At 42.2% G+C, this 57,671-nt stretch carries 36 protein-coding genes, 1 tRNA gene and 2 pseudogenes; 25 read left to right on the top strand and 14 right to left on the bottom strand.

The genetic code is table 11. The features are described from left to right. Window positions 1-1,074 precede the first annotated feature (1,074 nt). The 18 genes and pseudogenes from V7K85_RS34555 (at window position 1,075) to V7K85_RS34640 (ending at window position 31,009) form a co-directional block, all read left to right on the top strand. Window positions 1,075-3,282: a hypothetical protein gene (locus tag V7K85_RS34555; RefSeq protein ID WP_334820931.1), complete on the top strand. Its 2,208-nt coding sequence runs from the start codon at window positions 1,075-1,077 to the stop codon at window positions 3,280-3,282. Window positions 3,283-3,615: 333 nt separating this feature from the next. Continuing rightward, window positions 3,616-5,409 carry a ShlB/FhaC/HecB family hemolysin secretion/activation protein gene (locus V7K85_RS34560; protein ID WP_334820933.1) on the top strand — a complete coding sequence of 598 codons (1,794 nt, stop codon included), beginning with the start codon at window positions 3,616-3,618 and terminating at the stop codon, window positions 5,407-5,409. 3 nt (window positions 5,410-5,412) lie between these two features. After that, a pseudogene (locus tag V7K85_RS34565) lies at window positions 5,413-5,619 on the top strand (winged helix-turn-helix domain-containing protein); the annotation flags it as partial. 131 nt (window positions 5,620-5,750) lie between these two features. Further along, entirely contained in the window at window positions 5,751-8,036 is a 2,286-nt protein-coding gene (locus tag V7K85_RS34570; protein ID WP_334820935.1) for a COG1470 family protein, read from the top strand. Between the two features lie 888 nt (window positions 8,037-8,924). Then, a complete protein-coding gene (locus tag V7K85_RS34575; RefSeq protein ID WP_334820937.1) occupies window positions 8,925-9,770 on the top strand; it encodes a Pvc16 family protein in 846 nt (281 codons plus the stop codon). A 45-nt stretch (window positions 9,771-9,815) separates the two neighbouring features. Further along, window positions 9,816-11,534, top strand: coding sequence for a phage tail sheath family protein (locus V7K85_RS34580; protein ID WP_334820939.1), 1,719 nt, complete (start codon window positions 9,816-9,818; stop codon window positions 11,532-11,534). A gap of 54 nt (window positions 11,535-11,588) precedes the next feature. After that, window positions 11,589-12,047, top strand: coding sequence for a phage tail protein (locus tag V7K85_RS34585; protein ID WP_334820941.1), 459 nt, complete (start codon window positions 11,589-11,591; stop codon window positions 12,045-12,047). Between the two features lie 120 nt (window positions 12,048-12,167). Continuing rightward, window positions 12,168-12,653 carry a phage tail protein gene (locus V7K85_RS34590; protein WP_334820943.1) on the top strand — a complete coding sequence of 162 codons (486 nt, stop codon included), beginning with the start codon at window positions 12,168-12,170 and terminating at the stop codon, window positions 12,651-12,653. A 53-nt stretch (window positions 12,654-12,706) separates the two neighbouring features. After that, complete coding sequence (locus tag V7K85_RS34595) at window positions 12,707-13,720, top strand: DUF4255 domain-containing protein (RefSeq protein ID WP_334820945.1); 1,014 nt, start codon at window positions 12,707-12,709, stop codon at window positions 13,718-13,720. Between the two features lie 196 nt (window positions 13,721-13,916). Continuing rightward, window positions 13,917-14,360 (top strand): hypothetical protein, encoded by a 444-nt coding sequence (locus V7K85_RS34600; protein ID WP_334820947.1) that lies wholly within the window; start codon window positions 13,917-13,919, stop codon window positions 14,358-14,360. A gap of 211 nt (window positions 14,361-14,571) precedes the next feature. Continuing rightward, complete coding sequence (locus tag V7K85_RS34605; RefSeq protein ID WP_334820950.1) at window positions 14,572-16,608, top strand: ATP-binding protein; 2,037 nt, start codon at window positions 14,572-14,574, stop codon at window positions 16,606-16,608. Window positions 16,609-17,418: 810 nt separating this feature from the next. Continuing rightward, a complete protein-coding gene (locus V7K85_RS34610; RefSeq protein WP_334820952.1) occupies window positions 17,419-19,059 on the top strand; it encodes a sigma-70 family RNA polymerase sigma factor in 1,641 nt (546 codons plus the stop codon). A gap of 22 nt (window positions 19,060-19,081) precedes the next feature. Beyond that, window positions 19,082-20,362 (top strand): DUF1822 family protein, encoded by a 1,281-nt coding sequence (locus tag V7K85_RS34615; RefSeq protein ID WP_334820954.1) that lies wholly within the window; start codon window positions 19,082-19,084, stop codon window positions 20,360-20,362. Window positions 20,363-20,702: 340 nt separating this feature from the next. After that, window positions 20,703-23,015, top strand: a complete 2,313-nt coding sequence (locus V7K85_RS34620) for a CHASE2 domain-containing protein (protein ID WP_334820956.1) — start codon at window positions 20,703-20,705, stop codon at window positions 23,013-23,015. Between the two features lie 32 nt (window positions 23,016-23,047). Beyond that, complete coding sequence (locus tag V7K85_RS34625) at window positions 23,048-23,821, top strand: DUF928 domain-containing protein (RefSeq protein ID WP_334820957.1); 774 nt, start codon at window positions 23,048-23,050, stop codon at window positions 23,819-23,821. A 74-nt stretch (window positions 23,822-23,895) separates the two neighbouring features. Next, the gene (locus V7K85_RS34630) at window positions 23,896-27,549 is read left to right on the top strand and encodes a two-partner secretion domain-containing protein (RefSeq protein WP_334820959.1); all 3,654 of its coding nucleotides are present in this window, start codon (window positions 23,896-23,898) and stop codon (window positions 27,547-27,549) included. A 48-nt stretch (window positions 27,550-27,597) separates the two neighbouring features. Continuing rightward, window positions 27,598-30,474, top strand: coding sequence for a CHAT domain-containing protein (locus V7K85_RS34635; protein WP_334820961.1), 2,877 nt, complete (start codon window positions 27,598-27,600; stop codon window positions 30,472-30,474). A 169-nt stretch (window positions 30,475-30,643) separates the two neighbouring features. Beyond that, a complete protein-coding gene (locus V7K85_RS34640; protein ID WP_334820963.1) occupies window positions 30,644-31,009 on the top strand; it encodes a DOPA 4,5-dioxygenase family protein in 366 nt (121 codons plus the stop codon). Between the two features lie 72 nt (window positions 31,010-31,081). On the opposite strand, the gene V7K85_RS34645 is transcribed toward V7K85_RS34640, so the two are convergent. The 7 genes from V7K85_RS34645 to V7K85_RS34675 form a co-directional block, all read right to left on the bottom strand. Next, window positions 31,082-31,408, bottom strand: a complete 327-nt coding sequence (locus V7K85_RS34645; RefSeq protein ID WP_334820965.1) for a hypothetical protein — start codon at window positions 31,406-31,408, stop codon at window positions 31,082-31,084. Between the two features lie 614 nt (window positions 31,409-32,022). Then, window positions 32,023-32,619 carry a dephospho-CoA kinase gene (gene coaE, locus V7K85_RS34650; protein ID WP_334820967.1) on the bottom strand — a complete coding sequence of 199 codons (597 nt, stop codon included), beginning with the start codon at window positions 32,617-32,619 and terminating at the stop codon, window positions 32,023-32,025. Between the two features lie 122 nt (window positions 32,620-32,741). Next, a complete protein-coding gene (cobA, locus tag V7K85_RS34655; RefSeq protein WP_334821134.1) occupies window positions 32,742-34,391 on the bottom strand; it encodes a uroporphyrinogen-III C-methyltransferase in 1,650 nt (549 codons plus the stop codon). Window positions 34,392-34,870: 479 nt separating this feature from the next. After that, window positions 34,871-36,100, bottom strand: a complete 1,230-nt coding sequence (locus V7K85_RS34660) for a tetratricopeptide repeat protein (protein WP_334820969.1) — start codon at window positions 36,098-36,100, stop codon at window positions 34,871-34,873. 229 nt (window positions 36,101-36,329) lie between these two features. Then, window positions 36,330-38,483: a hybrid sensor histidine kinase/response regulator gene (locus V7K85_RS34665; RefSeq protein ID WP_334820971.1), complete on the bottom strand. Its 2,154-nt coding sequence runs from the start codon at window positions 38,481-38,483 to the stop codon at window positions 36,330-36,332. Window positions 38,484-39,181: 698 nt separating this feature from the next. Next, window positions 39,182-39,655, bottom strand: coding sequence for a tetratricopeptide repeat protein (locus V7K85_RS34670; RefSeq protein WP_334820973.1), 474 nt, complete (start codon window positions 39,653-39,655; stop codon window positions 39,182-39,184). Window positions 39,656-39,658: 3 nt separating this feature from the next. Next, window positions 39,659-40,615, bottom strand: a complete 957-nt coding sequence (locus V7K85_RS34675) for a homogentisate phytyltransferase (protein ID WP_334820975.1) — start codon at window positions 40,613-40,615, stop codon at window positions 39,659-39,661. A 275-nt stretch (window positions 40,616-40,890) separates the two neighbouring features. On the opposite strand from V7K85_RS34675, the gene V7K85_RS34680 reads away from it, so the two are divergent. Then, a complete protein-coding gene (locus V7K85_RS34680) occupies window positions 40,891-41,511 on the top strand; it encodes a hypothetical protein (protein ID WP_334820977.1) in 621 nt (206 codons plus the stop codon). Window positions 41,512-41,587: 76 nt separating this feature from the next. On the opposite strand, the gene cobA (V7K85_RS34685) is transcribed toward V7K85_RS34680, so the two are convergent. Next, entirely contained in the window at window positions 41,588-42,367 is a 780-nt protein-coding gene (cobA, locus tag V7K85_RS34685; RefSeq protein WP_334820979.1) for a uroporphyrinogen-III C-methyltransferase, read from the bottom strand. After that, entirely contained in the window at window positions 42,364-43,203 is an 840-nt protein-coding gene (locus tag V7K85_RS34690; protein WP_334821136.1) for a sirohydrochlorin chelatase, read from the bottom strand. The genes cobA (V7K85_RS34685) and V7K85_RS34690 overlap by 4 nt, the downstream gene beginning before the upstream one ends. A 252-nt stretch (window positions 43,204-43,455) precedes the next feature. On the opposite strand from V7K85_RS34690, the gene V7K85_RS34695 reads away from it, so the two are divergent. Beyond that, the gene (locus tag V7K85_RS34695; RefSeq protein ID WP_334820981.1) at window positions 43,456-44,190 is read left to right on the top strand and encodes a hypothetical protein; all 735 of its coding nucleotides are present in this window, start codon (window positions 43,456-43,458) and stop codon (window positions 44,188-44,190) included. A gap of 321 nt (window positions 44,191-44,511) precedes the next feature. Here V7K85_RS34695 and V7K85_RS34700 read toward each other — a convergent pair whose 3' ends face one another. Beyond that, window positions 44,512-44,895: a DUF4359 domain-containing protein gene (locus tag V7K85_RS34700; protein WP_334820983.1), complete on the bottom strand. Its 384-nt coding sequence runs from the start codon at window positions 44,893-44,895 to the stop codon at window positions 44,512-44,514. A 124-nt stretch (window positions 44,896-45,019) separates the two neighbouring features. Between V7K85_RS34700 and V7K85_RS34705 the strand changes: the two genes are divergently transcribed. Then, a tRNA-His gene (locus V7K85_RS34705) sits at window positions 45,020-45,092 on the top strand. 231 nt (window positions 45,093-45,323) lie between these two features. Here the strand turns inward: V7K85_RS34705 and V7K85_RS34710 are convergent. Both V7K85_RS34710 and V7K85_RS34715 read right to left on the bottom strand, forming a co-directional pair. Next, window positions 45,324-45,452, bottom strand: coding sequence for a hypothetical protein (locus tag V7K85_RS34710; protein WP_334820985.1), 129 nt, complete (start codon window positions 45,450-45,452; stop codon window positions 45,324-45,326). A gap of 511 nt (window positions 45,453-45,963) precedes the next feature. Further along, complete coding sequence (locus V7K85_RS34715) at window positions 45,964-46,314, bottom strand: hypothetical protein (RefSeq protein ID WP_334820987.1); 351 nt, start codon at window positions 46,312-46,314, stop codon at window positions 45,964-45,966. Window positions 46,315-46,575: 261 nt separating this feature from the next. On the opposite strand from V7K85_RS34715, the gene V7K85_RS34720 reads away from it, so the two are divergent. The 4 genes and pseudogenes from V7K85_RS34720 to V7K85_RS34735 all read left to right on the top strand — a co-directional run bounded on the left by V7K85_RS34720 (window position 46,576) and on the right by V7K85_RS34735 (window position 55,893). Continuing rightward, window positions 46,576-46,854, top strand: coding sequence for a helix-turn-helix domain-containing protein (locus V7K85_RS34720; RefSeq protein ID WP_334820989.1), 279 nt, complete (start codon window positions 46,576-46,578; stop codon window positions 46,852-46,854). A gap of 12 nt (window positions 46,855-46,866) precedes the next feature. Beyond that, complete coding sequence (locus V7K85_RS34725) at window positions 46,867-51,537, top strand: ATP-binding protein (RefSeq protein WP_334820991.1); 4,671 nt, start codon at window positions 46,867-46,869, stop codon at window positions 51,535-51,537. 387 nt (window positions 51,538-51,924) lie between these two features. Then, entirely contained in the window at window positions 51,925-53,196 is a 1,272-nt protein-coding gene (locus V7K85_RS34730; protein ID WP_334820993.1) for a glutamine synthetase family protein, read from the top strand. Window positions 53,197-53,472: 276 nt separating this feature from the next. After that, window positions 53,473-55,893: pseudogene (locus V7K85_RS34735) on the top strand (sucrose synthase). 134 nt (window positions 55,894-56,027) lie between these two features. Here V7K85_RS34735 and V7K85_RS34740 read toward each other — a convergent pair. Then, window positions 56,028-56,495, bottom strand: coding sequence for a peptidoglycan-binding domain-containing protein (locus V7K85_RS34740; RefSeq protein ID WP_334820995.1), 468 nt, complete (start codon window positions 56,493-56,495; stop codon window positions 56,028-56,030). A gap of 269 nt (window positions 56,496-56,764) precedes the next feature. Beyond that, the gene (locus V7K85_RS34745; protein ID WP_334820997.1) at window positions 56,765-57,481 is read right to left on the bottom strand and encodes an ROK family protein; all 717 of its coding nucleotides are present in this window, start codon (window positions 57,479-57,481) and stop codon (window positions 56,765-56,767) included. Window positions 57,482-57,671 lie beyond the last annotated feature (190 nt).

A 57,671-nucleotide genomic window follows, 5' to 3' on the forward strand; every position in this document is an offset into this window, starting at 1 on the left:
GATCCCTTGTAGGGAATATTTCAAAGCTTGGCTTTTCATAGCAGTAGCCAAAGCAGAGAATTGTAATCACCACGGGTGCGGGTACATTCTTGTGGGTGATGAAATGCTGAGGGCGCAAGCCTGTCAACCAGGCAAGGCGATAACCCAACTCACATAAGCAGTAAAACATAACCTCTAATCATTTCATATTAAATTGACGCACTTATGAAAAACTTATAACAAAAGTATGACCAGAGATTTTTACTAAACAGCCTGTTTAAAACAATTCGCAATTACGTTTTGTAACGGGGATTTAATCGCGACACAAAACGTGCTACCTGTAGAGGCAGGGGAATTAAACTCCAAAATTTTGTTAAAATCAGGAAATAAAAGAAACTTAATCCAGATGAATATTGGTCATAAAATCTTGACAATAGATAGTTATTAGCGCTCGCTGGTTTTTGATCTGACCTCACAAAATCGCGTTCGCCTGGTGATTAATGAACGCAAGCATGAAATTCAAATCCTTCAACACAGCACGCCGCAAGAGGGTATGAGGCGATGAATATGGTCTGCAAAGGACAAATTTCAGGTATCAAAAAAGGTGACATTTTAGGTCAAGTAGAATTCGTGTCTGAAATTTTTGAAGTTGCTGCATAACCAGCTACAATTAATGAGGCTCTTTTGTCTTCAGTAAGTTTTGCGACAGAACCAGGTCTTTCAACAGTTCAGTGTAAAACTGTTCGAGAGCGGTTGTTGTCTTGGTTGTTGTCGTCATCTGTTTTCTCCTTTAAATAATTGGGTCTTGTGGAGCAGCATGTGAGTACAGTTCTTTGTTTGTGAGCAAGCATAACTAACGACTTAAAGCCAAAGCCGAACTTATACTTCTATAATTACTCATTGGGATAACTGAAATCAGAATATGCAGCCTTTGAGATGATTATTAGTGTTTATACTAAGAAACAACCGCTGCATAAGGTGGCGATGTAGGTGTAATCGCTTATCAAAGTGCCTCAGTGAATTAGACAGAAGTCGGATCTATTTCAATCAAAGTTGTTATTAAATACTAAAACAACCCAAATATTTCTCTTTACTATGCTTGCCAGCTCAATAATCGATGCTAGCTTGACCGCACAAAATATAGCCTTTCGCCCCGGAGGCCCATCGGTTTCTTTTGGTGTTTCGGTCATCAACCGCAGCAATCAGTTTGCGTCGTTTCAACTTGAAATTAAAGCGGCGGGAGCAGGCGAGCAGAGTAACTGGTATCACCTTTCTCCAGATGTATCTACAGCTAAATCACCCGGCGATCGCACTGATTTTCAAGTTAAGATTTTAGATTCTCCCATCCCTGATTTCGTCGGGATCGTCAATCTAACGGTGCGGGTTTTTTCGCCCCAGCTCTCTGAAGAACGACGATTAGTTCTGCGGTTAACTTTAGAACCTAGCGGTGAATTAAACCTACTGCGGATCGGACTACCTACCCAGCGGTTTCAAGTCTATCCTCGTAACGTCGTGGATATTCCCGTGACTGTCAAGAATGTGGGGTCGCAGCCTTACCAAGTGCGCTTGCAGTGTGCAGAACTTGAGCCGTCCTGGCTAGTTGGTAGCTCTGAACGGTATATAGAAATTCCAGCTAATGGAGAGATAACAGCAACCTTCCAATGTCAGCCCCCTAGAGCAGATCGAGTTCCGAGTCGCGATTATCTCTTTATCATAATTGCTAAAAGTCATGTAGGTTCTCCCGTTGAAGTACAAGGGATTTTAGAAGTTCTGCCCGTTGGGTTCATGCAGTTTGAAGTCCAGCCTCAGCAGCAGCGTATCCCGGCTAAAAGACCCTGGCTCCCGAATTGGCGATCGCGTAGCAGTACTTTCCAATTGATGTTTAAAAACAATAGTAATCTGTTGCAAACGCTCGATCTTGAAGTACGAGGCCAAGACGCCAAAGGATGCCAAATTCAGGTTAGTCCAGAAAAACCTATTCTGCCATTGGGGGAAATAACTTCTACAAACCTAACCCTCTCTCCCCGTCGTCCCTGGATCGGCTGGTCGCGAAAACTAAAGTTTGAACTCAAGCCTTGGCTATCAGACCCAAGATTAGGGAGTACCGATCCAGCAACCCAGATTTTATTCTTAAAGGTTTTCCCAATTGTACCCTTATGGTTATTGCTGACATTGCTCTCAATGATCGCAGCCGCTATATTTATACCAAAGCCGATTACTCATCTAGCTGGCGTTAATGCCGTGCGACTCAGTGGTACGAGTGGCAGATCGCCACTGGTAATGAGTGCCTCAGACGATTGTTCAGTTCGGACTTGGGGCGTAACAGATTGGGGAACGCTAACCCCCCAGGGTACCTTGAGTAAGGGAACGTTAGCCAAAACCTGCACGGATACTCAACCTAACTCATCCATTGGACTTCTGGCGATTACTCAGCAAGCAATCCGGTCGCTAGCATTAATTCCGGTGAAAAATAATCAGGTCTTTGCAGGTCTAGAGAATGGAACCGTTCAGGTCTGGGATATCAACACTGGGAAGGGACTCTATACGCTCAAAGACCCCAACGACCAGACAAGCGATCGCATTCTGGACTTGATGTTCACTCGCAACTCTCTGACGTTATACGCCAGCTATGGGAGCGGAACCATTCGGAGTTGGCAAAGGCCGAGGGATGTCCATTTTGATTCAAAGCCTGCCAAGGTTTTGAAGGTGCCCGCTCGCTTTGCATATCAAGCCTGGTCTTTAGCACTCAGTCCAGATGAAAAGATCCTTGTGAGTGCCGGACAGTTTAAACGGCTTGTCTTGTGGGATGTGGCAAACTCGCAACCTCGGCAGCTAAGGCTCTCAGAGAATGCTCAAAATCGCGGAGAAAACGACTTTTTCTGGGATGTCAACTTTGCGCCCAATACTCCCATCCTAGCAGCCTCTGATTCTGATGGTTACGTTACTCTTTGGGATTTAAGTCAATGTCAGAAAGCAGCGCCAAAGGGGTCGCCTAAAGAACAGCTCCCTCAGCAAAGCTGCGAACAACGGGCGAGGTGGCAGGTCTCAAAAACATCGGTTCGCAGCATTCTATTTACTCCAGATCAACGATGGCTCGTGAGTGCAGGCGATGATGGTCAGATCCTGGCCTGGCGTCTGACCGCAAAGGTCACTCCCGATCTGACTCAAAAACCGAAGCGGATCGCAACCCTGCCCAGCAGGATTACTTCCTTAGACTTGATTGCTAATGAGCAGGGGGTTTGGATTGCCAGTGGCTCCGATGATGCACAAGTTCGCCTCTATCGCTTTAACCCAGATGAATAAAGCAGAAGAACTGAGCTCTGTTTGATTGCAATTAAAGGAAGTTTCGGTTCGACTGAGTTGACCGCCGCCATGAATACGCTGGCGTTGCTCAAACATAATGATGAAACTTCAAATAAGAGGTTGTTGGAAAAGTAGTTGGTTGTGATTTTAGGGACTTATCGATACCCCTAACCCCCCTTAAAAAGACTACGGTGTACACACAAGTCCAAAAAACCTAGCTTGATAAGACTTTTCTGGTTCCCAGTCTGAGACTGAAAATGCAGAACTTTTCAAACATCCTCTGAAGCATTCCCCGTATAATCCCATAGTTACTCACAAAAATAGTCCGGTGCGATGATTGATAAATATCCCCAAAATTTTATAGTGTCTTGCTTGCCGCTGAGTATGCTTATATTACTCAACAGCATATCTTTTAGTCCACTGAAAGCTCAGGCTGCTAATACTACACAATTTCCAACTAGTAATTTCATCCTGTCGCAAAAATTCCCACCACCACGGGATGTTAAACCACCCACACCTTCGCCACTTCCCTCACCTGAACAGCCACAGCCACTCCCCCCACCAGCAGAACTATTTCCACCCTCTGCTCCAACTCCCACACTTGAGGAACCACTCCCTAGCAACTTTTCTCAAACTATTGTTGTTGAACGGTTTGAAGTTGTTGGTAGCACAGTTTTCAGTCCCGAAGAGTTAGCCCTCGCCACTGCTGAATTTACCAAACGACCGATCTCACTGAGTGAAGTGTATCAAGCACGTTCTAAAGTTACTGATTTATATGTCAAAAATGGTTACATTACTTCTGGTGCATATATTCCACCTCAAACAATCCAATCTGGTGTTGTCAAAATTCAGGTGGTCGAAGGTAAATTAGAAGATATCCAGGTAACTGGGACTCGGCGGTTGAATCGGAATTATGTCCGCAGCCGACTAGCAATAGCGACATCAGGGCCTCTGAATCGCCAGCGTCTATTAGAAGCACTGCAACTTTTGCAACTTAATCCTTTGATTCAAAACGTGACTGCTGAACTCTCGGCAGGATCGCGGACTGGTGCGAGTCTCTTAGAAGTTAAAATTAGTGAAGCCAAAACCTTTAGTGGCCAAATAGTTCTTGATAATGGGCGATCGCCTAGCGTTGGCAGTTTTCGCCGCAGATTACGATTGAATGAAGCCAACTTACTCGGATTGGGAGATGGTCTGAGTTTAGGCTACACTAATACCGATGGTAGCAACTCCTTTGATGCCAGCTACACATTGCCTCTCAATCCCCGCAATGGAACTCTTAGCTTCAACTATGGCATCACATCGAGTAATGTCATTGAACCTCCTTTTGACTTCCTAGATATCAAATCGGACTCTCGCTACTATGAACTGACATTCCGCCAGCCAATAGTCCAAACTCCTACACAAGAATTCGCTCTGGGGTTAACAGCTTCCAGACGAGAAAGTGATATCTCATCCTTTTTACAGAGACAAGGGGTTCCCGCCTCTGAACTTTCGCCTGGTGCTGATCAAGAGGGACGCACTAGGGTATCTGCGTTACGGTTTTTTCAAGAATGGACGAGTCGTAACAGTCGTGAAGTCATCGCCCTACGCTCTCAATTCAGTTTGGGCATAGATGTGTTGAATGCCACGGTTAATCAAGATCCTCCTGATAGCCGTTTTTTTGCTTGGCAAGGGCAAGCGCAGTGGGCACGCCTTTTAGCTCCTGAAACCTTACTATTACTTCGTTTAAATACGCAACTCGCATCTAGAACACTCGTGCCTATAGAGCAATTTGGCTTAGGTGGGCAGGATAGCATTCGGGGCTACCGTCAAGATTACCTGCTGACGGATAATGGCACTTTTGTTTCTGCGGAAGTTCAAGTACCAATTCTGCGCTTACCCCAGATAGATAGTGCATTACAGGTTATCCCGTTTGTAGATTTTGGTGTTGGCTGGAATAGTTCTGGTAGAGAGAATCCCGACCCTAATACTCTAGCTTCTGTTGGTCTGGGGTTGCGTTGGTCACAGGGCGATCGCTTCACCGTTCGTCTTGACTGGGGTATTCCTTTAATATCTGTTAACTCAAATGAGAGAACATTACAAGAAAACGGTCTGTATTTTAGTTTGCTCTATAATCCTTTTTAAAATAAAGCAAGAAAGAGCTATCTAAATGTTGAACAATAAGAAGAAATATTAAGTTGGCTGCAAACTCTCATATTGTTGGGAGCTTGGCGAACTTGAGTATAAATTAGCATTTGAATATGATGTAACTTACGAGTCAAACGGAGCTATTATGACTTGTTTAATCCGGCAGGAATTAGTTGGAAGAAAACCACGCTTGTTAAATCCAAAAGCCGAGTTTACCACGACGACAACTATTTTTTCTAATTTCGGTAAAGCTGCATTTTGGACATTTTCTTCTTTTATTGTGCAACTACCATTACATTTTAGCAACGACATAGTTTTTTACTGAAGACGCTGTAGAGATGCTGAATTTGATAACACCACTTAAAGTTATACTGAATCCTCCCACCCGCCTAGAGGGTTTCCCAGGGGAGAGCGTTACCCTCCACATCAGTCTGATTAATCAAGGCGAGCAGGGAGCCACGATTGATGTGTTTGTCGATCCCACGGCTCAGACCCTGCTGTCATGGTGTCCATCTGCAAGAAAGCGGGTCGCCCTCAACTCCCAAGAGGCTTGTGAAGTCAGCCTGCTCTTTGTGATTCCCTCAGACGCTCTACCAGGAAGTTATCCCTACACGATAGTAGTAGATGCCCCAGAGCATTATCCAGAAGAGACTCCGATTCATTACCCAGCCAGTCTTGAAGTTATAGTCAAAGAGCACGCTGTTATACGGTCACAAAAGCTTAACTTTTCAATTAGCCCAGCAACTAGTCCCGTTCAGCCCTTATTAGTTCAGCCCAGCCAGCACCAGACGCTATCAGTAATCGTGAACAATCACTCTAGTCGAGTGGATCGGTTTCGGCTTTATTGTCTTGACTTGGATAAAACGTGGTTCACGATTCAATATCCTTACAACGAACTGAATGAGTTAGGCGTCGTTTCCAGTACCGATGGTTTGGAGCTTAATCCTGGAGGCCAAGGTGAAATCATCATTGAGTTCCATTATCCAATAGACATGCCCGCTGGTCACTATTCACCGACTCTACAGCTGATTTCTGATAATGCCCCAGAGCAGGTCTTTTTGGATCTAGTGTATTTAGAGGTAAGCCCAAAACTTCACCTGAGTGCTGAACTAGAGACTATTCTTGGAAAAGTCAGTCACAGTCCGGGTCAGTATCGACTCACATTGACAAATCACGGAAATTCAATTCGAGAATTGGCTGTAAGTGCTAGCAGCCGAGATGAAACGGAGTCGTGCTACTATGTTTGCACTCCGTCTTCTGTCAATTTGTTGATTGGCCAAACAGCAACGATTAGTCTAACCGTTTATCCCAAGCAGAAATGGCGACGTCCTCTTTTTGGGTATGGCTTAGAGCTACCGTTTCAAGTCAATCTTCAAGATCTTCAAGCATTACCAACGCCAGAAAATTTACCGATGGGGTTGTTAGTCTGGAAAGCACGCCCTTGGTGGCAGTTTCTGCTGTGGCTGCTGGCAGGGGTTGGTGCATTGTCGGGACTGGGCTTTTTGATTTGGTTTGTGTTCTTTAAACCCGCTCCCCCGCCAATCCTGGCAGAATTCAAACCGGATAGTGCTAGCTATACGGAGGGAGGCAGGGTACGCCTAAACTGGACGATCTCGAATTCAGATCGGCTCGAGCAGTTGGTGATTTCTTCAACTAAAGATCGAACTACGAACAGTCCCCAAGTTTACGACTTTCGTCAAGGCTTACCGACAGAACTGAACCGTTATTGCCAAATTCGCGATCGCAATTTAACCTGCACCAATGTCGATACAGGTGCCCGATTGGCGGCAGAATACACCTTCCAACTTCAGATTAAGGCAAAATCAGCAGAAAAGCTTATTCAGCAGAAACTGGATGTCGTAATTCAACCTAAGCCACTGCCGCAGGTGGTGAGCATTGCAGCACGCCAGTCTCAACTCGAAAAAGGGAAACCCTTAACCCTTAGTTGGAACATCAAGAACTTTAGCCAACTTAGTCAGCTTCAGGTTATGGGTCAATTCAATGAGGGTAAACCAACGCTCTTCAAGACTTATGATTTTCAAAAACAAATTCCTTTGGAACTAACGAAGCAATGTCAACCTCCAGTCAACGAGACATTGAGTTGTGCCAACGTGGATATAGGGCTTCCGGCTAAACCAGGCAACTATGCGATTAGCCTTCAACCTGTGTCTAGTGGAAGTCAAAAACAATCACCACTCTCCAAAGCAGTTCAAGTCCAGTTAAAGGCAACACCCCTTCAAATTATGAACTTTACGCTCAATAATCAAAGTTCAGAGGCGAATCCCTCAATATTCTTGAAAGTTGGACAAGTTGTGACTCTCAACTGGCAGGTACAGGGGGATGGTGTCAAGGTTAAACTCGAACCTTTAGGTGATGTCCCAGCTAGCGGTTCTAGGACATTCAAAGCAACCACAAATCTCTCTCAAATTATCCTCACGGCTGAAACCGAACAAGGTCAATCAGTCAAACGTGCGTTTTTGCTCCAAGTTGATACGCCAAAACCACTTCCGAAGCCGATTAATACCAATTCTCCAACGCCAAAACCACTTCCGAAGCCGACTAATACCAATTCTCCAATGCCAAAAACACTTCTGAAGCCGATAATACCAATTCTCCAAAAATAAGCTACAGATCACAGAGTAAAATTAACGAGTTTAAGCCGAAACAATGGCAGGGATTTACAAACTAGAGATCAAAGAAAGCGAGACAGAACTCAAGCAGTTGTTAAGAGCGCAAAGAACGGCAAAAGGAAAGCAAAGGGTGCAATTACGGTTGTGTCGCAAAAACTTACTGAAGACAAAAGATCCTCATTAAGTCGATCTGGTTATGCCGCAACTTCAAAAATTTGAGACACGAATTCTACTCGACTTAAAATGTCACCTTTTTTGATGCTTGAAATTTGTCCTTTGCGGAGCATGTTCATCGCCTCATACCCGAATGGCACGCTTGTAAAGCCAAAACACTTGTGGTTTAAGCAGTTTGTAATTGCTTAGGCTTTATCATTAAGGGATAAGCTTTCGAGCGGCGTTTACGGACTCGTGCTTCACTCCGACCTGGGCGATGTCTAATGACAAGCCGCTTCTCTATCAGAGGCTGCGCCAACGCGTCTACGCTCACAGCCTTGTGAGCAATGACTTTAAGTAAAGTACGATCAATTCGGTGAAGTTGTGTTGAAAAAGCTGCTAACAATTGGGAAATAAAATTATTCAAATGATAGCGAGTGCCTTATAGCGATAAGCACAACGGGGGAGTGCCATAAGTAGTCCCAGCCGACCACATCAAGCTACAAAGTAGATTGAAGGGGTTGTATAGAGTTGACCTATTTGTAATCAAATAGCTTGTATAATTAATTACATTTTAAGATAAATGTCTATGCAAAAATGACCTTTTGTCGTGATTTTTGAAAAACAATTAAGCTATAACTTCTGAATTTAAATTAGTACATAAGTCTGATTGCATTGGCTAGGAGATGGCTTAATCTGAGTATATAGAAACGAATTAGATATCTGCTTATGCTAAATTCGATTCTTCAAACACTTGCTGAAATGTTGGCTAGCGGATCTGTTCTCACTAGCACTGAGCAAATAGACTTTAGTCACCCTGCAAGCTTAGAGAATAGTAATAGGAAGCTATCACTTAATCTCTATCTCTATGATGTTCGAATCAGTAAAAAAATACCAAATAATGGCAGGCAGGTTGAACGCAATTTTGATGATTCACGACAGGTTGCAGAAGTATGTAGAGCACCCAGTTGGTTCGATATCTCCATTGTGATCACAGCCCGCGATCGCACTGTATTAGGAGAGCTTCATCTTCTGTCTGAAACTCTACTGCTGTTAATGCGTAGTCGAGTATTGCGCGAGGAGTTTCTAACTCCTGACCTTCGTGGTCACGGCAACTTATCATTATCAGTCACTAGCGACCCACCCATTGATGTAGGAAGTTTATGGAGTTCTCTTTCTATTCCCATACGGCCTGCTATTTATTTGACAGTAACTGTTCCCTTTAATGTATGGAGAAAAACAACTGTACCTTTGGTTACTGAACGGCATTTTGGGGTCAATAATTCAATTCCAGGTATCAGCAGGAGCGGCTCTAAAACTCAGCGAGTTGCCATTGCTGGCATTGTAAAAAATACTCTTAACTCAAAGCCATTAAAACGAGTTCAAATCATACTTGAAGGAACCGAAAAATCAGTAACTAGCAACGAGGAAGGATATTTTTTCTTTGAGAATTTGGCCTCTGGAAACTACATTTTACACCTTAAACGATTTGGCTATCAGTTTAAGACTTGCAATGTTTTTGTAGACGGAGAATCATGTATCCCCAAAGAGATATTACTTATGCCCGCCTACTAGATTTCTATATCAATCGATTATCCAACAAATCAAGGAGCACTTAACATGGCTAGACTAGACTATTTTGCACCAGGCGTTTATGTTGAAGAAGTCGATCGCGGAAGTCGTCCGATTGAGGGCGTCAGTACTTCGGTCGCAGGATTTATCGGTTTTACTGAAGATATACGAGGCGGGGCGGAACTCTTTAAACCCATGCTTGTCACAAGTTGGACTCAGTATCTTGAATACTTTGCCCGACGCAACTCTAACGGTTTCACAGACTTCGATGCATATTTACCTTTCTCAGTTCGAGGATATTTCCTGAATGGAGGCGGACGTTGTTGGGTTACAAGTATTGGAACGCAACTCCCCGGTATTGGGCTAGAAAATTCAAAACGGCAAGCACCTATCTTAGAGATCCCAAGACGCGGTAATCGCCCAAGCTTAAATTTATCCATCCGGCCTGAACACTTCGATAACGGACCCATTAAAATCGAAATTCGGGATGGAATGCCTCGTGCGTTACCTCCTGTGAAGAATGACGATAAAGCGAGCGACCAGATTAAAGGTCAATCGCAGGGAACGCATAAAGTAGAAATACCTCATAATCCACGTGAGTTCTTCTCTGTAAAAGTGTGCCGAGATGATCAAGTGCTTGAGCAATACAATCACTTGAGTATGGATCCAAAACCCCAAACGCAGGCTGCAACCTACGTTGTTGAGGCTCTGAAAAACTCTAAGTATATTTCGATTGGAGATATTGCCCAGCCCGGACAGCCCTTATCTCGACGACCCTTGAATGGCGAATACGAACTACTGCCTCCAGCGCCGAATTCTACACCTGAGAAATTTGCTAGTGAAGTAGAAGGGGATCGGAGCGAACGAACTGGCGTTCTCGGCATCTTTGAAATTGACGAGATTACAATGATATGTTTTCCGGATTTAATGCGAGCCTATGAAGCTGAAGTTTTAAACCTTGAACAAGTTCATGGTGTGATGGAGACTATGATCAGCATGTCTGAAGGTTCTACTAGCGGCGATATGCCAGGGCCGACGAATCGAATGGTTGTGTTAGATCCTCCTCCCGATCGCACTAGACCTCAAGATGTCGTTGATTGGTTAGATGAGTTTGGTCGTCGTTCCATGTTTGGAGCTCTTTATTATCCCTGGGTTAAAGTACCCAATCCTCGAAATGCAGGGCGTTCAATTCTTGTTCCTCCTTCTGGCCATATGATGGGCGTATGGGGACGAACGGATGAATCGCGGGGTGTTTATAAGGCTCCTGCTAATGAAGTCCCCAGAGGAATTACTGGCTTGGCATATGATGTCAACTTTAGAGAGCAAGAACTCCTTAACCCGCTAGGTATCAACTGTATTCGTAAATTTCCTAACCGAGGAATTCGGATTTGGGGTGCCAGAACCCTGGTTGAACCGGACAAAACCGAATGGCGATATATCAGCGTCAGAAGGCTCATCAGCTATATTGAGCGCTCAATTGAAGCTGGAACTCAGTGGGCTGTCTTTGAACCTAATGACGAAGATCTGTGGACGCAGGTTAGATATACCGTTAGTAATTTTTTAGAGCGGATATGGCGCGAAGGTGCATTGTTCGGAGCTAGTCCTAGCCAAGCGTTTTACGTCAAATGCGACGCTGAAAATAATACACCTGAAACAATGACTTTGGGGCGTTTATATATCGATGTTGGTGTATGCCCGGTACGTCCGGCTGAATTTGTGGTTTTCCGCATCAGCCAGTGGAATGCTCTTGAAACAGAACAAAACTAACAATTCTCTCAAATCAACCAACTATTCATTGAACGAAATAACTAGGAAAAAATCATGCCAGGTCAAGATTACATTGAATGTTCTAGCTTTACCTTTACTGCCGGGTCTAAGATCAAGGACTTACCAGTCAAGGAGTTCAGTAATATGGGTATGGATGCTCCTCCCACCGATCATGTTGCCGGATCTGGGAAAAGTGGAGAAAAAACAATGCAACCAAGGCCAACACCTGTCAAACCGCAGAACCCAACAATTGTTTTGGCTGGATGTAAAGATAAGAGTGCCTATACTTGGTTTAACAAAGTTAATCCTCCTACAGGTAAAAATCCTGACTGGAAAGGACAACTTGAAGATGCAAAAATCACTGCGTATGCAGATGGTAAGCCAGTTATGGAATGGCAGATTAAGCAATGCTATCCCTGCAAATATTCGGTTTCTTCAATGTCTTCCGGTGGTGGAGAATTAATTTGCGAAACAATAGAGTTAGTTGCTCAAGAAGTCACACGTGAACAATAGTTAATATCTGTCTTGCTCTCGCGCAAAAATAAATAAACAGCCCTCTTTTAATAGAGGGCCAACCTTTTTTAACCCTGTTGATTTCGGTAATTAAGATTCTTTAGTTCGACGAAATAAATTATGGCAAATTCATCTAAAACTCCCGTTTTTCTGACTGCATCTAATTTCCATTTAGATTTAAAGCTTGATGGCTCAAGCGACGTGGTAGACGCAGTTTTCTTAGAATGTCAGGGATTTAACTACTCGCAAGATGTAATTGAGTTTAGTGAGGTTACTTCGGGTCGATGGGGCAAGGCAAACAAAGGAAAGTTTGTGCGAACGAAACTTCCAGGTAATGCCAGGAGCGGAAATTTAACATTACTTCGAGGAATGACAAGTTCGATGGCTCTATGGAACTGGTTTGAGTTGACTAAGGATGGTAACTGGGCTAAACAGAGAAAAAATGCTCTTATAACGATCCATGAAGATGGAAAACCCCAGGCAAGATTTGAACTTAGAGCAGCCTGGCCATCGCGGTACAAAATTGCAGATGTTAGAGCTAATAGCCAAGAGATAGAAATAGAGGAAGTAGAAGTTGCCTACGAAGGGTTTAAACGGGTGAAGTAAAGGATTTATACAGACAAAGCTCTGAATGAAGATAGTGCATTAAGTGGAAACTTATGAGTAATGGATTAGCGATCGCAGCGATAACAGCTGTATTCAAAAACTTATTAGAAGACGGCTTGGTTCAGAATGCAGCTCTGTCGAGTATGGGAAATGTGCTAATAACCACACTTCCCCCAGATCAGATTTCTATTGGAGTCGATGGTCAACCTCAGCTAAATCTATTTCTCTATCAGGTTTCAGAAAACCGTAATGCAGATCTGGGTGGGCGCGATGCCAAAGGCGGCAAGCTACGCAACCAGCTAGCCCATCATCAAGCCAGTACAGAAGAAGGTACAATTCTCCCCTTAGCCATCAATCTCCATTATGTATTGACCGCCTACGGAAACAAAGACTTTCAGACGGAAATACTGTTGGGTTATGTTATGCAGCTCATGCATCAAACTCCGGTTTTATCCAACGCCGCGATTCAAGCAGCGCTAAATCATGTCGCAACTATCAATCGTTCCGGTCTTTTGGCACAAGCGATTGAATCGACTTCTGTTAAAGCTTTGACCGAGCAGTTAGACCAAGTAAGGATCGCGCCAAACTTGTTCGATACAGAACAGATGTCTAGATTGTGGTCGCTCTTACAAGGTTCTTATCGACCCTCAATTGCCTACGAAGTATCGATGGTGTTTATTGGCTCCAAGAAATCTTCACTTGCTCCAGGTTCTAGTAAAGGGGCATTGAATCAGCCGCAAATTGAGAAAATTGTTGCATCGCCTACAAATAGCGAGATTGTAGCGGGGAGCAGTCTAATCATCTATGGGAAGAATCTTAGTGCGGATATAACTCTGCTACGTCTGAACGGAGGAGAAAACCTCTTAGAACCACAAATTGTTGAAGACAACAGAATTTTGTTTAAACTGCCTCAAAATTTATATGCTGGGGTTCAGAAGGTTCAAGTTGTTCATCAACAACTATATAAGTACCAAAACTATAAAGATTTAGAGGTAGTGTCGAATGAGCAGACTTTCGTTTTGCATCCAACCATAAACGATAGCGCTGTTATAGCTCTTCAAGACTAATATGTGGGGCTACACCAATTCGTTTCGGCATGACTCATCTTTGCACTCACTACATTTATCGTAAGCGATTATCCGGTCATGATATCAGACCATAAATCGGCTCATATTGGAAGTAGTGAACAAAAACCTAATCTTAGGGAATCTGGATGATCACATAATAATATCATTTATTTGTTGTGAGGTTAAAAGGAAATTAATGCCAGAGACAAGAACAGGCGGGCTACGCCCCGGAAAACGAGAGGGTACTAGAAGTCATTCTAAAATAGGAAGTAGTAGCACTAATTACAAAGAGATTGAAAAGGCACTTGGTAGTCGTCCAGGTTGGGATGATAAGGTGGTAGAACAAGTCTATAGCAATACCAAAAAAAGCATCAATGCTAATGGCGAAACTACATATGAATGTGCAGCATCAGGTGAATTCTTGACAAAAGGTGAAACCTCTATCGATCATATTGTAGACTGGATGACATATTGCCAAGATTATTGTGGCAAAAATAACGGAATTAATGATGATGGGACTCTCGACAGAGCTATAGTTAGAAAAGGTTATAACGACATAGGTAATCTACGAGTAGTCAGTAAATCGGAAAACTCTAGTAAGGGCAACAGACGCATCTCTTCTAGAAATGTATTGCAATGAACTAGGTAAAAACTTGTAGTTTTTTCAAGTAATTGTCGCTCATTATTTTTATTTTCATCAGCTAAAAGCATTAGGCTGAGGCTTAAGAATTTGACAGATATTAATTTAACGCTTCAAAAAATCATGTTATTTGAGTTTTTGAAGAGAATTAAAATATCAAAAATAATGACAACTCAATTTTGATCGGTTTTTGTTTGTATAAATGTTAGTTATGACTCTTGCAAATACTTCTGAAAATTGGCAGCAAGAAAATAAAGACTTTTTACTTGCTGCTCTCGATCGACTTGGAAATATTATGAAAAGTTATATAGATCGATGTAAAAATGATTCCTTAAGAGATTTACCAATTCAAAGTGAAGTTCATTTTCCTCTAAAAAATATAGGAGTAGAAATTTCTGCTCCACCTGCACTAGAAGTACTCTGCAAACGGTTTAATCTTTCAGATTTTGAAAAAAATTTACTTTTGCTTTGTGTTGGAGTTGAGTTGGATTTAAATTTCCCCGATCTATGTGCCGAAGCTCATGGCGATAATCATCAAGATTATCCAACGTTTGGTTTAGCTCTTCGTGCATTTCCCAATTCACACTGGAGTGCATTGGCACCTAGTGGACCGCTTCGTAGCTGGAAGTTAATTGATTTAGGTCTAGGTAGAACCCTCACCAACAGAGCTTTGTATATAGATGAGAGAATTCTTCATTATATAGTGGGCGTACAAACGACGGATACATTATTAACAGGAATGACTGAGCTATCCCAAAACGTCCAGCAACTTATACCCTCTCATCAGAGCGTGGCTGACAAAATAGAGGCTTTATGGAAACTAAGCTTTTCTCATAATATTCTCCCCATCATTCAACTGTGCGGCTCAGAAATAGAAGATAAGACAGATATTGCTCAAGTTGTTTGCGATCGCTTTGAGCAACGGGTGAGTCTTTTAAACTGTCATCGCATCCCTCTTAACCCCGAAGACTTATCATTGTTTATCTGTCGATTGGAGAGAGAATGCATTTTAGATCGTAGAGTCCTTCTTCTAAATTGTGATGATATCGATCCTTTCGATCAACCACAAAGAGTTGCGATTAATCAACTCCTTGAGCAACTAGGAGGGTTTGTAATAGTTACGACACTTTCTCCACTTCAAGGCATAAAGCGTCAGATGATTCGCTTTGATGTTCCGAAACCCTTACCTCAGGAGCAGTTAATTACCTGGGAAACCTCTGTGGCCGAACTCAAAACTCGACTCAATGGGCAAGGGAAATATATACCAGACTCAAATAAGCAACTGCAAGACTTGCAGGGACTCACGTCTCAGTTTCAACTTAGTACGTCTATGATTCGTCGAGCCTGTACAGCAGCTGTCGGGCAGTTGACAATGCCATCTGCTCCTTCCCTAAAACAGGCTCTATGGCAAAGCTGCCGCGTCCAAGCTCGTCCTGGATTAGATGAGCTTGCAGAGCGAATTGAGTCTAAATTGTCCTGGGAAGATTTGGTATTGCCGCCCCTTCAGAAGGGAATCCTCAAGGAAATTTCGGCTCATGTCCGACAGAAGGCCAAAGTATACGAAAAGTGGGGATTCGCATCTAAAAGTAGACGTGGACTGGGTATTACAGCGCTATTTTCTGGGCCTAGCGGAACCGGAAAAACTCTGGCAGCAGGTGTTCTTGCCAATGAGCTGAACCTCGATCTCTATATAATTGAACTTTCTGCTGTTGTCAGTAAGTACATTGGCGAAACTGAGAAAAATCTCCAGCAAATCTTTGATGCAGCTGAGAGCGGGGGTGTAATTTTGCTTTTTGATGAGGCAGACTCTATCTTTGGTAAACGGAGTGAAGTTAAAGATTCTAAAGATCGCAATGCCAATCTAGAAGTCAGTTATTTACTTCAGCGAATGGAATCCTATCCAGGAATGGCTATTTTAACGACGAATTTACAGAGCAATTTAGACCCTGCATTCATGCGGCGACTTCGGTTCGTGACTCAATTTTCTCTCCCAGATGCCGCCCACCGAGCTGAAATTTGGCGACGGATTTTTCCGCCTGATACGCCAACCGAAGGCTTAAACGTTGAAAGACTGGCTCAACTTAACGCTCCTGGCGGTAATATCCGCATTATTGCCCTCAACTCAGCCTTTATGGCCGCCGATGCAGAAGAGCCTGTCCAAATGAAGCATATTCTTAAGGCAACTCAAACAGAGTATGAAAAACTAGGGAAATCATTAACGAGCGTAGAAATTTCTGGCTGGATTTAAGGTTGTGTCGCAAAAACTTACTGAGGACAAAAGATCCTCATTAAGTAAGTGGGCGTCAATAAAGTTAACTGGTGAGGGTCGTCATTTGTTTTTTGTCATTGCTCATTCGTAAGGTTTTCAGGCATGTTTATTTTTCGTAACACAGTTTGGTTTATTTCTGCCTACCTACTTAATTGGATCTGGTTATGCAGCAACTTCAAAAATTGAGACACGAATTCACTCAGAGTTTTAAAAGTTGTTTTTGATTTTTGCTTTCGAAAAGTGACAAAAGAGGGGTATTAAGCACCGTAACAGTTGTAGTCCTCGTCATACTTAGTAAAACTTGTTTTATGTTATACCTTAATGATGTGCCAGTTGCGTAAGCTTTGATATTATTTATTTTTCCTAGCTTGCTAAAACCAGTCTTTTTGTTGTTTGATAAATAAATATTCTATGCTCACAAGGTCAAAGTATAAGCATTTTGACCGATTTTTACTCTCAAGTTTTTATAATGCCTACAACCTGCCTGCATAATTAGCTTGCTTTGCTCCCAATAAGTTCAGTAAAGCTAAAATCACACAAAACTAAGCAGTGTATTTAATACTTGCATAGGTGATCAACGCGATTTTGTGAGATCGGAGTTAAATTATCAATTACATTGGTAAATTCTCAATAAAACCAGGGTTTTCGTTGCGATGCCTACGGCGGGCTGTGCCTACGCATCCCAAAATAGCCTATTTCCGTTCTTGGTTTTAGCACTTCACCAAATCGCGTTGCTCCCCTTGCATAGATTGTAAACCTCATTTTGTTATCTAGTAGGGAGAAAAAATTATGGTGCTTAATTTTACCAAATATGATAGTATTCCTGTACTACCAAAGCGGAGGGATAATCTTAACAAATTTTCTACCTATATTGTGCTAGGTAATCAAAATAATCAATTAGCGTTGCAATGGAAACATCAACCTTCTCTGCAACGTAATTTGAAATTATATGAAGACAAGCATCCGGAGTTTTCTAATTTATTTTGCCACCAGGATAAAGGAATAGACATCGCAAATTTTTGGCGAAAAGTAGCATTTGATGAATCACAATTAATAGCAGATTGGGAGCCAAGCAATAAAACACAACTTGCCTATGAACATTTAGCAAGTTACTTTGAAGAAAAATGCTATTGGGCTGCCAAAGACTTATGTAAAGAGCGTAACGCCAATTCTTGGGAAGAATATCTATGTATTGCTAGATTGCTAGTTTACAACCCACTAAAATTGAAAGAAATTTTAGTTAAATATAATTATAAAAGTGCGAATATAGAGACATATATAACTAATATATTAACAAACCATATTAAATATTCAGCAGAAGTTAATAGATTTTCGCGGTGGAGATTGTTATACAAAAAGAGTGATAAAGAACTCATAGAAGCACTAAAAGTATTCGGAATCATCGAACCAGAAATTTCATTAATTATTTTTGCTAGAAAATACTTTAAACAAGTTTATTTAATTAACAAAGTTAAAAATCCCACCAGAACTATAGGTAAAAAATGGATAGCCCCTGACGAAGAAGATTTTTCAAAATCTGCTCAATGTTATAACGTAGAAAAGGTATTACCAATTGCACCCCATGAGGTATTTGCTAACTCTACTAAGGTGACTGCAAAACAAATTAAAGATTGGATGGAAATTTCTATTAAAGCTTTAGAAAGTTATCCGATATCAATTCTACCGAAATTTTCACTTGATGCTTTGCAAGCTGAATTTGAAGTTAAATCAGAATTACAAGTTCCGGAAATCGAATGGGAAAAGATATCAAGCATTGAGGATACAAAAGAACAAGGATTTTTGGTGAATCAAGCTAATTCAATTTTATCTGAGCAACTTCAATCCCTGAAACTGGATGAACAAAAAATTTTACTTCTCTATTATGGGTTTGGACTCAATCAAAAACAGCTAGCAGATAGATTAGGAATGAATCAAAGTACAATTTCTCGCTATCTAACTAAATCTACAATCAAATTATTAGAAACTATAGCCAGAATCTCCCAACCACAACGATGGGTTAAACAGTATGTAGGGCGATGGTTAGAAAGTGAGTATCATGCACCAGTACACTCAGATTTGATTCAAGCAGCTTTGGTGTCAGCAATCAAGAAATTAGTAAACGAAGAACGCGAGATTTTACAACTTTATTATGGAGAGCAAATGGATGAAATAAAAATTGCTTCTCAGTTAGGTATTAGCTTGAATGAAATAGCTACAAGACTTAATAAAACCAGAAATCAATTACAAGAGAAATTGATGCAGGAAATAAATATTTGGATTAAAGAATACTTAGAAAAGTGGTTAATTAATTATTACAAATCTTTCGTAAAAGTAGTGTTGAAAAAGGAAGCTAAATCAGGAAATAAAGAATTAAAACTAGAAGAAAAGATTTTCCTAGTGGAAATATATATTCAAAATCAGTTGTATTAACTTTATTAGAAGGGAGAATATTATGTTAAGTTTATCAGATTTCGTAAATATTGATATTAAGCATATTTGGTTGCAGGTCGAGACAGCCGAACAAGAAAAAGTATGGCAGCTTTGCCAACATCACTCAAATGCGATCGCAATTTACAATGCTTATCTTAATCGCATCTGCTTGAGTCGCTTAGTCACTTGGTTTCAGGCGTGCTTACAAGAATCCACGTTACGCGCAGAGGTATTTCCTAGTGAAGAAAATTTACCTATGATCTTAGAGATAGTAAATGGCACAGCAATTAAGGTGGGTGAAACCAAGATAGTATTAGTGCCAACTGAAACAATAGATATAGAAGAATTGTGCGTACCGCAAGAATGGATAGATATTAATAGTTGGGCGGCTGACTATTATATACCAGTGCAGATCAATTTGGATGGCGATGATGATGATTGTTGGATACGAGTATGCGGGTTTGCTACCCATCGTCAATTGAAAAACCAAGGCAAATATAATTCAAGCGATCGCACTTATTCTTTACCTATCGAGCAGTTAACTGAAAATTTCACCTTACTTTTTGCTACACTCGGACTGCGTTGGCGAGAAGAAGTTCCACCTGAAGCAACTTTGTCAGCAGCAGAAGCTCAAAACCTATTGCAGACATTGAGTGATACTTCTATTTATTCTCCCAGAGTACGTTTGGATATACCATTTGCTCAATGGGCGGCATTAATTTCCAACGAACAGTGGCGACAACAACTGTATAATCAACGTTTAAGTAAAGAAAAAAATACTGTATCCACTGCTAAGAAATACTTGCCACCAAGTACAGAATCAATGAATAGCGTCTCTGTAGACTCCTCATTTATTCAGGTGAACCTTAATCAATGGTTTCAGAAGCTGTTTGCAGCAGGATGGCAACCTATTGACGAAGCTTTAAATTCACAGCTAGGAAATTTAGCATTTGAGTTTAGAAGTTTTTCTGCAACTAGTAAAACAGGTGTAAATGGAATCAAACTAATTGATTTGGGGGTACAATTAGGAGGACAATCTTTAGCACTGATGCTTGCTCTCTCGCAGGAAGAAGACAAAAAAACTGCTATCATCGTACAAGTTCATCCCACTGGTAATAAGAAATATTTGCCACCGAATCTTAAAATCATGCTTTTAGAATCGGGAAACATTCTACAAGAAATTGAATCGAGAAGTCTAGATTCCTACATTCAACTTAACCGTTTTAAAGGTTTAAGCGGAACCAGCTTTTCTATCGAATTGATTCTTGATAACTTTAGGATGACAGAAAGTTTTTCGATTTGAAATAATATCAAATTTGGGTAATTACTTATAATAAAATTTATCAATACAGGACAGGTTAAGTTGAACTTTGTGAAACCCAACATGAACTTTGAACTGGCGTTGGGTTACCCTTCTCCTTCAGAGACGCTAACGCGAACGGGAAGCCGCTTCTCTACGAGACGCTACGCGAACGCGTCTACGTTCCTTAACCTAATAACCTACAGATATTATAAGTGTTCAAGCAAACCTGAAATTAGCTAATTAGTATTTTCAAGTCATGAGTTAACAAAAAACCCCTTAATAATATACATTAAAACGGTATGCATTCTGCCTGTAAATCATAGCTATCTTATAAATAAAGATGAGTAAGTTAATTGTTCTCAGCTTAGAAAAAGGTAACTTAAACGATGGATTTTTCCCTGTAACGGCACAATTATGGGAAACTAACAACTATCGTCCGATAAAATTTATAGGTAGTTTACCTCCTGCACCAAAAATTGCTGAACTCTATAAACGCTTTCAATTAATATATCAAGCACTTCATAAAAGATTCGTGAGTCGTTCGGGAATCGAAGTAGAATCAACAGGTTTAAATAACGTTAGTGAAGTAGATTTTAGTGAAGTTCAAGAACAGTTATATGAGGAAATCAATTCTTGGCTAAACTCTGATTTATTTCGCCCAATAGATCAAAAATTACGAGAAAAATTGGCTTTAGATGAAGAATTTCAAGTTATTATTGAAGCAAGCGATTATCTTCTACAACAGCTACCTTGGCATTTGTGGAATTTTATTGAGCATTACCAATTATGCGAAGTTGCTGTAAGTAATCCAAAATATGAGCGAGTTATACCATTACCCAGACAGAAAACAAATAAAGTTAGAATATTGGCAATTTTGGGTAATAGTCAAGGAATTGATATTCAGCAAGATAGAAATATTTTAGAACAATTACCAGATGCATCAATAGTATTTTTAGTAGAGCCTTCACGTCAGGAATTAGATAAGTGGCTTTGGGACGAACAAGGCTGGGATATACTGTTTTTTGCAGGTCACAGTCATAGCCAAGATGAGAAAGGTCAGATACATATAAATCAAACTAGTAGTTTAACAATAAATGAGTTAAAAAATGCGTTAATATACGCAATTTCGCGCGGTTTAAAAATAGCTATTTTCAATTCTTGTGATGGTTTGGGATTAGCGCGACAGTTAGCTGATTTGCAAATTAACCAAATTATTGTCATGCGGGAAGAAATACCGGACTTTATAGCACAAGAGTTTTTGAAGCATTTCTTGGGAGCTTTTTCGGAAGGTCAATCTTTCTATTTAGCGGTGCGTTATGCACGTTCAAGATTACAGGGTTTGGAAGAGGAATTTCCTGGTGCTTCTTGGCTACCTGTGATTTGTCAAAATATAGCGCAAGAGACTCTAACTTGGCAAGAATTATGCGGTCAAACTAACATAATTGCTTTCCCTAAATTGATAGCGCGGAATCTGAAAATCACATTTTTAGTGAGTGTGTTGATCACCGGCTTAATTACGGGAGTGCGATTGCTCGGCTTTATGCAACAATGGGAACTGTCAGCTTTCGACTCAATGATGCGGATGCGACCTGACGAAGGTGCAGATAAACGTCTTTTGGTGATTACTGTCACAGAAGCAGATATTCAGGCTCAAAAAGAAAGACAAAAATCATCACTATCAGATAGTACACTACAAGAACTATTGCAAAAATTGTCACTTTACAAACCAAAAGCCATTGGTTTAGATATTTATCGAGATTTTCCGGTAGGTTCTCAATATCCAGATTTAGCAAACCATTTGAGAACAAACAAAAATTTTATTGCTATCTGTCAAGTTAGCAATAGCAAAAAACAAGCAGTTGGGATTTCACCACCACCGGAAATTCCATCTAACCGCATAGGTTTTAGTGATGTTGTATTTGATAGCGATTTAGTAATTCGTCGTAATCTCTTATATATGACACCAGAAGTGGGGTCAAATTGCAAGTCGCCCTACTCCCTCAACTTTGAACTCGCACGACAATATCTAGCGAAAGAAGGCATCGGATTCGATATTACTGACGAAGGCTACTTGCAGCTTGGCAAAATAGTCTTTAAACCTATAGATGCCCCGACAGGTGGTTACCAGAAATTTGATACATACGGGCACCAAATACTACTTAATTATCGCTCTTCGCGGGAGGTTGCCAAACAAGTCAGTGTCGCACAAGTCCTGAATAATCAATTCGACCCCAACTTGATAAAAGATAAGATTGTTTTGATTGGCGTTGACTCACAAAGCGCTAAAGACTATTTTCTTACACCCTATAGTATGGCAACTACCCCCCACCAGGAAATTTCTGGGGTACTGCTTCACGCACATATGGTTAGTCAAATTCTAAGTGCCGTTTTAGACAAGCGATCGCTGCTGTGGGTTTTACCTGCATGGGGTGAAATCCTGTCGATTTGTGGTACGTCTTTGGTAGCCGGAATATTAGCTGTCTACAGTCGGTCACAATTGAAACTTGCTATTCTCATCAGTGCTGAATTACTTATCATCTACGGTTGCTGTTTTGTTCTGTTGCTATATGGAGGTTGGATGCCATTCCTTCCCTCTGCACTGGGATTAGTAATCACTGGAATCAGTGTAAAAAATACGAAAAATTATTCATAAGTAAATAACCGTAAATAATTGAAAATTTAATTATGACTAAAATCAACTTTCTTTCACCACTAAAAGCATTAGTACTGAGTGCAACTTTTTTATTAGTTAATATTACGCAATTATCAGTACAATCTCAGCAATCAAACACTACAAAAATACGTTTTGTTCAGCCAACCATAGAAAAACAACCAGAAAACCGAGGCGCACCGAGAGACAGAACAGGTGCAGGAACTCGCGGGGATTGTCCAGTTGCAAACAAACCTCTCACAGCCTTAGTACCTTTGGTGTCAAAAACTGTTTTAAGCTTAACCACAAATGAACATCCAACTTTTTGGTTTTACGTTCCCTATGTACCCCAGAATATCAACTCGGTGAAACTTGTTTTACTGGATGAAAAAAATAATTCTCTCACCAAAGAACCAATTCCTATTACTTTATCCAATACGCCGGGAGTGATTAGGGTTAGTGTTCCTACAACAGAGAAACCTCTGGAAATTGGACAGTATTATCACTGGTACTTTTTGATTGATTGTAACCCGCAAAGCCGCTCAGAAGATATAGCAGTTGAAGGGTTAGTGCAACGCATTGTCCTAAAAGATGAATTAACACGTCGTTTACATACAGCAACCCCACTTCAACAAGTAGCCCTTTATGCTCAAGCAGGTATTTGGCAAGATGCTGTAACTATTTTAGGAGAACTTCGCGCCCGCCAACGCCAAGATGCAACCTTGGCGACTGATTGGAAAGATTTGTTGGAGTCTGTGGGGTTGGAAAATATTTCTACCGAAGCGATCGCACCTTGTTGTAATCTCTAACATGGGCATCGGGCATTGGATATCTGCGAAAACTTTTTCTACTTTTTTAGAGGGATACTATTTTGAGAAAATATATGCATTTTGGATACTTCAGAGGGTTAGGAATTGCGATCGCGCAAGCCCTAACTTGTCAGTTCGCTGGTGCTGCAATAATATTCTCTGCTAATTGCGCGATCGCCCAAATTAAGCCGGATACCACTCTGCCGAATAATTCTAATGTCAAATTAAACGGCAACATCACAACTATTGAGGGTGGAACGCAAGCCGGAAGCAATCTTTTCCACAGTTTTTCAGAATTCTCAGTACCCATCAACGGTACAGCTTTTTTTAACAACGCTTTAGACATTCAAAATATTATTAGTCGAGTCACAGGTGGCCAACGTTCTGATATCAATGGCTTAATCAAGACAAACCCTCTTGGAAAAGCAAATCTGTTTTTAATTAATCCGAATGGAATTGTATTTGGACCAACTGGCACCTTAGATATTCGTGGTTCTTTTGTTGCGACAACAGCCAACGCTTTACAATTCGGTAGTCTAGGCAGCTTCAGTGCCACAAATCCACAAGCACCTTCATCGTTACTAACGATTAACCCTTCAGCTTTTTTATACAACCAAATCCCTACAGGAGCAATTGAAAATAACTCAGTTGCACCTGCTGGTCCTCATTTAGCAGGTTTTGATACATATGGTTTGCGAGTACCTGATGGTAAAAGCATATTACTAATCGGTGGTAATGTGACGATGGATAATGGACAATTAAATGCTTATGGTGGACGAATCGAATTAGCAGGATTAGCTGCTCCAGGAAGTATAAATCTTGCGATTGATGGCGACATTTTTACTACTCAAGTACCTGAATTATTCCGAAGTGATGTATTTTTGAATAATGGAGCGATCGCTAATGTTGCTTATAAAAGTGGTGGTAGTATTGCAGTCAACGCACGCAACATAGATTTATTAAAAGGAAGCGCACTCAATGGTGGTATCGAGGCAAATTTGGGATCAGCAACTGCAAAAGCAGGAAATATTACTCTTAACGCCACCGAAGCAATTAGGATAGAAGAGAAAAGCGAAATTAGAAATCAGGTTAGAACGAATGGCGCCGGCAATGCTGGTGATATTAATATTACTACTGGCTTATTGACCGTAAAGGACAGAGCTGGAATTTACACTCGTTCCGTAGATGATCATTCCTTGCAACGTCCAGGTAATGCCGGCAATATCAATATCAATGCTCGCGGACAAGTCTCTTTTCTCGATCGAAGTTTTGGCTCGACTAGTTTACAACCTACAGAACCTACAGGTGTAGGAAAAAGTGGAGATTTGCAGATTCAAGCTGATTCTGTGTTAGTTGATAACAACTCTCAATTAAAGGTTAGTACTTTAGGTACGGGAGATGCCGGCAATTTAACAATTGATGCTCGTAATACCGTTGATTTTAATAATTCCTTTGCCTTCAGCCAAGTTGAAAAAGGAGAAGGTAATGGCGGTATCATAAAAATCAACACGGGTTCACTCACGCTGGCCAATAATTCAATTCTTGATGCCAGTACCATTGCAAAAGGAAATGCGGGCAGTGTGAAAATACAGGCTCGCGATAATGTATCCTTTGCAAATAATAGTAGAGCGGTTACCACAGTCCAAGGAGGGGGCAAAGGAAATGGAAATGACCTTTCAATCCAAGCAAGGTCAGTTTCGGTTACTGGTGGATCATTTTTAACAGCAGGTACTTTCGGTGAAGGCAACGCAGGTAATGTAATAATTGATGCTACCGATTCGGTTCGATTTGATGGTAGTAACAGTTATGCTGCTAGCAGCGTAGGTTTAGAAGGATATGATGGCGTAGGATTAGGCGACGGAGGTATAGTAAAAATCTCTACAGGTTCGCTTCAGCTCACCAACCAAGCCAAATTAACAGCAGAAAGCTACAGCACACAAGGAAATGCAGGTAATATCATCATTAATGCCCGCGATACTGTCTCTTTATCAGATGGAAGTTCTATAAAAAGCCTGTTAGGAGGGCAAATAAACGGTAAAGCAGGTAATATCAGCATTACCACAGGTTCACTCTCAGTTGCCAGTGGTTCCTCGCTCCAGGCTGATACTTATGGAGAAGGAGACGCCGGTAATATTAGTATTAAAGCACGAGATAATGTGTCTTTTATAACCGAAGGAGGGGGATATGCCAGAGGACAATTTGATGCAAATGGTAAGGGGGGCAATATAGATATTACAGCGGATTCTTTAACCCTGAGTGATGGTTCCTTTTTAGCAACAAGCACTCTAGGACAAGGAAATTCTGGCAGTGTAACTATTAATGCCGCTAATGCCGTTAATTTAAGTGGAGTCAACAAAAAAGGTTTTCCAGGAGGCATTTACAGCGAAGTTGCGACCAAACAACCAAATAGTAATGGAGGCAATGTAAATATCACTGCTAGATCGTTGAAAGTTACTGATGGTGCACGCTTGGCTAGTAGTACAAATGGTAATGGAGATGCTGGTAGTGTCAATATCAATGCGACTGATTTCGTTTTATTTGATGGTGTAAATATAAAAAATGTTAATGGTGAAATTAAAACAAACAGAAGTGGTGCCTATAGTCTTGTGTTACCTCTAGGAACAGGTGCGGCAAATGATATTAACATTAATACAGGTTTGCTTTTTTTGCAAAATGGTGCGAACTTGCGTGCTGGCACAGACGGAAAAGGAAATGGAGGAAAAATAAATATTATCGCCCAAGATATGGTATCTATTGACGGAGCAAGCAGCAATGGATTCCCAAGTACGATTGAGAGTAATGTAGGAGAAAATGCTGTGGGCAGTGGAGGTAATGTTGATCTTACAACTGGGTCACTTTTGATTACCAATGGCGGCGAACTATCTAGCAGCAGTAAGGGAAATGGAGCAGCAGGCAATTTAACGGTAAATGCTAATTTGATTTATCTTGACAACCGAGGCAAAATTTCAGCCAACACGATTGCAGGAGAAGGCAATATAAATCTAAATCCTAGAGATTTATTAATAATGCTTCATAATAGTGAAATCACTACTAATGCTTCTGGAAACAATATTACTGGTGGTAATATTAAAATCGATGGCAAAAATGCTTTTGTTGTTGCAGTTGAAAATGAAAATAGTAATATTCGTGCTGATTCTGAAAAATCTCGTGGTGGAAATGTCACGATTAATGTAGCTAACATTTTTGGTTTTCAATCCCAAACAACATCATTCCCGCAAATAAGTAGCATTACTGCAAAAGGAGCAAGTCCTGAATTGGGCGGAAATATACAAATCAATACCTTTGATACAGACCCTAGTAAAGGATTAGTTTCTTTAACAACAGATGTGGTGGATGTCGCCCGTTTAGTAGACGATAATATCTGCGCGAGAACCGCTAAAAGTAGCTTCACTTATATCGGAAGTGGTGGTTTACCTCCCTCTCCCAACAACACACTTAATAGTGATACGGTATGGGAAGATTGGCGACTCACTGCTGTACCAAAGGGAATAGAGCAAGAAAAAGATAAGGGGAACTCGGAGTCCCCTCTGGGGATAAAGGGGCAAGGGGGAGAGAATAATTTCTCACGCCCTACTCAAATTTTGGAAGCGCAGGGGTGGATAATTAATCAGAATGGGGAAGTGACACTCACCGCTTATCCTTCCACAGCGGCACCACACAAAGTAGGAAGCTCATCATTGGGATGTCAGCCGCCAATTGCCAATTAATGGGCACGCGGTATCACGCAATGATGATTGATTTAGCAAGGGATTGGAATGGCAAGACCTAATTTTTTGGACACAGCTAGAAAAAAGGATGTATTTCGCAAGTGGCAAATTATCCTGTTAGCTTTGCTGGGGTTTACTTTCAGCTTTGGTGTTCATCTGCTATCGGCTGCTTCCATTGTCCCAGTTCTTGAAAAAGTCCCGATTGGATCGAGTCAGCCAATTAGCAATGCTTCTATATCCCATACCCAAGTCCCCGAAAGCATAGAACAACTGATACAAAAGGGCAAGACTTTATACCAATCAGGACAATTTGCTTCTGCGGCGCAAAGTTTTCAGCAGGCTGCACAGGTTTATCAGTCTCAAAATGACGCGCTGAACCAAGCTTTGGCGTTAAATTATCTTTCCTTGACTGAGCAAAAACTGGGACATTGGAACCAAGCAAGTGTTGCAATTACAACTAGTCTCGATTTATTAAACCAATCAAAATTAAGTACTAGTAGTGCAAAAAACATTCTTGCTCTAATTCTCAACACTCAAGGTAATTTACAATTAGCACTGGGGCAGGCTGAAAATGCATTGCAATCATGGCAAAAGGCAGCTAAAATTTATACTGAAATTGGTGATACTGCTGGTAATATTGGTATTTTAATAAACCAAGCTACAGCTTTTCAATCCTTGGGGCTTTACCACCGCACAATGAAAATATTTGAGCAGGTGGAAAAAAATCTCCTTTCGATGCCAAACTCGCTCTTAAAAGCTGCTGGATTGCGAAGTTTTGGAAATTCGCTGCTAGCTAGTGGAAATATTAGTGGAGATATAGAAGATCCTGAGAAAATACTAGAGCAAAGTTTGGCAGTAGCGCAACAGTTGCGATCGCCACAAGAAGAAAGTGCAACTTTACTCAGTTTAGGCAATGCCGCATTCGCAAGGGGCAAGAAAAATCTCATCAAAGAAAGCACTACTGAGGATAATTTTCTCCCGTCGCGGTGTAGACAAACAGCGATTGCCCAAACAGAGGATACCAAATACTTCAAAAAAGCATCTTATTACTATCATGAAATCGCTAATAAGTCTAGTTCCCCCATTACTGCTGTACAAGCACAACTCAATCGCTTGAGTGTATTGCAGTTTCTTGGGCAACAACCGACGAGCGAATATCTTGGCTCAATTAAATCTGCACTCTCCAATTTAACCCCCAGTCGAGCCGCAGTATACGCCAGAATAAATTTTGTCCAGAGTTTGGTTTGTCTTGAAAAGGCGTACAAGCAGACAACAAGAGAAATTTTCAATTTCCCAATCCAAAATCAGGATTTCCAGGCAGGAGCCAAGGAACGAGCTAAAATCCAAAATACCGCAGAAATTGTCGAGCTATTAAACACCGCTGTGCAACAAGCCAAAAACATCAAAGACCAACGAGCCGAGTCTTATAGTTTGGGTTTTCTGGGTCAATTTTACGAGATGAAAAAACAATTGTCAAACGCACAGCGATATACCGAGTCAGCTTTAAATCTTGCTCAGATGATAAATGCACCGGATATTGCTTATCAGTGGGAATGGCAACTCGGACGCCTGCTTTTGGTACAGGGAGATTCAGAAAGATCAGTAGCAGCTTACACCACAGCAGTGGAAACTCTGCATACTTTACGCGGTGATTTGGTAGCTCTTAATCCCGACATTCAATTTGACTTTCGAGATGAAGTAGAACCAGTATATCGTCAATTGGTAGAATTACTTTTACAATCGGACCAAACCTCGACTGATAAAGCAGTAACTAAACAAGTCAGTCAGAAAAATTTAAAGCAAGCTCGCAATGTGATTGAAGCTTTACAATTGGCTGAATTAGACAACTTTTTCCAAGATAGTTGTATTACCATCCAGCCAACGCAGATTGACGAAGTGGTGGACAATGCTAATCCAGTCACAGCAGTTTTTTACTCAATTATCTTAGCAGACCGCATCGAAATAATTGTCAAATTACCCCATTCTCAAGAATTACGGCATTACACGACTTACAAACCCAAAGTTGAAGTAGAAAACACTTTAGCAGTACTGCGACAAAAACTAGAACAACGCTATACATTTGGCGATCGCGAAGCGCTTTCCCAAGAAGTATATAACTGGATTATCAAACCTGCCATTACAGACTTGGAGCAAAGCAATGTCAAAAATCTAGTCTTTGTGATGGATGGTTCGTTGCGGAATATCCCAATGGCTGCGCTTTACGACAGCAAACAGTATTTAATAGAAAAATACAGCGTCGCCCTCTCGCCCGGTTTGCAACTGCTAACACCCAAACAAAAACGGGGACGATTGGAAGCATTAGTCGGCGGATTAACAGAATCTCGCCGCAGCTTGAGTTCCTTACCAAATGTCGCCACCGAATTGCAGCAAATAGAGTCTATAATCCCTTCTAAAAAACTTCTAAACCAAGATTTTACTGAGACTAAGATTAGGCAGCAAGTCAGTTCAGTTTCTTTTCCTGTGGTTCACCTAGCAACTCACGGTAGATTTAGTTCCAAACTCGAAGATACATATATTGCTGCTTGGAATGACAATATTAATATTAAACAGTTGCGTGAAATACTGCAAACTAGAGAACAAGTGGTAGGACGCTCCAATCGCGTACCTTCTCCAATTGAATTACTTGTCCTCAGTGCTTGTGAAACAGCGACTGGAGATAAGCGTGCTGCTTTGGGAATTGCTGGTGTCGCTGTGCGTTCCGGCGCACGCAGTACCTTGGCTTCACTGTGGCAAGTAGACGATAAATCTACCTCTGTTCTGATGAGTCAATTCTATCGACAGTTAACACAAGATGCCAATTTAAGTAAAGCAGAAGCCCTACGTCGTGCCCAAGAGTTTGTTTTGAAGGATAAAGGACATCCATTGTATTGGGCACCCTATGTTTTAGTGGGGAATTGGCTTTAGGTGAAAGATAAATCTTTGCTCTGTTCACAAGTTCCTCAAATTATTTTAATATCAACATAAATATGGGCTAAAATTGAGCGTAGGCGTAGCCCGTCGTAGACATCGCTTTTTCAGTGAGAAAGAAAAAGTCTGCTACCCAAAATTAGAGTTGAGAGCGAAAAGTGGATCTATGAAAGAAGATACTATCGAGATCACTGGTTTTCATGCTCATGTTTACTTCGATACCGAGAGTCGGGATGTGGCTGCGCGTGTACGTGAAGGATTGGGCGCTAGATTTGATGTGCAACTCGGACGCTGGTTTGATAAGCCCATCGGGCCACACCCAAAAGGAATGTATCAAGTTGCTTTCTTACCGAATCAGTTTGATAAAGTCGTTCCCTGGTTAATGCTCAATCGTGAGGGATTGGATATTCTCGTCCACCCTGAGACAGGCGATGCTGTAGCAGACCATGCGGTTCATTCCCTATGGTTAGGAAAAAAGCTAGATTTGAATATTGAGTTTCTTCGACAGCTTAGTTCGACTTTATCCAATTAAGGCAAGTAGCCCGCTTTATTAAGCAAAAGTTCTGTCTGGGGTGGAATTGAAGCAACTGGTTGACTTTAATATTTAGTCAACCGATACTTGCTTGAGTAAAGCTATCCACATATCAGGCGGATCTGAGTAGTAATCAATTTCTTCAACTTGATATTGATAAGATTCACAACCTTGTCGTAAAATAATGCGATCGCAGGGTTTGATGCCTTTGCCGACTCCAGTCATATACCCGATCATTCCTTGATTGAGGCGCTCAAATACATAGTCGCTTCCACAAACTTGTTTGCTATAATCGTGTATTTTATTCTTCTGTTTTAATTCGTTTGCTGGAAAGCTAACTAGGGCTAACTTACTTAAAAAACTAAAACTTAAGTTCATACCTGTCTTAATAAAAGACATAAGTGAGTTCTCCCAAAGAAGAAATCTATAACGAAGAGTTCTGGACTCTAGGTGAATTTAAATTCCTTTCAATCACCAATCCAGAAATGAACAGGTGGACAGTAAAAATTCAAAACTAATTTTTCTTAAATCTTGATTTTTAATTATTAATCTTTCATTGCTACTAAATTATATTTTCTGTTCAAGAATCCTTATAATTCACTCATGATGCTGTATAAATTAGGTAAAAATTCCCTGTTGATAATACTATTAATTACTTGATTACCTTGAATTTTGATTATCCAGTCAATCATATTACCCAATGCAATGCCAAGAATGTATAGTAGTTATAGGACTTTGATTTGATTTGTGAAAACATCCTGAGACTGAAAAGCCCGTTTGATCAGGGTTTCACTTGAAATATTGTTCAGAAATCAGACAGTAATCCTATATTTATTTACTAACTAGTTAAATTTACAGTAATACTAACAGCAGCATCAACTGTGAAATCACCGAATTTTTGGACAAGTTTTGGTCAGATAAGAATGTTTTTTACTTAACCAGATAATATTTATTGATAAATATTTTATATCGGGAAAATGTCGTGTATGTATATTTTTTAATACAAATAGGATTTAGTCCCTACTTGTGGTTTTTATAGCTTCATCTATATGCTTCAGTAGTACTTCTAGGGTGGAGGAGTTATCTAAAACGATATCTGCATTAGCCACTTTTTCTTCGATAGATAATTGGCTGTTGATCCTGGCTCGTGCCTGTTCTCTATTTAAATGGTTTCGTTGTATCAATCTTTGTAGTTGTTGTTCCTGGGAACAACGCACTACCCAGATTTCTGTAACCAAATTAGTCATCCCAGCTTCAAATAAGAGAGGCACTACTAACACCAGTGTTTGTGAGGAAGACTGGGCTATTGCTTTGAGGAAGCGATCGCGCACATCAGGATGAATCAAATCCTCTATCCAGTTGCGTTCATCTTGACGATTAAAGATAATTTCGCCTAGCTTTTGGCGGTTGAGGCTGCCATCTGGTAGTAAAATTTGTTCGCCGTAACGTTGAGCGATCGCACCAAGAATAGGCGAACCTAAAGATACTGCCTCTCTAGCATAAATATCTGCATCCAAAATCGGCAGATTATAAGCGCTAGCTAAATAATTGGTGACAGTAGTTTTGCCTGTGGCAATACCTCCGGTTAAGCCGATTATACGTTTAGTCATTAGTCATTAGTCATTAGTCATTAGGCATTAGGCACTTGTACTGAGCGTAGTCGAAGTATTGGGATTGGGCATTGATTATTCTCCTTGTCCCCCTGCTCCCCCTGCTCCCCCTGCTCCCTCATCTAAGAATTTGTCGCCCATGTTATCAGTGCTTGGGTTAAACCATCTAAAGTATATTCTTGGGCTTCTACATCAACGCGTCCGAACAAAGCATGACAAGTTTTTGAGGTTTGCGGGCCGATAGAGGCAATACAAACTCCTTCTAAGAATTGACTAGCATCAAAGTTGTTGGAAAATATCTTGTTAGTAAGTTGACAGAAAAATTGTACAGTTTTAGAACTGGCAAAGGTAATCACATCTACCTTGCGGTTTTGGAGAGCTAACTCTGCCACAGGTGGAATACCACTAGGACAACAAGATTGATATGCGGCAACTTCTATCACCTTTGCTCCTTTGGCAGCTAATTCCTTAACCAAAACTTCTCTTCCGCCGCTTTCAACTCTGGGAAATAAAACCTTTTTACCATCCAGTTTATCTGGGAAATTTTCCACTAAAGAATCGGCAACAAAGTTAGGGGGAATAAAATCTGGTTGGAGAGAGTGTTGTTTGAGACTATGGGCTGTTTTCTCGCCAACAACGGCAATTTTGACGCCTGCTAAGGCACGGGTATCTTTACCTTGGGCGATTAACCTTTCAAAAAAGTAGTCTATACCATTGGTAGAAGTGAGAATTAACCAGTCGAAGTCAGATAAATGAGCGATCGCATTATCCAAAGCTTCCCAACTGGAGGGCGGGCCGATTTCTAAGGTAGGCATTTCGATGACTGTTGCACCTGATGCGATCAGGCGATCGCTAAATTGACTCGACTGTCCCACTGAACGTGTCACCAGGATTGTTTTCCCAGTGAGAGGAAGAGGAGATGACTGGGATGGGGGAGGGAAGTTACTTAACATAGGTTGGGGTGTGAGAGTACTCTCGTTCCCAGGTTCTGCCTGGGAATATCTTTCTCCAGGCTGCTGCCTGATAATTTCGTCTAAATATATATTCTCAGGTTGTAAGTACTTGCGTAGCCCAACAACTTCGCCAATAACAATTACTGCTGGAGAAAGGGATAATTCCCTGGTTTGTTCTAAAATATTGCCCAGTTGCGCTGTCCAAATTTGTTGATCAGGAGTTCCTGCCCAACGGATGATGGCAATGGGTGTTAAGTGCGATCGCCCGTGTCGCATCAGTTGATGTATTATCTCTGGCAGATGTTGCCCTCCCATCAAAATTACCAGTGTCTCTAAGCGTGAGAGTGCCTCCCAGTCTAAAACCTCTGGTTGGTGAGCTGTAAGCACTGCAAAAGTGCGACTCAACACCGGATCTGTAAGGGGAATTCCTGCTAACAAAGGTGCTGCAAGGGCTGAGGAAATTCCTGGTACTAGTTCAAAATCACAACCAGATGCTTTCAACGCTTCAATTTCAGAAGTACAACGCCCAAAAATCAACGGATCACCTGATTTGAGCCGTACAACTTGTTTTCCTTGCTGGCAATGCTTTACCAGTAACTTGTTAATCTGTGCTTGGGTTGTACTGGGTTTACCACCGCGTTTGCCGACATCCAACTTCAAGCAATCAGGTGGTACGCACTGCAATAATTGAGCATCTACCAGGGCATCGTAGACTAAAACCTGAGCAACAGCTAAGAGATTGTAAGCTTTTACCGTCAGATATGCTACATTTCCAGGCCCAGCACCTACGAGGTAGACTTTACCCATTTCTTGAGTCATGGTCATTTGTCATTTGTCATTTGTCATTTGTCATTTGTCATTTGTCATTTGTCATTTGTCATTTGTCATTTGTCATTGGGCGTGGGGGCAGAGGAGATATGTTTTAAAATGCAGCTTGGTGTCAACATTAGTTTAATGAGTCTTTGATACTCATTAATGGGGCTACGAACTCCGTTAATGAGTCTTTGATACTCGTGGGCGAGTCTTTGATACTGGTGGACGAATCTTTAATACTGGCGGAGGAGTCTTTAATACTCGCGGACGAGTCTTTGATACTCGCGAGCGAGTCTTTGATACTCGCGGAGGAGTCTTTAGTACTCGCGGACGAGTCTTTGATACTCGCGGGCGAGTCTTTGATACTCGCGGACGAGTCTTTAATACTCGCAAACGCAGATCAGAACTCCACTCCTCTGCCTCCCCTACCTCCCCTACCTCCCCTGCTCCCCCTACTTCTTTTCCTAATCCCCAGTCCCCTTTATTCAATTCGTTCGGGTATTAATTTTTTGGATTAGCTGATCAACTTGCTCAACCATCTCCTTGTTTTCCTCAGCTTGGAATAACTCTCTGGCTTTTTTAAGATTAACGATCGCTTCTTCTAGCTGTTGTTGCCTTCCCAAAGTGATTCCCAAATTATAGTAAGTGAGTGCATCATTGGGTACAAGGCTAATGGCTTTTTTGTAATGTGCGATCGCTTCTTGTGGTTTGCCTTGATCATCCATCGCATTTGCTAAACCCGTGTAAGCTTTTGCATGTTTGGGATCAAGGCGAATCACTTCGGTATAGTCGGCGATTGCTTCTGCTAGCTTGCCTTGAGCGTAAAAAGCGCTTGCTAAATTATAGTGAGCGTCTGCATCGTTGGGAGCAAAGCTAATGGCTTTTTTGTAATGTGCGATCGCTTCTTCTAATTTGCCTTGAGCATACAGAGCATTTCCCAAGGCATTATAACCTGCGGGATTTTTTGGTTCGAGGCGAATGGCTGTTGTATATTCAGCGACTGCTTCTGCTGGCTTTGCTTGAGCGTACAAGGCATTGCCTAAGTAATAGTGAGCGTCTGCATAGTTGGGATCAAAGCTAATGGATTTTTTGTACTGGGTAACAGCTTCTTCTAGCTCACCTTGATCGTACAGAGCATTTCCCAGACGTGCGTAAGTCGGTGCATAATCTGGTTTCAGGCGAATGGCTGCTGTATATTCGCTGACTGCTTCTGTTAGCTTGCCTTGAGCGTACAGAGCATTTCCTAAGTTATAGTGAGCGTCTGCATACTTTGGTTCAAGACTGAGGGCTTTCTTATATTGGCCAATCGCCGCTTCTAACTGATTTTGTCTTGCTAAAGTCAAACCCAAATTCAAGTATGCTCCAGAGTCTTTAGGATCGAGGCTAATGGCTTTTTTGTAAATAGCGATCGCTTCTTGGCGTTTACCTTGATCGTCGAGAGTATTTGCCAAAGCAACATAAGCTTGTGTAAAGTTTGGTTCCAGTTCAATTGCTTTCCGAAAAGCCGCCTCTGCTCCTTTTAAATCTCCTCGTTTGTACAGATTGGTTCCTTGCTCGAAGTTAGCAACTGCGTTTTTGTTCTCAGAAACTGCTGCTTGATCTAAGTCTGGAATTTTTGATAAAACAACGCCAACATCTTTACCAAAGGTAGTATTCCCATTACTCAAACACAAGCAGATAATAGCTGCTACCAGTAGATTCTTGTTTTTCAGCATTTTTATTACCTTATCTGCTTGGTTTACATGTAATATCGAGTTCGGCTAATTGCCATCATAAAAACACCTTAGCCCCTCCCCGCTTGCTTTTAGGGAGCAAAAGCGTAGCTTTGGCGGGGTTATAGCAGGAATTATAAGTGATTAACCTAACTTGATACAAGTGTACTCTCATATAATTGTCCATTTGTACACAATAAGTGGGGCTTTATTAGGAGTAAAAAGTCGTTTTTTAGGTAATTGCTGACACTTTTCTTTCAATAAGTTTAGCAATGGCTGCAATTAATTCTTTTGGGTTAAGAGGCTTGGGTAAATGTATCTGAAACCCAGCTTTTAGTGCTTTTTGCTGGTCATCGTTTCTAGCAAAGGCAGTCAAGGCAATTGCTGGAATTTGTCCACCTTGTTCTGGTGTCCAAGTTATCACTTGATGTATTAACATATAGCCATCCATATCAGGCATACCAATATCACTGACCAACACATCTGGCTTTACCTCTGCTAGAGTTTGTAATCCTTCAAATGCAGAAGATACCGCGATCACAAAAGCCCCATCTTGCTCTAATACAAAAGTAATAAAATCTCGCGAATCAGCATCATCATCAACAACTAAAACCCGAACGCCAGTCAGAGGTAAGGAGTTAGTAGCTAAGAATTCCGGGTAGTTTTGTTCATCCGTCAAGCTTGGGTTATCATCTGGCAGAAGCGGTAGGCTAACAGTAAATATTGCCCCTTTACCCTCACCGTGGCTATCTGCTTTGACGATACCGCCATGCATTTCGATGATATTACGCACAATTGCCAATCCCAGTCCTAATCCACCAAAATTTCTAGTAGAGGTGCTATCTGCTTGACGGAAGTAATCAAACACATAGGGCAAAAACTCAGCGCTAATTCCCTTACCTGTATCACTAACTATGATTTGAGCATAGCCATCAGCTTGCGCTAATCGCACTTCTACCGTTCCCCCCTTGGGTGTAAATTTGACAGCGTTAGAAAGGAGATTCCAGACGACTTGCTGCAAACGAGTAGAGTCGCCTATAACTTGTCCCACCTGCGGTTCAAATACTGTATTCACCTGAATCAACTTTGTTTCTGCCGCTAAGTGCATTGTCTCTAGTGTGGATAATACCGTAGACTCTAGGTTAATCTTCGTAATATTCAGCGTCAGTTTGCCCTGTAAAATTCTGGAGATATCCAGCAAGTCCTCAATGAGTTGAACCTGTAAAGTGGCATTCCGCTCGATTGTGGCTAGTGCTTCAGATGTCTTTGCTTGGTCAAAAGTGCGGGTTTGCAACAACTTTGACCAGCCGAGAATTGCGCTCAGTGGAGTACGTAGTTCGTGAGAGAGGACGGCTAAAAATTCATCTTTAATTCGATTGGCTGTTTCTGCTTTAGCTCGTGCTACTTGTTCTAATTCCAGCAGGTGCGCTCGTTCTTCAAGTATTTGTTTTTGTTCGTGGATATCCGTACATGTTCCAAACCACTTCACTACAAGACCTTGCTCATCTTTGAGTGGTAAACCTCGCGCTAGCTGCCAACGATAGGAGTCATCAAAAGCCCGTTTGAAGCGATATTCATTGTTATATATAGTGCTATTTTTTACAGCCTTAGACCACACTTCATCAGCACTTTGGACATCATCTGGATGCAATGCCGCCAACCAACCAGAACCCAAGGATTGCTCTAATGTTAGTCCAGTGTATTCGCACCAATTTTGATTAAAAAAATCACATTCACCGTTAGCATCGGTTGTCCATACAAGTTGAGGAATTGCCTCAGCTAAGTAACGGTAGCGTTCTTCGCTTTGTCGAAGAATTTCTAAAATGCGTTGGCGTTCAAGGATTTCTTGTTGTAATTGCTCGTTGGTATTGGTAATTTCATTGGTGCGAATAGTAACCATTTCTTCCAGATGATTCTGGTATTTTCGCAGTTCATTCTCTACCCGTAAGCGTTCGGCTATTTGGGTTTGAAGTTCTTGATTTGCTTGTTCTAGTTGAGCGGGGCTAGGAAATGCTAGTACTTGTGGAATTAGAGACACAAGATTTACTGCTGTAATTAAAGATATTGTGGCAGTTACTGCTTTGATAAACCCCGACAGCCAATAGGTTGGATGCCAAAGTGTCCAAATCTCTATTAAATGAGTGGTACCACAAGCTACGATAAATGCACTAAATAGTAGAAAAATCCAATCAAAGGGCAAATCCTGCCGCTTACGGACAAAGTAAAATAGTGTCGCTGGAATCGAGTAATAAGCTAGGGCAATGGACGCATCAGATAATATATGTAACCAAACTAAATTCCTTTGCCATAGATAGCAGTGTCCATGTGGAATAAATGATCCTGATGTAAAAAAATTAGTCCCCAATTCTGATATTATGTCTGACATAAACACTAAATTTTTTATTTATAAATTTTAGTACTAAAATATTACTGATACAGCGTGTCTAATCCCTGTACTGCTAAAGGAAACTATAGCAGTTTTCGCTTGGATGCAATACATAGTAGGGGCACAGAAAAAGCTCATGCATGTCAACTTAATGTGAAAGTCTGCCTAGAACAAGCTTTTAGAGATTGTCTCGAAAAGAAGTCTCCGACTCTTAATGCCAGATGTGAGGCTTTGCCTCTTGACTTGCGGCTCTGCCGCAATGATGAGCATTTCCAGCCTCTGGCTGGAAACAAGGTTTTAAAGGGGTTTGCGCTTAAGTTGACACCAATGAGCATTGCTGTGTCCCTACGAATGGTCTGTATTCTATGCAATTGAGAACTGCTATATAAGATGTCTTGATAAACCAAAAAAGCTGTTAGTATCATAGATGTTTTACCAAAATACAAGCTTTTAAAATCCCCAAAGTTTTCTGCTCTTAAGTCTAAATCAATTCATTATGGCTATGGAGCTTGTAGCGCATCAGATTGCAATTGTAAGGGCGATGAAGGGAGTGGTCAAACTTGCGAAAATTGCGGACATAAATTACGGCAGACACTGGGAAATTCCAAAATAAAAACCATTCTCACTATGATGATGAGAATGGTAAAAAAATTAGGAGACGGAACAGGAAAATTTAATCTCCGCAATTCTCACTCAACTTAAGATTCACTTGACTTAGCACTTATTTTATCTAATAGTTGAGTGATTTTTTGAGCTTTTTCAGGTTGGCGCTGTTTTTGTAATAAATCTTTAGCTTGTAACAGGTTAGTTTTGGCTTCCTCTTGTTGCTCTTGCTGCATGAGAATATTTGCCAGACGCAAGTAAGCATCAGGATTTTTCGGACTACGGCGAATCACTTCCCGGAATAATTCTGTTGATTCCTCTACTTGGCCTTGCTGGTTTAAAACATCTCCCAAAAACAAGCGCACCACATCATTAGTGGAGTTGAGGGAAATCACTTTGCGAAAGGCTGCTTCTGCACCTTGGTAATCTTTTGCTTGAGCAAGATTGATTCCTTTTTGAAACAAGTCTGAGGTAATCAAAGTTTTCCAAGCGAAATAGCCAAGTATTGACAAACTGAGAACAACTACAAGAGCAGCAATAGTAGAACTAGTGGGAAAGGTTTCTAGCATTGTCTAACCCAAAAGACAGGCGATAGGAAAAATCAGATATTCCATAAAAAAGAGTTTCCAGATAAATTGGTAGAATTGAGCGATCGCACTTTTATCTTGTAAGTCTACTGCCAAACTCCGCAACCACGTCCAAACTAGCAGCGCTAAATGAGCAATTACCAGAAATATGGGGTTAACTGAGGTAACACGTAGCACACCAACTAGAATTATCCCCAAATAGCAGACAGTTATCACCCAAAGCGCCAGATTAAACACAGCTTGCGAACCGAGTTTGATAGTGAAAGTAGAGATATTATAAAGGCGATCGCCTTCCATATCTGGTATATCTTTAAAGATAGCGATCGCAAAGGTAAACACTAAGATAAATAACGTCAGCACCCACACCACGGGCGGAATTCCTTGGCTTTGTTTCAGCACCCAACTATAGTGCAAATACAATCCTAAATTAACAATCGTGCCGCGCACCGAAAAAATACACAGCGCTGCCCAAAATGGAAACTGTTTCAAGCGAATTGGCGGTAAAGAATAAGCAGTACCAATGACCAAACTAATCGCCACCATGCCAAATAAGAATGGCCCAGTTAGCCACGCCACAACTAGCGCCAAAATCCCAGTCAAAGCGACAATAAATTGCCCCGTCTGCCGGGAAAACTCACCTGATGCCAACGGTAAATGAGGCTTATTAATCTTGTCAATATCAACATCTTCTAATTGATTCAACCCCACAATGTAGACATTGCCACACAGACAAGCAATCCACGCACCCAAAACCCGACTCAGTGGAATACCAGAAAATCCAGTCGTGGAAACAGCAATGGCAATTAAATACAAACCCAACACACTCAGACTTGTACCAATAATCGTGTGAGGGCGAGAGAATTTCCAGAAAGCGTATAACCAATGGAAATATGATTGAACGGGTTTACCTGGCAAAGGGCTGTTTTGATAACTCTGGCTCATGAGTAGCTTAGATTCGTATTCCGGCTTATTGTTAACCATTGTCACAGAATTTGGTCATTAACAAGAGCCAAAGGTCTAGACGCACTGTATTTTCATAGAGGAGGCAGGAGTTAGAAGTTAGGAGTTAGGAGTTAGAATTCAGACTAATTCCCTCAATTACAGCTACAAATCATTTTCTCCTGCCTCTTTGCTGCCCCTACTCTTCACTTTCTACTCCCCATAACGCTACAATTTTTTCAATAAAGCAAAGAAATAGTTAAATCCAGAGTGCCTTCATGACAGCTGATTTGACATCTACAACGAGATTTGAGTTTATGACCGTGCTATCCCATGCTGCGGCTGCATATCGAGGACAGAGAGATACACGCTCTAGTCCTGAAATATTAGTAAATGCGTTGCTACAAGCAGAAAAATCTGCCAAGCAGCAACGGTTGACTTATCCGTTTGAGTCTCTTTTAGGTAAATGGCAACTTTGCTTTGTCACTGGCACTAATAAAGTCAGGAAGCGCGGGGGAATTCTATTAGGCAAGGGTTTTTATGTACCCAAGTTTATAACAATCCATGCTTCCTTTAATGCCATTTTGGAACAGGATTCAGGCAGAGGCGAAATTGTTAATCAGGTTGAATATGGCCCAGTTTTATTGAAGTTAACGGGGCCAGTGCAATATTTAAGTAAGAAAAATTTATTGGCGTTTGACTTTAATCACATGCTTATCAGTCTGTTTGATCGTGTTGTTTACAACAGACCAATCCGTTTTGGTAAAGTTAAAACAGAAGATTTCTACAATCAGCACATAGCTAAACTACCCTTCTTTGGCTTCTTTTTAGTGACGGAAGATATGATTGCAGCTCGCGGTCGTGGAGGAGGATTAGCATTGTGGATTCGAGAAACTTAAAGACACTGGAGAGCAAACCCCCGCCATCTAAACGGCTTTCTCTACACTTCTAATTTTTATTTTTTTGTACCAACCATCAAACTGGACGACAACTAGACAAAATACTGTGCATATTTACTACTTGTCCAATGACTGCGATCGCAGGCGCACCAAATCCAGTTTGCTCTACCTGCTCTACAATTGTCTCCAAGGTTCCAATTAATTCTTCTTGTTCTGGCCGCGTACCCCAGCGCACCAAAGCAATGGGCGTTTCTAAATTCACCCCAGATGCACTTAATTGTTCCACAATATAAGGCAGATTGTGAATTCCCATATAAATTACAATCGTTTCGGAACCGTGAGCGATCGCACTCCAATTCACTATCTGTCTATACTTACCCGCCGCCTCGTGACCAGTAACAAATGTCACGGATGAACTATATAGCCGATGAGTCAAAGGGATACCTGCATAGGCTGCGGCTGCAATCCCCGATGTGATACCTGGCACAACTTCCGTTGATATTCCCGCTTTGACTAATTCTGCCATCTCTTCGCCACCGCGACCAAAAATAAACGGATCGCCACCTTTTAGCCGCACCACAATTGCATTATCCTGCGCTTTATCAATCAGCAATTGAGTTGTTTCTTCTTGCAACAACGAATGTCTCCCCGCACGCTTACCAGCATTAATTTGCTCTGCTTGGGGATTAATCATTGCTAGAATTGCTGGACTCACCAAAGCATCATAGATAACTACATCTGCACATTCCAACAAACCTTTCGCCTTTAGGGTAATTAGTCCTGGATCACCTGGCCCCGCACCTACTAAATAAACCTTTCCCAAATACTTGCTCCTCTGTGTCATTGTGCGGTTCATTGATCTGTTAAATCCCAAATTAGCTCGGCTAATTCTGCACTTGCTCCCAGTGGCTCTGCCAGTTGGAAATTCACCGCAGAAAATTGTAATTTTAGCTCCTCTATTGAGGCGGCGATCGCATCGGTTATGCCACCAGCAAATAAAAAGTATGGCAAAATTGCAATTTCCCGATAACCAGCAGCTACCAACTCTTTGACTCGTGATTCTAAACTAGCAGGTACAGACCAATAAGCAACCACTGCTCCCAAACTTCTTGCTATTGCTTGGACTGGTTTTTCAGAATCAGGGCGACGGCTGCCATGAGTTAACAAAATCCATGCTTCTGCTTTTATAGTAGCAATTTGCTTTGCCAGTAATTTTTCCAAATCTGGATGAGAGCCTAAGTATGGTTGCAGGTCTATCATGATATCTTGACTAAGAGCCGATTGTGCTAGTGCTACTTCGGCGGGAATATCTGTCATTACATGCACTCCCGGCAGCAGAAATAGCGGTACAATTTTGAGGTGATTCTCGTTTTGAGATAGTTGGCGTAGCTCGCCGCAGCGAAAAGTCGGAGCGGCGGCTTCCGCCGATCTGAACTTTTCAAGACAGGCATCGCAAAAAGCGCTCTTGGCAAATTGTTGAATCTGCTCGGATAAAGGCTGAGGACTCATTTCCAAGTAAGCTATGCCTACCAGCTTTTCGTACTTTGATTGAGACACTACACCATTGATAGCAGATGTTTGGTTAGAGCTATTGTCCAGTTTGTTACGTACCAGCCTTGCCAATTGCTGCATAGCAATTTCTGGACGCGGATCGCGACTTCCGTGGGATACCAATAGATATGCAGATGGTATTGACAATGTTTTAACTCTCAGTTGCTATTTTTCTGATCTTAGAGTCTATCCAGAAAAACTGGAGTATCGTACCTTTTTTTTGGCGTTACTATTTCCAGGATGAATGTTTTTGATTTGTGCTATGCCCTTTTAACGTCCAGCGATCGTTTTTGTGGACATCTGTTACTTTTTGGCTTTGATCACGTAATACTTTTCAACTACTGTTAACAGTAATAATACGATATCGTACATATAGTAAATTTTGTGACAATAATGAAAAAGCTATCAAGTACCCTAAAATATTATCTCTGCAAAGGATTGTCTGTAATTGGATTTGTGTATTGTGCTGGTGGCGTGGCTTCACCTGCAACAGCTGCTCTGGCGACGTTTGATAGTTTTCCAGAAGGTTTTTCTGCACCAGTATTTACGGATGGAGGGATTACATTCTCGGATTTGGATACCCGTACACCTGGCTCAATTGATGGCTTTAGTATAGAAAGATCCGACGACGGATCGCTCAGTTCGCCTTTTTCTCCACCAAACATTCTCGGTAATGATGGCTATGTTCCTGGACCGGGTACCAGTTTTTCACGATTTGGTTCTGCTAGTATAACCACAGGAGAATTAGCATCGATTGCGAGTTTAGACATCATCAGCCAACCCTCTTTTATAACTAATGATAATATTCTGACGCTGGAAGCATATTTGGATGGAACACTTGTTGGTAGTAATTCAGTGAATTTCAAGGCTGATGATGTAGGGATACTTTATCAGCAGCTTTCTATATCAGGTGTTACGTTCGATAAACTTCGACTTTTAGCATCTGGATCTGAAGAGCAGGGAGTTGTATTTATTGGCATTGATAACGTCCGCATTGAGCAGACTGCCATTGTACCTGAATCTTCTTCGGTATTAGGTTTATTAATGGTTGGCGTTTCAGTCCTAGTTTTCATGCTCAAGCCTCAGCCGAAATCAGCCAGTAGCATTAATATTATGAGTATCAAATAGAGGTATGAGGGTTGGTATCACCTGGGACAAAGTTGTACTACTTTGCTTAAAAGAGAAGTTGATAGTGTGTGGCTTAAACCCTCATTTCTTCGTACCAATTCCGTCGGAAGTAACGCGAAAAAGTGAGAACAAAAAAAGGCGATCGCAGTCTTTGAACAATAATTGCTTGCCTCATCTGATACAAAACAGATTTATGTAGTGGTTTTACGGTTACAAACAGTCAATATTAATACCGAAGCTCCTGATAAACTAGGGTTTTTTAAGGAATTTCTGTTTAAAAGTATTCTCAACCACTTCCATATTTTCTTCCCATAGCTTATCTTATTGTTTTTCAGCACTATAAGTATAAAATTGCTCAAAGGCTCCCACCGTTTCAAATTTGTAAGAAGGTAGCCAAGAATTTATTTTTAAATCTGTACGGTAAATGCTAAAAATGATGTAATTTTGTCTTTCTGTAGTCCTGGCAATAATTTCTTGCATTTGCGGGTTAGCCGAGTCAACCAACTTATCACAATTAAAATGGATTAAATTTTCTATAATATTCGTAGTTTTTTTGCATACATCGGTTTTTAAGTATTCTGTCAGCCGTTGCACTGCATATTCTTCATATTCAACCTGACTGGGATTAGTCTTCGCCATTGTCACACCCAAGGCGGCGAGTCCTGCTGCTGCTCCAGTATATGCAATGATGGTTAAGGGTTTCATGTTTGCCAAGTAAAATTGATTGTAATCCTTAGATTCCGGAGACTCTAAATCAACTGAGTCCGTTCCTTGAACAAAAACTCTTGATCGCTTGCCAAATTATTGCTATAATTCAAATTGTTGAATGGCGAGCGTAGCCAAGAGGTTAAGGCAGTGGTTTGTGGTACCACCATTCGTGGGTTCGAGTCCCATCGTTCGCCCTACATAATTTCATATTAATACCTATTGACTATTCTATTAAAGACCAATTGATTCAACTCGGTACGTTAATTCAATTGACACTCTAAAATACCCAAAAAATTTAACCAAACATAATTAAACTTACTCCCCAGTCTATACAATGATTATCATTCTTAGTTAACGAGGATTTTATTTATTGGAAGTCCCTAAAATGCCTAAAACTTGGTTGTAAGTTCCATAGAGTTCTGCGCCTATTTCGCTCGCTGCGCTACATTCACGGCAACCCCAAAGCAGCCAAAATACGCTCTGGCTTCTTCTATGAGTTCAGCAACTACGGCGGCTATGACCAACTGACCCAGGATGGTTTGACCTAACGGCATCCGGCGTTTTTGCAGTTGGACAGCAGCCTGGAAGACTGTGCCCGCAAGTATCGAGGGTTCTGCCAGCGATACAAACCGAAAAGTAAGCTAGCGAAAAAGTGCAATTGGGGAAACAAACTCCTCGCTGGCTTAGACCTCAAGGGAACGACAAGAAGCAGAGGGCAGGGGGGCAGGGGGTAGGGAGTAAGAGTGATTTGAATCGAACCAATCTTGAGCAGTCAGTCAACCCAACTCAGCTTTTCTTCTCTCCATCTCCCTCTCCCGCGTCTCCTGCCCCCTGCTCAAGAACTCCCCATCACGGTGCCAGGTAATGGAAAGCCCCGTTGTGAGGGCAATTGCGGAGCAATTCATCCGGGCAAATCAGTCTCCTAGACGGGAGGAAAGGCAGCTTTGAGAGGAAATGAATTCCGGGGTAGAGCCGGAACTTATTTTGCGTCGTCGCCATCAAACACGCAACACGACGTTACGAAACCACGACGACGAACGAGAAAAAGACGGTAGTACAGATGAATTAGAACCAAGTAGGAACATCATCATCATCATCCTCTCCATCACTTACTTCGTCCGGATCGTGCCTCCCCGTATCGTCTAAACCTCTAAAAGAACCGGAATCGTCTACGGCGGCAGCAGGTGCTAAGATCCACGAGTCGTCAGCATTTTCTACGGTAGTTATATAACCATCGTACTTTGTATCGAGAGCTAGGCTTTGATTACTGTAGGAGATGTTGGTGATGCGAACGCTATCGCCATAGCGAATTTGACCTGCATCGTCAGAAGCTTTAGTAAGATGCCAGCTCTGTTTATCCTCATCATAGCCATCTTGCCAATAGTAACAATCATGGCTATCCGCAAAAGCCCCCAAAACATTATTGTTGCCTATTGCTTTTTCTGTCGTTCTGATTTTGATGCGGCTGTTGGCTGCATGATGAGGATTGCCAAAGAGAAATGAGCGATGCAGAAATTATGACAATGGCTATAAGTGCGGCAATTGGCAGAGAAGAAATTGTAGAGTCTGCCTAAGTCTTACTTATAAAAGATTTGATGCTGATCAAATGAACATCAAATCTTTTGATAGAGAATGGGTCATATGACTTATCACTCTTTAATCGAAAGGGAATCGATTATGGCAGGTACACCAAACTTATATAGCAGTCGTCAGGTTGAGGCTCAGATGCTGGTTCGTCAGCGGAAGCAATTGCTAGGACTCACACAGGAGCAATTTGCGGCTGAGGTCGGGGTAACGCTGGTGACGATCAATCGTTGGGAAAATAATCGAGCCAAGCCATTACCCCTAGCACTCAAGCAAATTAAAGCCAAGCTTTATGAAATGGAGGATTCACCGATTGAAGCCTATCGAACGGGTGCTAAATCCCTACTGCTCGATTACTTTGGCAAAGCGTGATCAGGGGAACGGATGCTGAATTTTCAAACCTTATTTGAATCAATACCGGGATTGTATATTGTCTACTCACTCGACTTTGTGATTGTCGGGGGAAGTGATGCTTACTTCTGGGCAACCAAGACAAAACGAGAAGAGGTCGTTGGTCGTTCTTTGTTTGAGGTTTTTCCAGACAATCCCGATGATCCGAATGCGAACGGCGTTCAGAATTTACGTGCCTCGCTGTCAAGCGTGCTAAAGTATCAAAAGCCTCAGACGATGGCAGTGCAGAAGTATGACATTCGCCGCCCCGAATCAGAAGGTGGTGGTTTTGAGGAGCGGTACTGGAAGCCAACCAACTCGCCAGTCTTTGATGAAAACGGTGAGATGACGCACATTATTCACCGAGCCGAAGATGTCACTGAGTTTGTGCGGGTGCAGCAACAGCGAAATGAGCAGCGTCAGTTGAATCAATCACTCCAGTCTCGCACCGAGCAGATGGAGATGGAAATTTATGCCAGAGCGCAGGAGTTACGAGAGGTCAACGAACAACTGCAAGCGGCGAATCAGGCATTGTCAGAACTCGATCGCGCTAAGACCGGATTCTTCAGCAATATCTCGCATGAGTTACGCACGCCTTTAACGCTGATGTTGAGTCCGATCGAAGACCTGTTACTCGACACTCAAGCCCCATTAGCGCCCCAACAGCGCGATCGCCTTGAACTCGTGCAGCGAAACGGACTCCGGTTGCTAAAATTAGTCAACGCGCTGCTTGATTTTTCGCGACTGGAAGCGGGACGGATTAAAGCATTTTATGAACTGATCGACTTAGCTGCATTCACAAGAGAGCTTACTAGTGTGTTTCGATCGCTGATTGAACGCGCTGGTCTTTTGTTAGTGGTTGACTGTCCCACCTTGCCGGAGGCGATCTATATTGATCGCCAAATGTGGGAGAAAATTATATTTAATTTATTATCGAATGCCTTTAAGTTTACGTTGGCGGGAACCATCACCGTTCGATTGCAGCAAAATCACAATGCTGTGGATTTAATCGTTGAAGATACTGGAATTGGCATTCCGGAAGCTGAAATTCCGCACCTATTTGAACGGTTTCATCAAGTCAAAGGGGCAAAAGGACGAAGTTTTGAAGGCTCCGGGATTGGCTTATCGCTCGTGCAAGAACTGGTGAAGTTGCATGGCGGCACGATCAGCGTCACTAGCGTCTTAGGACAGGGTAGCCGATTTACGGTTTCCATTCCCAGCGGGTGCGAACATTTACCACAAGAACGGTTGAGTGCCCCTCGGATTGTGGCGTCAACCACACTCAGCGCCACCCCATACCTTGAAGAAGCCTGGCGCTGGCCACCAGAAGAGAGCAGGGGAAGCAGGGGGAGAAGAGAAGCAGGGGGAGAAGAAATTGTTCAAGAAGATTACACATATATAGATTCTTCCCCTGTCCCCTCTGCCCGAATTTTGCTGGCAGATGACAACACTGATATGCGCGATTATCTGCGGCGATTGTTGAGTCAATGGTATAAGGTTGAGGCAGTCGCCGATGGGGCTGCGGCTCTGGCTGCGATCCAGGCACAGCGCCCGGATTTGATTCTCAGTGATGTGATGATGCCGGGGCTGGATGGGTTTGAGTTGCTGCGTCAACTGCGGGCTGACCCCCAAAGGAGCGAATTGCCCGTGATCTTGCTGTCAGCGCAGGCGGACGAAGAGTCTCGTGTGTCAGGGCTGGCAGCGGGAGCCGATGATTATTTAATTAAACCGTTTTCGGCTGGTGAACTACTGGCTCGTGTTGAGTCAACCTTAAAACTGGCAGAGATCCGCAAACAAGCGGCTCAAGCACTGCAAGCCAGTGAACAGCAGCTTAAACTCGCCCTTAAGAGCAGCAAACTCGGCTCCTGGCAATTTGATCTTAAAACAAACGCTCTGTCTACTTCTGACCAGTGCAAAGTCAACTATGGTCTACCCATTGACGCTGATTTCTCGCACCAAGTTCTGATGGAGCGGATTCATCCAGAGGATCGGACTTGGGTGCAGGCGGCAATTCAAGACTCCATTACCAACCGCAGCGATTACGATGTGGAGTACCGGACTGTTTGGGACGATGGCAGCACGCACTGGGTAATCGTTCGGGGGCATCCGATTTACGACCAGGCGGACAATCCTGAGCAGATGGTCGGGATATCACTCGATATTACCAATCGCAAACAAGCCGAAGTTGACTTACGGGAAGCCCATGTGCAATGGGAGTCCGCTTTAGCGGCAGGAGCCATTTACACATGGCGGTGGAAGATTCCCGATAATCTGGTGATCGTGAATGCAGCCTTTGCTCACTTGTTTGGCGTTGACTCTGTGCAGGCGGCGATCGGCTTACCGATCGAAGTGTTTATACAGGCGATACACCAAGAAGACCGCCCACGAGTGGTCGCCGCAATTAACCAGACGATTGAAACTGGCGAAGAATTTATCAGTGAGTACCGTGTTTATACGGAGGGAAGTGAGGAGCGCTGGCTTGCCGCACGCGGTCGAGTTGAATATAGTGCTGATGGCAGACCGATTGCTTTTCCTGGGGCACTGGCAGACATCACTGAACGCAAACAAGCCGAATCCGCTTGGCGACAGATTTCTGTCGAACTCGAACGACAACTGCGAAAGTTCGATGCGATCGCCTCTTCCGTACCCGATTTTATTTACACATTCGATCTGTCTGGACGGTTCACTTACATCAATCAGCCGTTACTCGACCTCTTACAGAAAACTTCGGCTGAAGCACTGGGCAAAAACTTTTTTGACCTGGATTATCCAACCGATTTAGCAACCACACTTCAAAGGCAGATTCAGCAAGTCATCGAGACACGCCAACCGCTCAAAGATGAAACGCCGTACACGAGCGCATTTGGCACGCAGGCCTATGAATACATTTTCGTCCCGCTTTTGGGCCCAAATGGCATGGTAGAAGCGGTGGCAGGTGTGACGCGAGACATTACCGAACGCAAGCAAGCAGAAGCAACCGTGCAAGCGAGCAACAAACGGCTCCAGCTGCTTTCAGAAACCGCAAACGATTTGTTACTTACCGAAGATCCCAAAGTATTTTTAGCAAGTTTGTTTCAAAAGATTTCAACGAGTTTGCAGCTCGAGGTTTACTTTTATTACTTATTTCAAGAAGATCAGCAACGTCTTGAACTGAAAACCTATGGGGGTATCTCAGAAGACATTGCTTTATCCGCTAAATTTTTGGAGTTAGGGGAGGGGGTGTGTGGTTATGCAGTGCAACATCGCCAAGCCGCTATCGTTGAAAATGCGCTCTCAACGACCGATCCACTTGCTGTTAGAGTTCAGTCAATCGGTATCAGAACTTATGCCTGTCATCCGCTGATTGTGGGCGATGCCTGCGGCGGGCAAAGCCAACGCGTCTTGGGCAGCCTGGGACTGGGAACTCGTCAACGCGATCGCTTTACCCGTGACGAACTCGATCTCATGCAAACGGTTGCTAATCAAGTCGCGGCTGCCTTAGAACGATCACGCCTGGTTGCAGAACTACAGGCACGAGCTGAAGCGTTAGATCAAACTAATCGTATTAAAGATGAGTTCCTGGCGGTTCTCTCCCATGAATTGCGTACTCCCCTGAATCCAATTCTGGGATGGTCAAAACTGTTGCAGGGGGGAAAGCTTAATGCTGAAAAAACGAATATTGCGATCGCCACAATCGAGCGCAACGCCCAGCTACAGGTGCAACTGATTGATGACTTGCTAGATATTTCCCGGATTCTGAGCGGCAAAATGAGCTTATCAACCTCACCCATTGACCTGAATGCAGTAATTTCAGCCGCGCTGGAAACGGTTCGGCTAGCCGCAGAAGCTAAATTAATCCAAATTCAGATGATCATCTTGCCCGTTCTAGGAGTGGTAGTCGGGGATGCAGGGCGATTGCAGCAGGTTGTGTGGAATCTTCTGTCTAATGCCGTTAAGTTTACACCTCAAGGGGGGCAAGTGACGATTGCGCTATCTCAAGCTGAAAATCACGCCCAAATTCAAATCAGCGACACCGGAAAAGGGATTCGTGCCGACTTTCTCCCCTACGTGTTTGAGCATTTCCGACAAGAAGATGGTGCAACCACGCGCAAATTTGGCGGGTTAGGGTTGGGACTAGCGATCGTGCGCCAAATTGTCGAGATGCACGGTGGAACGCTAACAGTAGACAGTCCAGGTGTTGGGCTGGGAGCGACATTTACTGTTCAAATTCCGCTTGCGCCTCAGTTAACTGAAGCACCAACCTTAGATCAATCACCCGTTAAAGAGAGTGATTTGAGCGGCATTCAAATTTTAGTCGTCGATGATCAAACAGACTCGCGGGAGTTCATCGCTTTTGTTCTAGAGCAACATCGCGCGATCGTCACTGCTGTTGTATCTGGGACTGATGCACTGCAAGCGATCGCTCAATCCATTCCCAACATGATCATCAGTGACATTGGGATGCCAGAAATGGATGGTTATATGCTGATCCGACAAATTCGTGCCCTTGGGCTTGAGCAAGGGGGACAAATTCCCGCTATTGCCTTAACAGCTTATGCCACAGAAGTGGATCAGCAGCAAGCGATCGCCGCCGGATTTCAACGTCACGTCACCAAACCGATTGATCCAGAGGTTTTGGTGGCGATCGTCGTCGAAATGTGGACTTGTATGTATTCCCTTAGTTGAATATACCGGGTAAAACTATGAGCAGCTAAACAAATTGCTGATGCTGACAACCAAACCAGGAGTGCGGGCGGTAATTTGCCGATGTTGTACAGCACTTGATGAAAATTGGTAAGCCACTTCTGTGTGATTGTTTTAATCATAATTTAATTGTCATATTTTTGACTGCCAATTTTAGATTTTAGATTTTAGATTAAAAAACAAAGAATTATTTGGTTCATGCCCCGTGCATTGTGGGCGGAATAAATCCAAAATCCAAAATCCGTCTTGAAAAGTTTGCCACGGAGGGAAACCCTCCTTACAACTTTTCGCAAAATCCAAAATTGATTGACTGAGCGTTAATAAATCAAGATATTGTTTTTTCATGAATTACTTAGGATTGCTATAGCAATGATTGAAAAAAATAACTGGAAACAAACACGTAAATATTTTGAAGAAACTGGTGTCAAATTCGTGCGAGTTCTTTGGTGCGATAATGCTAACATTATCCGTGGCAAAGCCGTACATGTAGGGATGCTAGCTCACTACTTTGAGCATGGGGTGGGTATTTCCGTAGGGCAGCAGGGAATTCCTGTGATGTATGATGCAGTTGTGCCAGAAACTGATTTAGGGCCAGTAGGTGAAATTCGCTTAGTACCAGATTGGTCTAGCCTCAAGCCTTTACCTTATGCTCCTGGTCATGCTCGTGTTATGGGCAATATGGTACTAGATGGTTCTGCTTGGCCATTATGCCCGCGAGATTTCTTGAGGCGGATGATTGCGGCAGCCAAATCTAATGGCTGCCAAGTGCGGGCAGCATTTGAAAATGAGTTTTACTTACTTCGGCAAACACCTGAGGGAATCATTCCTGCCGACTCCACAGCTTTTGCCTCAACTCAGGCAATGGATCTGAATCGAGAAGTAATTGATGCGATCGCTGATGCACTGATCGCTCAAGATATACCTGTAGAACAGTATTATCCGGAATCTGGCCCCGGTCAGCAGGAAATTTCTATGCGCTATACCGATGCTTTGCTTGCAGCTGATTGGCAAATTGCTTTTCGAGAAACCGTCAGAGCGATCGCCTACAACCACAACCTGATCGCTTCATTCTTACCCAAAATCTTCCCGGATGCGGCTGGTAGTGGTTGTCATATCCATCTCAGCCTTTGGGATGGTGAGAAAAACCTGTTACCTGACCCACAGCGAATCTGTGGTCTTTCTGGGGTGACATTACAATTTATTGCTGGCATTCTATACCATCTGCCGGCAATGATGGCACTAACTACCCCAACTACTAATTCTTACCGCCGCATTCTTCCTCATAGTTGGAGTGGTGCTTTTCGCTGTTGGGGATTAGATAATCGGGAGGCAGCCGTGAGAGTCCCCAGTGACCCTGGTTTGGGCTGTCCCAGCCACTTGGAATTGAAAACTGTGGATGCCTCAGCTAATCCTTACTTAGCTTTAGGAGCAGTGATTGCCGCCGGACTTGATGGTGTGCAGCGTGGTCTAACACCTGGAAACCCGGTGAATCAAGACCCTGGATATTTATCAATTGAAGAACGCAATGCTAATCAAATAGACCGATTGCCAGATAATTTGGGGCAAGCGATCGCTCTAGCAATTTTACGTGAAAATGCCTTAGTTCTCTACCAATCAGCGTCCAGTATCAGCAAGTCCTAACCGTCAAGTAATTGAGTTTTAAATAAAGTTTTAGTAACATCTATTAAAAGAAATAAAAATTGTATTTCTTTAGTTAGATCCAAAAATACTGAGTCATAGATACTTTTAGTAAAGTAGAACATGATTTAAGTGCCTGCTGAAAATTTAATACTTGTAGGTACACAGATAAATATGATTTATCTGTGTTATTTCGTGTTTATATCTGGAAAAGGTGGAGGCTTACTTGTCTCGCCTTGAAAGTCAACAATCCAAACATCGTCATCTATTGGAGTTGCCATGTCTGAATTGCTTCAAGCAGTCTTAGATAGTGAAGAAAGAAGTGATTTGCGTTCCTTTGTTAGTGTATTACGCCAACAAGAAAAGAAGTACTTGCTGCGGAACGACATACTCAATGTATATAGTGAGTATTGCTCAAAGTCCCAGAAACCTGAGGCTTTTTACACTTCCTCTGAGTTAGGCAAACTTATTTACTATACTCAGGAAATTATTCAGGAGGACTCAAACTTCTGTTTCATCATCCGTTCTAAGATTGCCAGCCAAGAAGTTTATTGGTTGACATCAGACTTGAGCATTGAGCCGATGACGGTGCAGGATCTGCTGGATCTGCGCGATCGCTTGGTGAACAAATTTCATCCTAACGAGGGCGGCCTCCTAGAATTGGACTTCGGCCCGTTTTATGACTACTCTCCAACAATCCGCGACCCCAAAAATATTGGTAAAGGGGTGCAATTCCTCAACCGCTATCTTTCCAGCCAACTATTTCAAGACTCCAAAGAATTGCTGGATAGCTTATTTAATTTCTTGCGCCTGCACCAATACAACGGTGTTCAACTGCTGATTAACGATCGCATTCAATCACAGCAGCAACTTTCCCAGCAAGTTAAAAAAGCCATAACTTTTATTAGCGATCGCCCCAATGATCAGCTCTACGAACAATTCCGGTTCCAATTGCAAACAATGGGTTTTGAACCGGGTTGGGGTAACACCGCAGGGCGCGTGCAGGAAACCTTAAATATTCTCGATGAATTGATTGATTCTCCCGATCCTCAAACCCTAGAAGCCTTCATCTCTCGCATCCCGATGATTTTTAAAATCGTTTTGGTGTCAGCTCACGGTTGGTTTGGGCAAGAGGGTGTTTTGGGGCGTCCCGATACTGGCGGTCAGGTAGTTTACGTCCTTGACCAGGCAAAAAGCCTAGAGAAGCAGCTACAAGAAGATGTCTTGCTTGCGGGTTTAGAGGGCTTGAATGTCCAACCAAAGGTGATTATTCTTACCCGCTTGATTCCCAATAGTGATGGAACTCTGTGTAATCAACGGCTAGAAAAAGTCCTCGGTACTGAAAATGCCTGGATTTTGCGAGTACCTTTACGGGAATTTAATCCTAACATGACTCAAAACTGGATTTCCAGATTTGAGTTTTGGCCTTATCTAGAAACCTACGCTATTGACTCAGAAAGAGAACTGCGGGCAGAATTTCACGGCACACCTGACTTAATAGTTGGTAACTATTCTGATGGGAATTTAGTGGCATTTTTACTGGCGCGACGGCTGAAAGTTACTCAATGCAATGTTGCCCATGCGTTGGAAAAATCTAAATATTTATTCAGTAACCTCTACTGGCAAGAATTGGAAGATAAATATCATTTTTCATTGCAATTCACAGCTGACTTGATTGCAATGAATGCTGCTAATTTTGTGATCAGCAGCACCTACCAAGAAATTGTCGGCACACCGGATAGTGTGGGACAGTACGAGTCTTATAAGTGCTTCACCATGCCGGAGTTATATCATGTAACGAATGGGATTGAATTATTTAGTCCCAAATTTAATGTCGTACCGCCTGGAGTCAACGAAAATTACTATTTCCCCTACTCGCAGACTCAAGACCGAGTGGAGAGCGATCGCCAACGCCTTGCAGAAACACTCTTTACTCTAGAAGATCCCGCGCAAATCTTTGGCAAACTTGACGATCCTAACAAGCGTCCTCTCTTCTAAATGGCGCGTCTTGACCGGATCAAAAACCTCACAGGTTTAGCTGAATGCTTTGGTCAAAGTAAAGAATTACAGGAGTATTGCAACTTAATTTTGGTGGCGGGTAAGTTACGTGTAGAAGAATCAGGCGATAACGAAGAACGTGACGAAATTATTAAACTCTACCAAATAATTGACCAGTACAATCTCCACGGGAAAATTCGTTGGCTGGGTGTGCGCCTGTCTAAAACTGATTCTGGTGAAATTTACCGAGTCATTGCCGATCATCAGGGAATTTTTGTGCAACCAGCTTTATTTGAAGCTTTTGGTTTGACAATTTTAGAGTCGATGGTTTCAGGATTACCGACTTTTGCCACACAGTTTGGTGGCCCACTGGAGATTATTCAAGATCAGGTTAATGGTTTTTATATTAACCCAACGAATTTAGAAGAGACAGCCGCAAAAATTGTGGACTTTATCACTAAATGCGAACATAATCCTAACTCTTGTAATGAGATTTCGCAGCGAGGAATTGACCGAGTTTTCAGCACTTATACTTGGAAAATTCACACTACCAAGCTGTTATCATTAGCACGTATTTATGGCTTTTGGAACTTTACATCGAAGGAAAATCGGGAAGATTTGTTGCGCTATATTGAAGCTTTGTTCTATTTAATTTACAAGCCAAGAGCGCAACAGCTATTAGAGCAGCATAAGTACCGATAATAAGTTAAGAGTGAAATAAGTGAGCAGTAGTGAAATAAGTGAGGAGTGAGGAGTGAAGAGTGAGTAATTATGAAAATCATAAATTTTCTTAACTCCTAACTCCTAACTCCTAACTCCCAACTTTTGATTTTTGACTAAATTGTCAACGTCCGCCAAGTTCGTTGACCAACTACTCCATCCAGTCCTAAATTCCGCTGATTTTGAAAGGCTTTGACAGCAGTCTCTATCAGTGCCCCAAAAATCCCATCCACTTTAACGGCATAACCGTTAGACACTAACAGCTGTTGTAAAGCTCTGACAGCAACACCAGAGCTACCGAAATACAGAGTTGGCATAGGTTGGCTACTAAACTTCTGGAACCGTCCTGTAGCTTTTGCACGGACTTTACCTCCAGATTGAGAATACTTCTTAGACTCACCTAAGTTAAAAGAAGTTAAGAACTGATTCTTTTTGCTGATTTTCTTCAGTATGTGTTCTTTCTCTACTGCGATCGCACAGGGAGAAGCCTGGGAAACCTCATCTGTCTGCATGAATTCAGGTGGTGTGACTTGAGCAGTTATCTCTAACTGACTCTGTTTTGACTGGTTTTCGTCATTTTCCATCTGAAATAATTACTGCTGTGGCAAATTGCGCCCAGATGCTTGTCTTATTGTTAACACGCCCGTCATCATCAGGCCAATTTCAGTCATTGTAGTTCATTTTACTTCAAGCAACATTTATTTTAACCAACAACATTGCTGCTGTTCGGGATAGTACATACCGACCAAATAAAAAGTCATGTACTAATTTTTTCAGATAATCTTATCATGATCATATTTGCTCACCTCCTACTCTATCTAATCAGACTAATATTATTAGCTTTTTGCTTTTTTTAGCTTTTCTCATCTCGCCATAAAGCAATGCCGCCTAATAAACCAGTAATATTGGGGATGAGTTTTACATTTAACGGTAGCTGGAAATTCACTCTCACAGCTTCACCACCGCCAATGTAAAGGTAATCATAATTGAACAGATGTTGCAAGGATGCGATCGCTTTTTCTAAACGCCTATTCCATCTTTTCTCACCAATTTTTTCTAACTCTGCACGCCCCAACTGCTGCTCAAAAGTCTCTCCTTTGCGAAACGGATGATGCCCCATTTCCATATTCGGCACCAGCTTACCATCCATAAATAAAGCCGAACCGAACCCCGTACCCAGAGTAATCACTAATTCTAGACCTTTACCTGCGATCGCCCCAAACCCCTGCATATCTGCATCATTAATCACCCGCACAGGCTTGTTTAAATGTTTTAATAATGCTGTTTCCAAATCAAATCCGATCCAATCTGGATGTAAGTTTACCGCTGTTTCGGTGACTCCAGACCGCACCACACCGGGAAAACCGACCGAAACGCGATCAAATTCACCTTGATTTGCTGCTAACACCACAACTGCATTAATTACAACCTCCGGTGTAGCAGGTTGGGGTGTATCTAAACGCGCCCTTTCCGTTACCGGATTCCCCGTCATATCCAAAACCATAGCCTTAACGCCACTACCACCAATATCTACCGATAGGGTACGAATCGATCCATTTTCTTCAACCATTAGCTTAAGTCCTTGTTATTAGTCCCTATTTGGTTATTATCCTCTGCCGCATGTTGATTAGACTGGATATAGCTAGAGTTCTTCACATGGGGATTTACAAGCGATCGCTCCCAATTTACACATGGGAAAAAATCCGGCTTGCTTTGGGCGGGGTTATACAGCAGTTTTCTTTTGCATGAAGTACAAAGCT

It is taken from the genome of Nostoc sp., from assembly GCF_036917615.1.
GTDB lineage: Bacteria > Cyanobacteriota > Cyanobacteriia > Cyanobacteriales > Nostocaceae > Nostoc.

Coding starts and splice junctions, on each gene's coding strand:
- V7K85_RS34620 (WP_334820956.1), top strand. CDS start 20,703: ATGAGTAAGTTAATTGTTCTCAGCTTAGAAAAAGGTAACTTAAACGAT.
- V7K85_RS34675 (WP_334820975.1), bottom strand. CDS start 40,615: ATGAGCCAGAGTTATCAAAACAGCCCTTTGCCAGGTAAACCCGTTCAA.
- V7K85_RS34630 (WP_334820959.1), top strand. CDS start 23,896: ATGCATTTTGGATACTTCAGAGGGTTAGGAATTGCGATCGCGCAAGCC.
- V7K85_RS34580 (WP_334820939.1), top strand. CDS start 9,816: ATGGCTAGACTAGACTATTTTGCACCAGGCGTTTATGTTGAAGAAGTC.
- cobA (WP_334820979.1), bottom strand. CDS start 42,367: ATGAACCGCACAATGACACAGAGGAGCAAGTATTTGGGAAAGGTTTAT.
- V7K85_RS34615 (WP_334820954.1), top strand. CDS start 19,082: ATGTTAAGTTTATCAGATTTCGTAAATATTGATATTAAGCATATTTGG.
- V7K85_RS34695 (WP_334820981.1), top strand. CDS start 43,456: ATGAAAAAGCTATCAAGTACCCTAAAATATTATCTCTGCAAAGGATTG.
- V7K85_RS34600 (WP_334820947.1), top strand. CDS start 13,917: ATGCCAGAGACAAGAACAGGCGGGCTACGCCCCGGAAAACGAGAGGGT.
- V7K85_RS34740 (WP_334820995.1), bottom strand. CDS start 56,495: ATGGAAAATGACGAAAACCAGTCAAAACAGAGTCAGTTAGAGATAACT.
- V7K85_RS34595 (WP_334820945.1), top strand. CDS start 12,707: ATGAGTAATGGATTAGCGATCGCAGCGATAACAGCTGTATTCAAAAAC.
- V7K85_RS34640 (WP_334820963.1), top strand. CDS start 30,644: ATGAAAGAAGATACTATCGAGATCACTGGTTTTCATGCTCATGTTTAC.
- V7K85_RS34610 (WP_334820952.1), top strand. CDS start 17,419: ATGGTGCTTAATTTTACCAAATATGATAGTATTCCTGTACTACCAAAG.
- V7K85_RS34665 (WP_334820971.1), bottom strand. CDS start 38,483: ATGTCAGACATAATATCAGAATTGGGGACTAATTTTTTTACATCAGGA.
- V7K85_RS34680 (WP_334820977.1), top strand. CDS start 40,891: ATGACAGCTGATTTGACATCTACAACGAGATTTGAGTTTATGACCGTG.
- V7K85_RS34575 (WP_334820937.1), top strand. CDS start 8,925: ATGCTAAATTCGATTCTTCAAACACTTGCTGAAATGTTGGCTAGCGGA.
- V7K85_RS34645 (WP_334820965.1), bottom strand. CDS start 31,408: ATGTCTTTTATTAAGACAGGTATGAACTTAAGTTTTAGTTTTTTAAGT.
- cobA (WP_334821134.1), bottom strand. CDS start 34,391: ATGACTCAAGAAATGGGTAAAGTCTACCTCGTAGGTGCTGGGCCTGGA.
- V7K85_RS34700 (WP_334820983.1), bottom strand. CDS start 44,895: ATGAAACCCTTAACCATCATTGCATATACTGGAGCAGCAGCAGGACTC.
- V7K85_RS34605 (WP_334820950.1), top strand. CDS start 14,572: ATGACTCTTGCAAATACTTCTGAAAATTGGCAGCAAGAAAATAAAGAC.
- V7K85_RS34590 (WP_334820943.1), top strand. CDS start 12,168: ATGGCAAATTCATCTAAAACTCCCGTTTTTCTGACTGCATCTAATTTC.
- V7K85_RS34635 (WP_334820961.1), top strand. CDS start 27,598: ATGGCAAGACCTAATTTTTTGGACACAGCTAGAAAAAAGGATGTATTT.
- V7K85_RS34710 (WP_334820985.1), bottom strand. CDS start 45,452: ATGCCGTTAGGTCAAACCATCCTGGGTCAGTTGGTCATAGCCGCCGTA.
- V7K85_RS34720 (WP_334820989.1), top strand. CDS start 46,576: ATGGCAGGTACACCAAACTTATATAGCAGTCGTCAGGTTGAGGCTCAG.
- V7K85_RS34725 (WP_334820991.1), top strand. CDS start 46,867: ATGCTGAATTTTCAAACCTTATTTGAATCAATACCGGGATTGTATATT.
- V7K85_RS34670 (WP_334820973.1), bottom strand. CDS start 39,655: ATGCTAGAAACCTTTCCCACTAGTTCTACTATTGCTGCTCTTGTAGTT.
- V7K85_RS34745 (WP_334820997.1), bottom strand. CDS start 57,481: ATGGTTGAAGAAAATGGATCGATTCGTACCCTATCGGTAGATATTGGT.
- V7K85_RS34570 (WP_334820935.1), top strand. CDS start 5,751: ATGCTGAATTTGATAACACCACTTAAAGTTATACTGAATCCTCCCACC.
- V7K85_RS34585 (WP_334820941.1), top strand. CDS start 11,589: ATGCCAGGTCAAGATTACATTGAATGTTCTAGCTTTACCTTTACTGCC.
- V7K85_RS34560 (WP_334820933.1), top strand. CDS start 3,616: ATGATTGATAAATATCCCCAAAATTTTATAGTGTCTTGCTTGCCGCTG.
- V7K85_RS34625 (WP_334820957.1), top strand. CDS start 23,048: ATGACTAAAATCAACTTTCTTTCACCACTAAAAGCATTAGTACTGAGT.
- V7K85_RS34730 (WP_334820993.1), top strand. CDS start 51,925: ATGATTGAAAAAAATAACTGGAAACAAACACGTAAATATTTTGAAGAA.
- V7K85_RS34555 (WP_334820931.1), top strand. CDS start 1,075: ATGCTTGCCAGCTCAATAATCGATGCTAGCTTGACCGCACAAAATATA.
- coaE (WP_334820967.1), bottom strand. CDS start 32,619: ATGACTAAACGTATAATCGGCTTAACCGGAGGTATTGCCACAGGCAAA.
- V7K85_RS34660 (WP_334820969.1), bottom strand. CDS start 36,100: ATGCTGAAAAACAAGAATCTACTGGTAGCAGCTATTATCTGCTTGTGT.